Origin of the sequence: Mesorhizobium sp. M0909 (genome assembly GCF_040319515.1) — a bacterium.
Classification (GTDB): domain Bacteria; phylum Pseudomonadota; class Alphaproteobacteria; order Rhizobiales; family Rhizobiaceae; genus Mesorhizobium.
On the sequence record NZ_JAMYOA010000034.1, the window covers coordinates 1 to 45,143 of the forward strand.

Consider the following 45,143-nt stretch of genomic DNA (forward strand, 5'->3'; position numbering starts at 1 on the left):
CACCTCCCTCGAGGTGGATGTTGAATCAGCACAAAACGCAGCCGTCACATCACAATCGATTCATCGATCACAGGACGTGCTCTAGCCAATGCGGAACGTATCCATCCCGTCAAACCTCGGGCCTTCTCAAGGGGCATTGGCGAGCAAGCGAATTAGTAAAACCCGCCGCCATGAGGGAGCGGCCTCTTTAGGCAGTCTCCTTGCATTCTTGCGTCTTCCTGCGACTGTCGGCAGGTTCAGGCGACATGGATGCAACATGGCACATGGCTGAATCGCTAGCTTGTTAGGGAGAAGGCATATGGGTCTGGTTTTTACCGGCGAAGAGGGAATCACTGAGCGGTTCGAGTTGTTGCTTGAAGCCTTTGATGGAACAGAGCGCGTCCTCGTCGTAACATCAACCGAAGCGATCGAAGACTTCGGCTTGGATGCCGTCCGCGAAATGGCATCTAAAAAATACGATGCAGGGCAGTTGGACGAGGCCGGCCGCGTTAGAGTTCTGACTAGCGACCTGCAAGGTAAATAGCCCGCCATCTTGAGACAGCGGGCTCTCTCGGCAGTTGCCTTGGAGTCCTGCGTCTTCCTGCGACTATCGGCAGGTTCAGACGACATCGGCGCCACATTGGGAGCTCAGGCGATGGCACCAGTTAGGGCGCGCTGTCTCGGGCAGCAAGCACCTGCGAAGATTATCTTTTTTTAATTTACCTTTTGCTGCGTCGAGCTCCTAGTCTCTCCCCCAGGGCCGAGAACCGCCGGCGATGCCTCCCACATCGCGACACGACGGAACCGGACGGCCCGGACGGAAGGCGGAAGGACCCCACGCCGCCGCTTTCCCTAACAAAAGGAGATGCCGCCGTGCGCTCTCTCAGGATTGCAACCCTCACCTCAATTCTCATCGCCCTTCCGTTGGCCAGCGCCTATGCCGCCGGACATGCCAAGGGAGCCCTCGACGAGTCGACGCCGACCGTCTTCTATGGTCCGCGCCTGGCCGGCTTCCTCGACCAGGTACAGGGCATCGATAAGGGTATCACCGATGCTAGGCAAGAGAAGACGATCACGCCGGCGGAGGCGCAAAGGCTGCACATGCAGGCCGCCCACATCAGCCAGGCAGCCGAAAGGACAGCCGGTGCGGATCATGGTCGGATCCCGGCTCCGAAATACCAGCAGTTGCTTCGCCAGGCCGATAATCTCGACCAGAAGCTCCGGCTCGACAGCGGCAGTGGCTTCTTAATCGGCGACGGCTCCGATGGTGGCCATTATCCAAACGGCTGAAATCATTACAGCGCCGCGCGTCCAGAAGGACGCGATGGCGCTTCGGAAATGAGAAAGCCCGCTACCGTGAGGCATGCGGCGGTCGGCTACGTGGCGGGCCGGCGGAGAGTTCAGTAACGGTACTCGGATGAACAGCTCCTAGACGGACTTCGGCGGCTACGCGCCGCTCACGGGCAATCTCACGTTGTCGCTGATTAATGCGGACTCCGATCTGCCCACATACCGCGTGTTCAAAAAGCGGTTTGGCTCGATGGCCGCCGCCTATACGCTGGCTGGCTTTCCAAGCATGGATTCAGAGCTAAAGCTGAGCTCGGCCGCGCGTAGGCGGGCCAGCGGCCCGGAGGGATTGCGACGCGACGTCTCGAAGCCTCCGAGCGAAGGACACGTTTGACCACCAAAACACCGAGGCTTGCCATTGATCCTTGCAAGCTCGCGCCAGTCCGTATCCTCAGCAACCGCGTTGAGCAGAGGGGCGAGGCAAGCAGACGCTCTTCGTTCTAGCCTGTCAGCACGCAAGACGCGGGGCGCCCTCGTCGGCGATTTCGGGATCGAGCAAAGGTGGGCGCGCATTCCCAAATTCTAGCGCTTCGTGACACAGGGAGTTGTGGCTTCGCTAGTGTGGCGCCCCCCTCTCTCGCCGCATTGGCCGAAAAGATGAAGCAGCGGACGGGATCGGAGCCGTCGAGTGTACATCGTGACGGCCAAGATCAACAAAGACAACCTGAGACATCGGGAGCGAGGGCAACAAGGTATTAAGCGAGGGCGAACGATCATGCTCCCGTAGTCGCGGCTGCTTCGGATGGGCGAGCCCGCGTGTCCGGAGGGAGAGGACGACGCGGGTTCTTCCTTAGCTACTATTGAAAATGGTGCAAGACGGTGCGCCTCCGTTGCGATGCCACAGTGACTGAAGGTGGCTGACAGCTACTCGCGACTGTCGAAAGCCACGCAGAGGCACATGGCAGTTGCTGGCCTTTGGCGACCACGCCTATCTGGCGCTGACCCTGCGCCGCCGTCCTACGACCAGGTCCGGTTGCCTGAGCTCTCCAACCTCGCCACAAAGATGCGGGTGCCAACGGTGGTGACGAACGACGTTCTGTTCCACGAACCTGGCCGACGCGTCCTGCAGGACGTGGTGACGGCCATTCGCCACAACGTGACGATCAACGAGCTGGGGTTCCGGCGCGAGCTCCATGCCGACCGCTATCTCAATCACCCGAAGAAATGACGCGGCTGTTTGCGCGCCACCCGGACCGAGGCAGCGCGCGGAGCGGCATAAGTCATCCGTCCTCGCGCTTTCCACTCCACCAAGCGCTGACGAGGCGTTGACATCGCAAGCCGCAACAAGTGAACTTGCGGCCGATGCAGATCAATCAGGTTCTCTCCTTCGCCATCATCGCACTCACGATGGCGGCGTTCGTGTGGGGCCGTTTCCGTTATGATCTCGTCGCTTGCGGCGCGCTGATCGCCACGCTCGCCACCGGAGTCGTACCATATGACGCGGCGTTTTCCGGCTTCAGCGACGATATCGTTATCATCGTCGGCAGCGCGCTGCTGGTCAGCGCCGGCGTGGCGCGCTCCGGCATCATGGAACTCGCCATCCAGCGCTACGCGCCAAACGTGATCGGCATCCGGGCGCAACTCGTCCTTCTGGTCGCCGTCGTCACCGTGCTGTCGGCCTTCGTCAAGAACATCGGCGCGCTGGCGATCATGATCCCGATCGCCTTCCAATTCGCCCGCAAATCCAACACCTCGCCCTCGGTGTTCCTGATGCCGATGGCATTCGGTTCGCTGCTCGGCGGGCTGATGACGCAGATCGGCACTTCGCCCAACATTGTCGTCTCGCGCATTCGCGAGGAAATCACGGGCACCGCCTTCACCATGTTCGACTTCACGCCGGTCGGTGCGGCACTGGCAGCAGCCGGCATCGTCTTCCTGGCGCTATTCTACTGGCTGGTGCCGGTGCGAACCCGCGAGTCTAGTTCCATCCACGAGGCGCTCGACAGCCACAGCTATGTCACCGAGGCGCGGGTCGTTGCCGACTCGGTGGTCAACGGCAAGAGCGTGGCCGACCTTCTGAAATATGCCGGCGGAGAAGTGGTGGTCACGTCGATCCTGCGCGCTCGCACTCAGCGTATCATGCCGCTGCCGGACGCGGTGCTGCGCGAGGGCGACATCATGCTGGTCGAAGGCCTGCCGGAGGCGCTCGACCGGGTCGTCGCCCAGGCGAAGCTCAGCGTCACCGGGAGCCGCGAGGCGGCCGGCGGCGGTGGCAACGAATCGTCCACCGCCATTGAAGCCGTCGTGGGCGAACATTCCTCGCTTATCGGCTGGTCCGCGCAACAGCTGGCGCTCTACGACCGTTTCAATGTCAATCTGCTGGCCGTCAGCCGCAAAGGCGAGCGCATCAGCGAGCGTCTCGGTGCAGTGACGCTGCGGATGGGCGACGTGGTCGTGCTGCAAGGCAATCCGCAGCGATTGCCTGAGATCTTGCGCGAACTCGGCGCCCTGCCGCTCGCCGAGCGCCCGATCCTGCTCGGCAGCGCGCGCCGCGGCGTCGTCCCAGTCCTCATACTGGCGGCGGCGATGGGTGCCACCGCTGGTGGCATGCTGCCGGTGCCGATTGCCTTCTTCACAGCTGCCGTCGCCATGGTGCTTTTCCGTGTCGTTCCCCTGCGTGAGGTCTATGCGGCGATTGATGGGCCGATCCTAGTCATGCTTGCAGCTCTTATTCCGGTCAGCGATTCGCTTCGCCGAACTGGCGCCACCAACGCCATCGCCGGATGGCTCGCCGATATCGCCACAACCCTACCGCCACTCGGCGCGCTGGCGCTGATCCTGATCGTCTCCATGGCGGTGACACCATTCCTCAACAACGCCGCCACCGTGCTGGTCGTCGCGCCGATTGCCGCCGGTTTCGCCGAAATGCTGGGCTACCGCCCCGAAGCTTTCCTGATGGCGGTGGCGATCGGCGCAGGCTGCGATTTTCTCACTCCAATCGGCCACCAATGCAATACGCTTGTTATGAGCCCCGGCGGCTACCGTTTCAGCGACTACCCACGGCTTGGCTTGCCGCTGTCGATGTTGGTCATCCTAGTCGCCGTTCCGATGCTGATGCTGGTCTGGCCGTTGCAGTAGTTTTTTGCCATCGCGGCCACCAGGCGCTCGAGCGGACTGGAGCACTCTGAACAGCGCCAGCGTAATGTCTGATTTGGAAGCGTGCGCGACATTTGGGATGGTGCTGAAGAAGAAGCGGTTAGCGTGGAACCCGGCCATCCAGCGTGCCTATCGGAACGGCCCGGTTGCGCCCGTTGGCAGATTAGCAGACCGGCGCAGGCCCAGCACCAATCGGGGCCGCCGCCACGGCAAGCAACAGAACTGTTCGCGGTCGGTTACGGGCAACCGTGGACGTCTCTCTACGCGGTCCCGTCCGTCTCACTTCGTCATCGACCTCGCGCACCGGAAGATAGGCATTTGTTCCAGCCATTCCCGCATCTCGGCGGCAATCGAGTTCAGCGCATCTTCTGTCGTCGGCTCAAGCGGCACGCCAGTGACATTCCGAAGCAACAGGCAGCGCGGCGCAGAATGATCTGCAGATCGGCTCGAGGTATGTCTCCGACACAACAGGCGGCGCTTTCAAGTTCCTGGGCGACAGATAGACGAGGTATAACTCGGATGCTTTTCAATGGCGGGCTCCATTGCTCCTGCCGCAGAGGGATTCACGAGATGCGTTAAGATTGAGCCGGCAAGCCCTCGCGGTCGGTGCTGCCGTCCGCTGCTACTGTGGCCAGCAGATCGATGCCGGCATGGCGCATAAAGGCCTCGGCGACGCTCAACCGTTCCGGCCCGGCAAACGGGTCGGCCTCGCGGCCGCGGAAGCTAAGACGCTTTGCGCCCGCCGGGCGAACCTCGCCGGCGACCTACCGACAGTTCGCGCCTCGCTGCGGACGCTCATCTCTCACTGAAAACCGGCATTCTAACCATAACTGACTAAATTAGAAGTTTCTTACATACGTTTGGAACTTTGTAGCTTTCGTTCCATTTTCAACCGCATGCGAGAGTCTGTGGTCCACGACCCTGGAATGACGGTGAACAGGTCACCGCCTCGCTACTCGCTGGTCCTGCCCATATACAATGAAGAGCAGGTGCTGCCTCGGCTGGTCGAGCGGATCAGTTGGCTGATCGGCCGGCTGGACGGAGAAACGGAGGCCATCTTCGTCGATGACGGAAGCGTCGATGGAAGCGTCGAATACCTGCAAAAGATGGTCGCCGCCGAACCACGCTTTCGGCTGATCGAATTTTCCCGCAATTTCGGCCACCAGATGGCGATTACCGCCGGTATGGATGCCGCTGCGGGCGATGCCGTCATCGTCATGGATGCCGACCTGCAGGACCCGCCGGAGGTCGTTCTCGATCTGGTGGCAAAGTGGAAGGAAGGCTTCGAGATCGTCTATGCCCGCCGAGTCAAGCGCGAGGGCGACTCCTGGTTCAAGCGCTTTACGGCAAGTCTTTTCTATCGCCTGCTGGAGAAAATGACGTCGGTCGATATTCCGCGCGACGTCGGCGACTTTCGCCTGGTCGGCCGCAAGGCGCTGGAAACCTTCAAGCATATGCCCGAACATGACCGCTTCGTTAGGGGCATGTTCGGCTGGATGGGCTTCAAGCAGACGGCAGTGCCCTTTGAGCGCCACGCGCGAACCCTGGGCCAGACCAAGTACCCATTCTGGAAGATGATGCAGCTTGCGGTTCACGGCATCGTCAGTTTCTCCGAGAAGCCGTTGCGCCTAGCGCTCTGGGGCGGATTGGCCATTTCCGTGCTTGCGGTGGTCTTTGGTGCCTACGCGATGTTTGCCTGGTTTTTTGAAGCCGGCATCATTGCCGGGTGGACATCCACGGTGGTGATCGTGTCGCTCCTGTGCGGGATCAATCTTTTCATGACCGGCGTGGTCGGGCTCTATGTTGGCAGCATCCACGCCGAGGTGAAACGCCGCCCGCTGTACGTGATCGATCGGCTCACCGGCTTCGACGAGGCGATGCGTGCCGTCTCTGGTAAGCGCCGCCGATCGTTTCACAAGCCCAGGAGTGGAGTTCCCGCCAATGGGCGAACTCTTCGACAGCTATAATTCCAACTATGGCGAGGCGGTCGAAGGGTCCATCCGGTTTTCCGGACTCAGGCACGACTTCTTCCTTGTCGCCAAGGCGGACCTGCTGCGGCGTCTGGTGGTCGAGCGAAAGCTTCGGCAGGGTGGGTCGGCTGTAACGGCGCTGGATGTCGGCTGCGGCGTCGGTTCGCTCCACCCCTATCTCGACGGCGCTTTCGACAGCCTCGATGGTTGCGACGTCTCGCAAGACTCGATTTTGCGCGCCAGCCAACACAATCCGCGTGTGGCTTACAGGACATGCAGCACGCAGGGGCTGCCTTATGAGGACGGCACGTTCGACCTGGCTTTCGCCAGTTGTGTCGTCCATCACGTTCCGCCCTCCTCCTGGCTCGATTTCTTCCTGGAAATGCGGCGCGTCGTGCGGCCAGGCGGTGTCGCCTGCATCATCGAGCACAATCCCTATAATCCGATGACGCGTCTTGCGGTGTTCCGGTGTCCGTTCGACCACGATGCGGTCCTGCTCAACGCGGCCAGAGCAAGGTCCCTCTTTCAGGAAACAGGCTTCAGGGACATCCGCTCCGAGCATTTCCTGCTGCTGCCCTCGGCAAGGCCCTTGGCCAAAAAGGTCGAGCGCCTGCTTTCTGCCCTGCCGCTTGGAGCCCAGTACGTGTGCAGCGCTTATGTCTGAGCGCCGTTCGACCGGCGACGCCGGGCTGAGGCTGCTGGCGCGCTTCGGGTCGGTCGGCATCGCTGCAACGATCCTGTATGCAGTGATGGCCACCGCTTTGGTCGAATGGCAACGGTTCGGCCTCTCGCCGGTCGGTGCCTCGCTCGCGGCTTACACCGCAGCCGCCCTGTTTTCTTATCTTGCTCATAAGTTCGTGACTTTCGCGTCGAGCGGATCGCATCGATCGGAGGCTCCGCGTTTTCTCTTGCTGACGGCAACCGGCTTCGCCGTGGCTTACGCGGCGCCGGCACTTTTGACGGCGAAACTCGGCCTGCCGCCGATCATTGCCATTCTGGTTACATGCTTGCTTGCTCCGGGGGTCAATCTCTTCATGCTCGACCGCTGGGTTTTTGCGCAGCGAAGACCCGGCCAGCAACGTGATCGCCCGCCCTAATCCGCCTCAATGGGATCGAGCCGGAGCGACAACAATTTGATGGAGCGCTTATAGATGTTGCTGGCGGCCGGACTTGGCGGAATGCCGTCGAGGTAGTCGAAGGCGATGTCGAGTGTCCTCGCCCCGGGGAGGGCCGCCGGTGGGATGACGAACGTGACCGTGCGTGGCTCTTTGCCGGACAGCATCACCGCATGCACCCGAACGCCGTTCACCGAGATCACAACCCTTTGCGTGATCTGTGGCGGACGAATGACAGCGGCCATTTGCAGCGTGGCCGTCAGGCCGTCGCGAAGCGGCGGTAGCTTCAGGCGAAGCCGCGAGGTCTCGCCCAGGGAATGGGTGCCGTCGGCTACCGGCCCCGACCAGCCACAGACCATCATGCCGGCGGCCTGTTTGGCCCCATCGGACCGGAAGGACACTGTCTGGCCAAGGGCGTAGCTGCCGACGGCGTCGCGGTTGAGGCAGGTTGTCGTCTGGTCGATGTAATAGGCGCGATAGTCGGCGTAGACGTTCGGATTGACGGCAAGCGCAAGGATGATGATTTCGGAGCCGGCCAGAACCGCCGCCAGCGCGTAGCCGCCAAGCGAGGCCGCGCGCCGATATGGGTCCGGAATGCTAGACCAGGGCAAGATAGCCCCCGATCCATGCGACGGTCATGAAATAGCAGGCGCCCAGGAAGAGACCCAGAGCCGCAAGAAAAGTCAGCTTCGACGCCGACAACAGCGTGGTCAGCAACATTGTCAGAGGCGCAAGCCCAACGACGTATCTGACCATCGAGGCCAGGTTCGTGATCAGCGGCGAGATGATGCAGCAGGCGCAGAACAGCGCGGCGCCATATTGCCTGCGAACCGCCAGAACCGCCGATAATGCGAGTCCTATGAGTGCGGCGAGCGCGCTCCATTGCGGGGCTGTGGGCAGCCATCCGTCTGTCGGAACGGCCGAGAGTCCATCCCATATAAAGGCGAGCGGATTGCCCGCCACCCGTCCAAACGCGCGCTGGACGTGCAGGAAGGCAAAGCCGTCCCCGACCGTCAGATAGAGGAACAGGATGTAGGCGAACAAGCCGGCAGGCGAGATGAGAATTGCAACGAGCAGATCCGGTCGGCCAAGCAACCAACGCGGGAACGACAGCGCCGATCCGCCCTTTGCGCGGTAATCCCTGAACATCTGAATGACGGTCGCAAATACAACAAGCACTCCGACGAGCCTGGTTGCCGACAGCAGAGCCGATGACAGCCCCGCGGCCAGATAGCTGGAGCGTTTGAGTGCGAGAAAAACGCACGACGTCAGCAGCACGAAAAGAGGTTCGGTCAGGAAGGTCGTGAAGTGAAAGGAGAACGGGCCGCTGAGCAGAAAGGCGCAATACAGCACATAAGCGCGCATGTTCTTCTCAATCAGCGGCCACGCCACCAGACAGGCCGCGTAGCTGCACGCAATCGATGTGATCGATGCAACCACTATCGTCGGGAAAGGGAAAACAGACCGGATTGCCGCCACCACCATCGGATAGAACGGGAAGAAGCCCCAGCGTCCGACATTGCTCTGGTTTGGAATGGGAAAGCGCTCATAACCGTGTTCGGAAATGTCGACATACCACGCGCAATCCCACCGGCAGAGCGCCTGGGTATAGGCTGCGAAGCCTGGTTCCGCCGAGACCGAAGCAAATGCGGCATAGCGAATGGCCAGTCCACTGACGACGAACAGCAGCGGCACCGCCGCGACCGCAATAAAGCGGCCGCCGGCGTTCCGACGCGCGACAGCTTCGAGCGCCAAAATCTGCCTCCACCCGTTCAAGTGGCTGGCGCCACGCAAAGCTAGATGACGCGCGCCCGGGTGAATTCAAGGCATGCAACGCGGCTCGAATGGCGGTACCGCTACCCCGCGCTTCTGAGCCAGACCAGCATCTCGCCGGGGTCGCGGTTGTCCCAGGCGAAATACGGCACGGCGGTGAGCTTCGCTTCCTCCACCGCCGGCGGTTTGGTGCGGTAGAGCCCCTCTTCCCAGTTTTCGAAAGCCTCCTTTTTGGCGATCGCCGAAAGTGTCACGACGCCGCCCAGAAGGTTCGGCTGCTGATGCGCCTCGATGTCGGCGGTTCGCGGCAGGGCGATGCGGTGCAGCTGGCTGGAATTGTCGGTCTCCTCGACGCAATAGATCAGCAGCCCGCGCGCCAGTGCGACGCGGCCGATATCCTGCCGCACCTGGGGGTTGGCGTATAGACGGTCGACCGCCATTTCGAGGTCGAGCTCGACGCGGTCGCCTTTGCGCCATTCGCGGCGGATCGCGGCGTAACCGTCGCTGCTGATGGCAGCCAGATCGACATCGGGGCCGTTGACCTTGAGCGCCGGCGATAGTGAGCATGCTCCGGCGAGCGCTCTCCAAGGAGACTTAGCCGTCTATCGACCGATCGAAAGAACCTTTACGTCTCAAGAGAGCATCTGCAGAACTGGCTCGCGAAATACCAAGACCAGCAGTCAAGTCCGCTTTCAGTCAGTGGCAAAGGCTGGCCTCAACGGCCGCTAAGAAGGCGCAGAAGCAGACGGTCGGCTTTCAAACCGGAGCGACAAGAGCAGACCTTTGTTCGGCGCAAGTGCCGTCCTGACGTGACGCAACGCGGTCTTTCGGCTGCGGGCGCCGCTGGCTGGAGCTGCGTTAGTCGATCGGAGGCCAATGGTATTTTCAATGGAACGCTAATATACATGGAAACCCAAACGAGCAGCGCCTGCCAGATATTGAGGAATGCCATGCCAAGGCTCATCTTCACGGCAATGTGTATCGCCGCCGCAACAGCCGCTAACGCCCATGATTGGTACGAAGACAAGATTGACCCGCAGACCAAATTCAAGTGCTGCGGTGGTTCTGATTGCCGCGCCGTACCTCGGTCTTCGGTGCGGTCCAGGGTAGACGGTGGCTACACTTATTTGCCGCATAATTTCACCATCCCACGAGACCGGGTACAGGAATCCCCGGACGGTCAATACCACATATGCGAAAATAAATATGTTGTAACCAATCAGCTGTATTGGCGTTGCTTCTTCGCACCTCGTGTAGATGTATCTATACTTCTAAAGCATTAACCGCGCTTCCGCATTTCACATCCGCAAGGCGCTAGTCCATTAATTCTGTTGTACTTTCTTCAAATTGTCGAAGCTCAAGCCGTGCGCGACTGCCCCAGGGATTTCATTGAATACGCCGCGGCCACCGAGAGCCTGCGCACCCTGGGCGTTACTCCATAGGGCGCACTGCCGCGGGTGACTTCTGGGCGCGCTCCGCGGCTGGCGATTTCGGCCCCGATGGGCAGCCAAGCGATAGGGGATAACTGGCGCGGGATCATCAGCACGGTTGATGCGGGAGCGGCATTCGCCGGATGTGGTAGCTGCGGCTGCAGTCTCGAATTTGACGCATCAGCACTTGCAAATCGTCGGCCGAGGTCTTTTGCTCGCGCGATAGTTGCCCTTGACCGTTGAATGGTTGGCGAACAGATGAACAAGCTCGATCGACGGCGGCCAGAGTCAGAAACGGACGCCACCGTAAATGCCGCGAGACTTGGAACTCGGCTGCGCCTCGCCCGCCAGACACGCGGCATGACGCTGAAGACGCTGGCTGGGGCTGCGAATTGCTCGGAAAGCCTGCTGTCCAAGATCGAGAACGGCAAGGCTTCGCCGTCACTGCCCATGCTTCACCGCCTGGTCGAAGTTCTCGACACCAACATCGGCTGGATGTTCGAGCAAGTCGATGACGACGAGGCGATCGTATTTCGGGCGGGCGCAAGGCCTTTGATCGCGCTCGACGCGCTACGGCGTGGCGAAGGCATTTCGCTCGAACGCATCATTCCATATTCGCCTGGCCACCTCCTACAATGCAACATCCATCACATCGAGGCAGAGGGCTCGAGCGAAGGTCCGATCCAGCATGCCGGCGAGGAAGTCGGTTATGTGCTCGCCGGCCGGATCGAACTGATCGTCGACGGCAAGAGCCATGCTCTCGCCGCGGGCGATGCCTTCGTGTTCAGGTCGGAGTTGCCGCATCATTACCGCAACATCGGCGAGGAACGCGCTAGCATTTTCTGGGTCAACACGCCGGCGACTTTCTGAGCAACGCTCTGCGGTCATTTGGATTGACAAATATTCAAGTCTCTTGAATGTTTGCCTTGTGCCTGTAGCACCAACGGGACCAGCCGAGGTCTGGTCCGCAAGCAAGGGGAACCGAAATGCGTCTGTTCAAACTTCTCGCCGGCTGTGCCGCCGCCATTGCTATGGGGTCGGCAGCGATGGGATCGGCGCTTGCCGATACGTTCGCTCTCGTCAACATCAACCAGCAGGCCCTGTTCTTCAACCAGATCAACGAGGGCGCGCAAAAGGCAGCCGACGCCGCCGGCGTCAAGCTGGTCATTTTCAACGCCAACAATGTGCCGAGCGCGCAGAACGACGCGATCGAGAACTACATCACGCAGAAAGTCGACGGCATCATTCTGGTCGCTATCGACGTCAACGGCGTCAAGCCTGCGATCACCGCCGCCAAGTCGGCCGGCATTCCCGTCATAGCTATCGACGCGCAGATCCCCGACGGCGACAATATTTCGTTCATCGGCGTCGACAACACCAAGGCCGGCGAGGACATCGGCAAATTCTACGCCGACTATGTGAAGACCGAGATGGGCGGCAAGGCCAAGATCGGTATCGTCGGCGCACTCAATTCATTCATCCAGAACCAGCGGCTCGACGGCTTCAAGAAGGCGGTCACCGAAAGCGGCCAGGCCGTCACCTTCCTCGACACGGTCGACGGCCAGAACGTTCAGGAGACCGCGTTGAGCGCTTCGGAAAACCTGATGACCGCCAACCCGGACATGAACTCGCTCTATGCGACCGGAGAGCCGGCCTTGCTCGGCGCCGTTTCGGCCGTAACCAGCCAGGGCCGCACCAGCGACGTCAAGGTATTCGGCTGGGATCTGACCAAGCAGGCCGTTCAGGGCATCGACGACGGCTGGGTGGTCGCGGTCGTGCAGCAGGATCCGGCCGGCGAAGGCAAGGCCGCGGTCGAAGCGCTGGGCAAGCTCAAGAAGGGCGAGAAAATCGATCCGATCATCAATATCCCGGTGACGATCGTGACCAAGAAGAATGTCGACCAATACCGCGCGATGTTCAAGTAAACTGCGTCGGCGACCGAGCCGCGGCGCCGCCTGAGGCTGCGCCGCGGACACATTGCAATCGCGTGGAATCCCAGATGAGCAGTGGCCAGACCTATCGGGTGCGGATGAGCGGCATCTCAAAGCGCTACAACGCCATCCAGACGCTCGATGACGTGTCGCTGACGCTGAAGCCGGGCGAGGTGCTAGGGCTGGTCGGCGACAATGGTGCCGGCAAGTCGACATTGAGCAAGGTGCTGTCGGGGGCTGTGGTTCCCGACGCCGGCACCATCGAAATCGACGGCAAGCCGGTGATCTTCAGCTCGCCGGCGGACGCACGTGCGGCGCGCGTCGAGATGGTCTACCAGGACCTGTCGCTCTGCGACACTGTCGATGTCGCCGGCAATCTGTTTCTCGGCCGCGAGCCGCGCCGCCGCATCGCAGGCATTTCCTTTCTCGACAAGAAGCGCATGCATGACGAGACGCGCCAGATGCTCGATCGGCTCGGCATAGTCATCGCCGACACCCGGCTCAAGGTCGAAAACCTCTCCGGCGGGCAGCGCCAGTCGATCGCGATCGGCCGCGCCGCCTCGTTCGAGCCGGCCGTGCTGATCATGGACGAGCCGACGGCAGCGCTTGCCGTGGCCGAAGTCGAGGCGGTGCTCGAACTGATCCGCGCGGTCAGTGCGCGCGGTGTCAGCGTCATCCTGATCACCCACCGGCTGCAGGATCTGTTCCTCGTCTGCGATCGCATCCAGGTCATGTATGAAGGGCGCAATGTCGCCGAGCGGCTGATCGGCGAGACCAATATCGAAGACGTGGTCAATCTGATCGTCGGCCGCAAGTTCAGTGCGCGTTCCGCCACCAATGGCTATCGCGGTGGAGCGCCGGCATGAGCGACGCGATCCACGCCGCCCAGCCCTCACGAGTGCGCAAGGGCACCTGGCGCGATGTGCTGCACGCCAATGGCAGTGTCGTCTCGATCGCGCTGTTCTTTCTGGTCGTCTGCATCATCTTCTCGGTTGCGACCGACGCGTTTCTGACATCGCCCAATCTGTTGAACATCCTGCGGCAGTCGGCGCCGCTGCTGATCGTCGCCGCGGCAATGACTTTCGTCATCACGACCGGCGGCATCGATCTTTCGGTCGGCTCCGTGCTGGCACTAGTGGCGACGCTGTCGGCGACGCTTTTGCAGTTCGGCCTGCCGTGGCCAGTCGTTATCGTCGCCATGTTGGCGCTCGGTGCCCTGCTTGGCGCGGCGCAGGGCTATTTCGTCGCCTATGAGGGCATCCCGTCCTTCATCGTCACGCTTGCCGGGCTTTCGGTGATCCGTGGCGTGGCGCTGCTGATCACCGGCGGCTATTCCATCCCGATCGAGCCAGGAAGCGCTTTCACCGTGCTGGGCCGCGCCTGGTTCCTTGGCGTGCCGGTGCCGGCGCTGATCGCGCTGGCGATCCTGGCCATCGCCTATCTCGCCTTCAACGAGACGCCATTCGGCCGCTATGTCACCGGTATCGGCGCCAACGCCGAGGCCGTGCGGCGTGCCGGCGTCAACACGCGGCAGACGACGCTCTTCGTCTACGTGATTTCCGCCACCGCGGCAGCCCTTGCCGGGATCATCATTGCTGCCCGGCTTGGATCGGGATCTTCGAATGCCGGACAGGGTTTCGAGCTGGAAGTCATTGCCGCCGTCGTGCTCGGCGGCACCAGCCTGTTCGGCGGCCGCGGAACGATCATCGGCACGGTGCTCGGCGCGCTGACCGTGGCCGTCATCGGCAACGGCCTGATCCTGGCGCATCTGTCGCCTTTCCTGACGCCGATCGTCACCGGAACGATCATCCTGATCGCCATCTGGCTGAACTTCCGCCTGTTCCGCGGCGCCGTGCGGAGCCGTTGAGCCGATGAGCGGTCTGTTCGATGACGCAGTGCCCGCCCAGCGGCTGCCAGTCGGGGTCGCAACCGGCCATGTGATGACCGTGCTCGGCCCGGTTCCGGTCGAGGAGATGGGCATCACGCTGATGCACGAGCACATCTTGCTCGATGGCGCGCGCAGCTGGAAATGCCCCTGCCACCCCGACGACATGGCGATCGCCGAGCAGCCGGTGAACATCGAGATCATCGGCGAGTTGCGCATGAACCCTTACGTCAACCGCGACAACGTCTCGCTCGACGACGCCGACCTGGCGCTGTCGGAGCTGCAGCGCTATCGCGCGCTGGGCGGCCACACCGTCGTCGATGCCACCAATATCGGCATCGGCCGCGACCCCGACAAGCTCGCCCGCATCAGCCGCATGTCCGGCCTGAAGATCGTCATGGGCACCGGCTTCTATCTTGAGCACACCCATCCCGAATGGCTGAAGGCGATGGATGTGGACGCCGTTACCGAGTTCATCGTCAACGACGTCGGCGGCGGCGGGACGCAACCGCCGATCATGGCCGGGTTGATCGGCGAGGTCGGCGTCAGCAAGGATTTCACCGCCGAAGAACGCAAGTCGCTGCGGGCTTCGGCGCGCGCCTCGCGCATCACCGGCGTGCCGCTGTCGATCCATCTGCCTGGCTGGGAGCGGCTGGCGCACGACGTGCTTGATATCGTCGAGGCCGAGGGCGCCGATCTCCGCCACACCGTACTCTGCCACATGAACCCGAGCCACGACGATCCCGATTACCAGAAAAGCCTCGCCCGGCGCGGCGCGTTACTCGAATACGACATGATCGGCATGGACTATTATTATGCCGACCAGGACGCGCAATCGCCCTCCGACGAGGAGAACGCACGCGCCATCGCGAATCTTGTCGAGGCCGGCTTCGGCGACCGCCTGCTGCTGTCGCAGGATGTCTTCCTAAAGATCATGCTGACCCGCTTCGGCGGCTTCGGCTACGGCTATATCCTGAAGCATTTCATACCGCGCCTGAAACGGCATGGCGTCGAGCAGGCGGCCATCGACCGCATGCTGATCGCCAATCCGAAGAGCGTGTTCGCGCGGCTCCAAGCGGCCTAGACTTACGACGGAGTTCAAATGTCCAAGAAGAAGATCCTGCTTGCCGGCGAATCCTGGGTGTCGACCGCGACCCACATCAAGGGTTTCGACCAGTTCCCGACTGTCACCTATCACACCGGCGCCGACGAATTGCTGGGCGCGCTCAAGGCGACCGACTTCGACGTCACCTTCATGCCGGCACATGAGGCGCAGCGCGGGTTTCCTCAGACGATGGAGGCGCTGTTAGCCTATGACGCGGTCGTGCTCTCCGACATTGGCGCCAACACGCTGCTGCTGCATCCCGACACCTGGGTCCACTCTAAGCCGACGCCGAACCGCCTGCGCCTGCTCCGCGATTACGTCAGCGGCGGCGGCGGTCTGTTGATGTTCGGCGGTTACTACAGCTTCCAGGGCATCAATGGCGGCGCGCGCTACCGCAAGACGCCGATTGAGGACGTGCTGCCGGTGAACTGCCTGGCATTCGACGACCGAGTCGAGGTTCCCGAAGGCTTTGCGCCGGTGCCGCAAGCCGGGTCGAGCCATCCCATCCTCAGGGGTCTCGGTTCGGACTGGCCGATCCTGCTCGGCTTCAACGAGGTGACACTGAAGGACAATTCGGAAGTTCTGGCCAGCGTCTCGTCGGATTATGGTTCGCTGCCGCTGCTTGTCACCGGCCATTACGGCAAGGGCCGCACCGTGGCCTGGACATCCGATGTCGGGCCGCATTGGCTGCCGCCGCAATTCATCGCCTGGCCAGGCTACAAGACCCTATTCGAACAGATGCTGGGCTGGGCGACCGGTGAGAGCTGAGCCATGCATGTCCACGTCGTCGGCAATGCCTGCGTCGATACCGTGTTTCGCGTCGGCCGCTTCCCTGCGGCTGGCGAGACTTTGAATGCCGTGAGCTATGCCGACGGGCTCGGCGGCAAGGGCGCCAATCAGGCGGTCGCAGCAGCGCGGACTGGTGCAGGGGTGACGTTCTGGACGGCGCTCGGCAAGGACCGCGAAGGCACATGGATCAGAGACCGCCTTGACAGCGAACTGTCAGACCTCGAGGTCAGCGAATTCGAGCTGCCGAGCGACCGCTCGACCATCGTCGTCGATCGAGGCGGCGAGAACTTCATCGTCAGCGGCGTTGCCTGCAGCGAAGCGTTCGATCCGGTGGCGCAAACAGCACTTGTCCGCTGGATCGCTCCCGACGATATCCTCGTCTGCCAGGGAAATTTGCGGACTGCCGTGACCAATGCCTGCCTCAGAGCAGCAAGGGAAAACGGCGCACGCACTGTTCTCAACGCCAGCCCGATCGATGCGGCATCCGTTCCCGATCTTGGCCTGGCGGAGTTTTTGGTTGTCAACCAATCCGAGGCGAAAACCCTGACCGGCCGGGATGACATGATAGCAGCCGCCGGCGCGCTGGTAGCCAAAGGTGCAGGCACCGTCGTCATCACGCTCGGCGCCGCAGGCTGTCTCGTGCTTGGCCCGGGCCATGAAGAGCCGCTTCGTTTGCCGGCGCCGCAGGTCGAGGCGCTCGACACCAGCGGCGCCGGCGATGTGTTCTGCGGCTGTCTCGCCGGCGGGCTTGCGCGGGGCATGTTGGTCACCTCGGCGCTGGATCTTGCGCTTGCGGCCGCCGCAATCGCCGTGACACGGCCGGGCACGCTGGCATCCTGTCCTTCCGCCTCCGAGGTGGCGGTGCTCATCGATCAAACGGAGCTCTCATGACCCAGATAGGCCAATCCGGCGGCGACGCACTCTTGCACCTTTTCGGCCGCACCAAGGTAGTGATCGGCGTCGTTCACCTGGCGCCCCTGCCCGGCGCGCCGCGCTACGACGGCGAGGCCGTGGAAGTGATTTACCAGCGCGGGCTCGATGACGCCAAAGCCTATCTCGACGGCGGCTGCGACGGCGTCATCGTCGAGAACCATGGCGACATCCCTTTCGCCAAGCCTGACGATATCGGGCCGGAGACGGCGGCCTATATGGCGGTCATTTCCGATCGCATCCGCCGCGAGCTCGGCAGACCGGTCGGCATCAACGTGCTGGCCAATGCCGCGATCCCGGCTTTGGCGATCGCCAGCGCTGCCGGCGCCGGTTTCGTCCGCGTCAATCAATGGGCGAACGCATATGTCGCCAATGAGGGTTTTGTCGAAGGCGAGTCGGGCCGCGCGGCGCGCTACCGCGCCAGGCTGCGCGCCAACGGCATCCGCATTTTCGCCGATGCCCATGTCAAACACGGCGCACATGCCATCGTCGCCGACCGTCCGGTGGAGGAACTAGTCAAGGACCTGGTCTTCTTCGATGCCGATGCCATCATCGCTACCGGCCAGCGCACCGGCCACGCCGCGGATTTGGGCTACATCAGCATGATCAAGCAGGCCGCCGGCCTGCCGACGCTGGTCGGAAGCGGTGTCACGGCGGACAATGCCAAGGATATCCTCGCCATCGTCGACGGGGTCATCATCGCCAGCGCGCTGAAGCACGACGGCGTCTGGTGGAACCAGGTCGACTCTGCTCGAGTAAAGGCGTTCATGGGTGGTCTGAAGCGATAGCTGACTTCAACCGCCTAGCCCACCGGTCGGGCCACCTCCGTCAGAGACGACGGACAGGCCCAGGATACTGCGCGACCAGATCGTCGATGGTCAGCAATGTGATGCCTTTGACAATCGATTGAGCAATCAGATCCGATCGAAGGGGTCTTTGTGGATGGGTGGAAGCCCATCCACCGCAATGGCATGCTCGCTGGTGATTGGCAGCTAATGATAGCCATTGTCTATCAGGCCCCGACGTAAAAGACGCGCATCGACCCTAAAGTCAGGGCGGCCCAGACCGCGCTTGTTGGCAATCTCCCAGAGGCTTGCGGCGCTGAAAGTCAGGTGGTTGTCGACATTCTCGATTTCGGCGAGGGCGGCGGACGGGAGCTTCTCGGGCTCGCCCGCCGCCCAAAGCAGAAGATGGGTATCGAGCAGAAGTTTCATGCATCGCCGCCAAACAGCTTCTCGATTTCCTCAGCGGCCATACGATCAAAATCGTCCGGAACTGAAAACTGCCCGGCCATAAACCCCACGCGACGCATTTCGCCGGCGGCAGGTGCGTCTATGGCAACGACCTTGACCATCGGCTTGCCGGATTTGGCGATAATGAAGGATTCGCCTTTGGCCGCCCTCTCGATAAGACGAGACAGATGCGTCTTGGCCTCGTGGATATTGACGGTGGGCATTGCGGGCCTCTGACTTAGTCCATGCAACTTAGTCTACACGAGCCCGATTTTCGAGCGTGTTTCAATCAGTGAAGGTGAAGGATGCCGGATGCGGCTGATCCTTTCGGATCGGCCGCATGGCACGACTTCAACAAAGGCGCGTAATCGATTGTCTGAACTGCATGTTTGTTGGGACTACGTCTCACCTGATGTTGGCCGAACCTGTTGGTCCGCCATGCGAGGTCGGAGTTCACAGGACCGATTTTTGCCGAACAAATGCTCTACGATGTGCAGGGGCCGGAAGCGAAACGTTCCGCTTTTAGGGCGCTGCACCACAGCGGCGACGAGCCCGACGCTGTACCGAAGGCGATCGACGCGACGGGCGCCAAGGGCCTTACCGGACTCTATGTTCCCTTCACGATTCTCGGTTTAGTCGGTCGGCGGAATTGAGCGGCGCTCTCGAGGGCCAAGGCCAACCGCTTCTCGTCTTCGATGGCGCGATCGACTGCCTCAATCGAGGTGCTGCAGGCGATGACCTCCCTGCTCGAGCGCTGGCAATGCCTGGTGCGCCCCGCCACCTCGACCGGTGACGCGCTCGACATGCTTGGCGATACCGACTGGTTGCCAGACATTGTTATAGCCGACCAGCATCTCGACGGCGGCGACCTCGGCACCACCACAATCGCCGAGGTCCGTGATTATCTCGGCCGCGCCGTGCCGGCACTGATCGTCACCGCCGACGGTTCGGAGACCGTCGCCAACGCCGCCCGCGCCGCTGGCATCGAGCTGATGCGCAAGCCGCTGAAGCCAGCGCAGCTAAGGGCGCTGCTGGCGCATTTGCTGGCTTGAACTGGTCGTATCTTCCCAGCACACGGGTCACCGTATTCCAGCCATAAGGGTTGCAACAATCGAAGGCGAACGCAGTTTCGTCGAAGCCATCCTTGTCGCGACCGCCACCGGACGGCCGCGGATCGCGTCGTGACCTAGTACTACAGTTGCGGATGTCCATGCCGTTTGTAATGACAGATGGTGGCCGCGGCCTGATGTCGTCGTCGCCATAGCGCCAGGCGATGATGAAGGGCTTTTGTGTCGGTGGGAAGATGAGGATCCGGGCGAGGAGATAGCGGATCTCGGGGACGCTCGGGACGAGCGCAGCCATCCGGATCAGGCGGCGATTGGCTCCTTTGGACTCGTATCGTTCGGTTTGCTCCATGCGCTGCGGCGAAGATCAGCCGATAGCTTCGAGAGGAATGCCAGGGCGGCCATGCACAGGCTCATGTGCCGATGCCATCCGTGCCAGGACCGAGCCCCGCAATGATCAAGTCCGAGATCATCCTTAGCGCACTCAAAGCACTCCTCGATCGCCCAGCGCAGGCCGGCCACTGCCGCCAATTCGGCCAAGGAGGAACCGGGCGGGGCGGAGACCAGGTAGTAGGCTTTTTCTCCGGATGTCGATCGCTTGCGGCGGACGAGAAGCCAATGCTCGAAGCCGCCTTTTGACGTCCAAGGGCGGCGGATGCGTGCCCAGTCGAAGAGCCGAGGCCCTTTGGCGCCTTCACCTGCCGCATGACAGACCCAGTCGTCGGGCTCGAACTCGCTGGCCAGTTCCTCGGGCGAGGTTTCCTCAAACAGACGATCCCCTCCCCGGCGCATGAAGTGAGCGCCTCGAACCGCCAAGACATAGGGCTGCTCGCGAGCTTCCAGCATCCGGCGAAGGCCGCTGTCCGCCCCGTAGACAGCGTCGCCCAGAACGTAAGCGCACAGGCCGCCGGCATCGAGCGCCGCCTCGACCATGGCGCGCGCCATCTTTGGCTTGGTCGCAAACTCGACCGTTTCCGGGATCGACGCCCTGGCACATCGCGCCCGATCCTTTGTCCAGCTCTCCGGCAGATAAAGGCGACGATCGACCAGCGCTTGGCCGTAGCGGCTCGCGTAAGCCAAGAACACGCCGATCTGGCTGTTCTCGATCCGCCCCGCCGTTCCCGAGTACTGACGCGCGACACCGGCGGAACGATCGCCCTTCTTCACAAATCCCGTCTCGTCGACGATCAGGACGCCATCCTCATCGCCCAACGCCTCCACCACATAATCGCGAACCTCGTCTCGGAGCCGATCAGCGTCCCAGTGGCTGCGCCCCAACAGCGACTGCATCCGATAGGGCCGCTCCGCTCCGGACTGCTCAGCCATCAGCCAGCCTGTCTTGCACTCAATGGCGGAAAGAAGGCCGTCAAGGAAATCTGCGCCCGTCTCCCCGCAACTCACGACGAGGAAGCACCCGCCCCAACCCGCGCCTTCAGCGCTGTGAGCTCCTGCTCCCAAGCCAACAACGGCCCTGACCACGAAGCGACAGACATGGTTCCCTCCATAACCTGTCGAAGTGAATCAGAAAACCAATGATCCGCAACTGTAGTACTAGGCTGGTAATCCGTCACGGGGTGATCACATAACTACAAATCTGAAACGCTATCGTGCAGATAGCTGCGATCGAAATCGGCACGCCAAACGGCACGACGCCTTTGCGATCCAGATGCTGAATGTAAAGGCGGAAGGCGCCCGCGGGTAGCATGAAGGGGTTCTTCACGATCAGTGCCGTCGCGAGCGCGAAGACCAGCAGCAGCACTGAAAACACGACGAGCCCATTGCCGCCGATGAGGAAAGAGACGGCCGTCATCAGCTTGACATCACCGGCGCCGATCTTTCGCATGGCCCAGAACGGGAACAGCGCAACTAACAGCAGAAGGCCGGCAAGCGCGCTCAGACCCATGTCCCACCACGACCCGGTCAGGATCGACAGAAACTCCTGCGAGCCCAGCCCAAGGCACAAAACCAGCAGCACGTCACGATTGGATATTTTCTGGGTGGTGAAGTCGAGCCAGGCGATCCTTGCAAGCAAAGAAATGGCCAGTCCCTTCAGCAGCAGCGCTGCGGCAAGCAACATGCTACCGCCTTACCGCTCGAGATTCTTTACGCTGGACGACAGCAGCCGCAGATTGTTGGCGATCGTCGGATCGTTGGGCACCAGTTCGTATGCCTTGAGGAAATTGCTGCGCGCGTCCTGCAGCTTGCCGCGCAGCAGATAGGAATAGCCGACATTGTTGTAATACTCGGGCGTCCCGCCGACCAGCCGGAAGGCCTGGCTATAGGCTCGGTCGGCGAGGTCGAAGCGGCGGATGCGATCGCTACAGGCGGCCAGACCCATCCAGGCACCACCATCATTGGGCGCCAGTTGCGTCGCCTTGTAGAAAAGGGCGCCGGCATTGCCGTAATTTTCCGCGCGGAACTGGTTTTTGGCTTCGGCAACAGCCTGGTCCGAGGCATAATATTCGACATTGCTGATAGTCTTCAGTCCGTCGAAGGTGTCTCCAAAGGCAGTCAGTTCGACTTTCGCAGGCTCATTGGTGCGAACGACACCCGTGCTGTCCGCCCCATTCGTCTGACAGCCGGAAAGCACAATGACCAGCAGACTGGCTGCGGCGGCAAGGCGAATTGGCCCTGTCATTTCGTCCCCCAAACGAGTTCTCCGACTCAGTATTTCGACCAAAGCATATACCTGCCTAGAAGAAAACACCTTTCATCCGGACGATAATCGGCAGCAGCACAATCATCAAGACAACCGGAAAAACGCAAATCCCCAGCGGGATCATCATCTTGACCGGCAAAGCGTTGCCGCGCTCTTCAGCGCGAAGAATTCTCTTGCTACGCATCTCGTCGCTATAAACGCGCAAAGCGTCCGTGAGGCTGGTGCCAAGTTCTTCCGACTGCCGGAACAGTATCGACAGCGCCCGCGCCTCCTCAAGGCCAAGGCGATCGGAGAGATCTCGAAGACCCTCGCGCAGCGGTTTGCCGGCGCGCAGTTGCAGATTCATGATCGCAAGCTGGATGCCGAGCCATTTGTGGGTGCCGGCAAGTTCCTGACTGACACGCTCGACTGCCGCTTCCAGGCTCATGCCCGCGTCGGCGCAGGTGATCATCATGTCCATGAAATCGGGAAAGCCGCGACGATAGGTTTCCTTCTGCGCATTTTCGAAGCGATCCAGGGCGATGCTGGGAACGACGAGGCAAGCGAGGCCAAACAATGCAGCAGCTGCGAATGTCAAAAAACCTGGTATTTGCGGCGGCACCACTGCAACCAACCCGGTGTATGATCCGAGAAAGCCGATAGCGACAGCGCCGAAACGCGACAAGGTATACGTAAGAGGCGCGCTCGCTTGATAGAATCCTGCGCGAAAGAGCTTTGCTTCTAGAGCATCCGGCTCACTGCGTTCCTTTTCCATCGATCGGAAATAAGCATCGACCGGACGTTGCGCCGCAATCTTGGCAAGCTGTTCCTGCCCAAGAAGGGACCGGCGGTCGGCAATCCCCTCGGAACGCAAGCTTTGCGCCACCAGTTTCCGGGTCTGAAGCGCAGGCATAAAGGTGAACGCACCGAACAAAAATAGCGCTGCCGTGGCCAGGAAAACAGCGACGGAGACCAATAGGCCCAGACCCTGAATGTTCGTAAACAGGCCCATGTCCCGCTCCGGTCAGAAATCGAAGTTCACCATGCGATACATGATGATATCACCCATCAGCGCCCACAGACCGAAGATCAGGAATGCGGGCATGACGAGCGGGTTGTTCCATATGTCGCCGTAATAGCTGGGTGCAATGATCATGAGCAGACCGAACATGACGAGCGGAAAGAGCGAAATGATCCATGCGGACATTCGTCCCTCGGCCGAGAGCGCCCTGATTTTCATCCGTAATTTCCCCCTCTCGCGCAGCACCGATGAGAGGTTCGACAGGATCTCAGTGAGGTTTCCGCCTGTCTTGGCCTGGATGGAGAGCGATACCGAAAGCAGATGGAGACCTTCAAAACCCACACGTTGCGATAACTTCCGTACTGCCTGTTCAAGGCTGAGACCAAAGGTGATTTCGTCGGAAACAATACCGAATTCGGTGCCGAGCGGGTCAGGCATTTCACGCGCGACAAGGGCGATGGCAACTGTCGTGGGGTGACCGGCACGCAAGGAACGCACGATCATGTCGAGCGCATCGGGAAGCTGGGCAGCGAATTTCAAGATACGTTTATTGCGTGCGCGTCGAAGGACGAGAAGCGGCAGCGCAAATCCTACCAACAGAAAAGCGATCAGCGCCACGACGATGGAAAAGCCAAGAAGCAATGGCAGCACCAGCGCGAGCACCAGCCCGGCAAGGAGGTACATAGCGGCGAAAGCCAGCGGATTACCGGTGACGCCGGATTGTGTGTAGAGCCGGTTCAACATGACCATGCCAAAGATGTAATCGCCCGAATCGGTCAGCCCACGTTCGCGCAGCAAGCCTTGCAGGGTCTTTTCGGCAGGTGCCTCCTCCGCCAGGCGCGCCAGACGTCGGTTGATCGTACCGGCTCGAAAGCGCCGGGAGGCGTAAGACATATAAAGGGATTCGGCGGCAAGGATCATCGACGCTGCTGCAAGCACATAGATGAAGTAGAGCAAAGTCTGACCGGTCGGCATCAAAGCGGAACCTGCGGGTTGAAGGCATCTTTGGCGAAGTGGTGGCCAAGCGTCGCCGCTTCCTGGGCAAAGCGCGGGCGAACACCGGTGGCGCGAAAGTCGCCGACGATCTGGCCTTCCGCTGTCGAATCCCGGCGAACGAAATGGTAGATTTCCTGGAGCTGGACGACGTTGCCTTCCATACCGGTGAGTTCCGAGATGGAAACGACCCGCCTGCCGCCATCGGAAAGGCGTTGCGTCTGCACGATGATGTCGATGGCCGACGCAATCTGGGCTCGGATGGATTCGTGGGTCATCGGCATACCCGCCATGCCGACCATCTGTTCCAGCCGCGATATCGCATCGCGCGGCGTGTTGGCATGGATGCTGGTCATCGAACCCTCATGGCCGGTGTTCATCGCCTGCAGCATGTCGAAGGCTTCCTCGCCACGAACCTCGCCAACAATGATGCGGTCCGGCCGCATGCGAAGCGCATTCTTCAGCAGCTCGCGCTGACGGACCTCACCCTTGCCCTCGATATTGGGCGGGCGCGTCTCGAGACGGCCAACATGCGGTTGCTGCAATTGCAGTTCCGCCGCGTCCTCGATGGTGATTAGCCGCTCCTTGGCCGGGATGTAGCTCGACAGAGCATTGAGCAGGGTCGTCTTGCCGCTGCCGGTGCCGCCCGAAACCAGGATCGATTTGCGTGCCTGCACGGCGATCCGCAGCAGGTCGATCATCGGCTGGCGGATCGAATTGAATGCCATCAGGCGTTCGAGCGAATAGGGGTTCTTGGAGAATTTCCGGATCGATACCAGCGGGCCGTCGACCGAGATCGGCCGCACCGCAATGTTGACGCGCGAGCCATCTGCCAGGCGCGCGTCCACCATCGGCGCCGATTCATCGACGCGCCGACCGATGGCCGAAACAATCTTGTTGATGACACGCAGCAGATGTGTTTCGTCACGGAAGCGGATCGAGGTTTCCTCAAGCACGCCGCGCCGCTCGATGAAAACGCGGTTGTGGGTGTTGATCAATATGTCAGCGATCGAGTCATCCTTGAGCAGCGGTTCGATCGGCCCGAGCCCGAGCATCTCGTCGGCGGTGTCGCTGGTCAGTTGATCGAGTTCGCGCGCGTTCAGGGGCACGTTTCGACTGCGGACGAATTCGCGCACGATCGGTCGGATCTCATTCAGGATCTCGCCCTTGGACGCTGTTTCGAGGACGGCGAGATTGAAACGGTCGATCAGGTGACGATGGAGATCGACCTTGAGTGTGAGGAAATCGCCGCCATGCGGCGCGAGATCGGAGGCTGGGGAGGCCGGGGCAATAGGCAACACGGCCACCGGCTCGACCCGCGGCTCGCTTGGCCCCTTCATGAAACGGCCCAACATGGTGCTTCTTCCCCGTTAGATCCCCATCGTGAAACTAAGCGTTAACTACGGATGGCACAAGCGCCAGCCGCGCATCATGCAATTAATACTTCAGACGTAGTTAAGGTCAGGATTCAGAAACACGACCTTTATTTTGGTCAGGGGCGCTGTCCTAAATGAAACACGAGCTACTCGCTTTTCAATGGATAGTGCGTTTTTGTCACAAGGCGTCATGGAACCCACTTAAGGTCTTAGATATAAGGGAATATGCACTATCGCTAATGCTGCCTCACTTCCGCCATAGCCACGGCCAGATTGTGAACGAATGGTTCAGAGGGGTTGAAAATTCAGCCGAATCAATGTCTTGATTGGCGTTCGAGCGGAAATATTCTTGCCCGGCAATGTATCGGCAATGTATATGAGAGTTAAGGAACCATTAATCCCATTTGACTCTGGTTTTCGTCGGGACTTTGATCGAGATGACGGGGGATGCTCAGGTATGGATTTCATCCTTGGCTCGTCTCGTCGGGTTTGAGCCTCCAAAGGAGATTGGCATGAAGAAGCTCATGACGATGGCCCGGCAGTTCCGCGACGACGAAAACGGCGCTGCCATGGTCGAATATTCCATTCTGGTCGGCATCATCGCCGGCGCCGCGATTCTCATCATCGTCGGCATAGGACTGTGGGTGAACGGCCGGTTTACTGGCCTCTGTACCACTCTCAATGCCAGCGGCATCGGCACCTGCGGTGCGGGCGTAGGAAGCTAATCAAAATGCTCATTTTCAGGTCCGGATTTCGATCCGGGCCTGAATCCAATCGCGGCGGGCGAATTCCCGCCCTTGGGGTTTGGGGCTTGGGCTATGCGCGCCAATACACTTGTCATGATCATCCTCGCGGGCGTGTTCGGTGTGCTTGCGGTGGTTCTCATCAATATCTGGCTGGCCAGCCAGCGTAACGCCATGGCAGAAGCGAACGGTGTCCAGCGCGATACGGTCGTGGTGGCGGCGGTGGGGCTGAAGTTCGGCGACACTTTGACCGCCGACAAGCTGCGAGAAATCGCATGGCCGGCGGGCGCGGTTCCGTCCGGCGCTTTCAAGACGACAAAGGAATTAATGGCCGGCGAAGGCTCGAAGCAGGCGCTGCAGGCGATCGGCGCCAATGAGCCGGTTCTCGCAACCAAGATCACCGGCCCGGGCCAGCGCGCAACGCTTTCGGCAGTGCTCGGCGAAGGCATGAAGGCTGTTTCCATCAGGGTCAACGACGTGCTTGGCGTTGCCGGATTTGTCTTTCCCGGCGATCGGGTCGACGTGCTTTTGACGCGCACGGTGCGCAGCGAAGAAGGTCCTGACAAGAGTTTTGTCGACGTACTCCTGCAGAGCATGAAGGTGCTCGCTGTCGACCAGGTCGCCGATGAGACCAAAGACAGCCCGACAGTGGTGAAAGCGGTGACGCTTGAAGTCAGCACCAAGGACGCGCAGAAGCTAACCTTAGCTGCCGGCGCCGGCCAGTTGTCGCTGGCGCTTCGCCAGGCAGCCGCCAGCGAGGGCGAGACGACGGAACGCGTCACGCTTTCGGACCTGACCGGCGACACGCCGGCCGACGTTGCGGCCAGGCAGGCCGAGCTCGCCAAGCAGGCCGCGGCCGCGGCTGCTGCCGCAGCCGAACGCAAGCGTGCTGACGACAGGATCGCCGGGCTGACCCATGCCGTGGAGAAGGTGGGAAGCCGCCTTGACGAACTGGGCAAGGTAAAGCCGGCCCCGGCCGTGGCTTCAGCACCCGAAGTGCAAGAAGTCGTTAAGGAAGTGATAAAATATGTGCAGCCGGAGCCACCTGCGCGGGCTACGATCGGTGTGTTTCGAGGCGTGAAGCTCGAGACATATGATGTGCCGCGACAAAAGTAACACTGCTATTAGGCGTTGAATCAGGCGGCAAGGGGGGTAGCGTAGATGCGTATGTTCTGGGGACCACTGGCGGCAGCCGCACTGGCCTGTTCTGCGGCGCTATTGCCTTTTAGCCCCGCGGCTCATGCGGCCGATCGCAGGATCGACGTGTCGAACCCCAGCGTCCACCGTATCTTCCTTCCGATGTCACAGTCGGTGACGATCCAGGTGAATGCCGCTCTTGGCGATATCGTCGTCGCCGACGAGAAGATCGCCGATGCCCAGCCGATGACCGACAAGACGCTCTATGTCATCGCCAAGGGCGCCGGCACCACAACGGTCAATCTCTTTTCCGAGGACAAACGCTCGCTCGGGGTGATCCAGATCGAAGTCGGCGTCGACGTCAACGACATGGCGCAGGCGATCCGGCAAGTGGCGCCCAGATCACGGATCGAAATCGGCTCGGTCAACGGTAAGGTCAGGCTTGCCGGTCACGTCAAGGATGGCGCGACACTGGCGTCGGTCCTCGAGGTGGCGCAGCAATATGGACCCGACGCCATCATCAACTCCGTCATCGTCGACGATAGCCAGCAGGTCAATCTGGAAGTGCGCGTGTTGGAGGCCAAGCGCAATGCGGGTCGCGACCTTGGCGTGTCGATCAGGAGCACCAACAACAGCGGAACGACCCGCACCGGAACCGGTATTGCCGCCGCCGATGAGGACGGAGTGGTCCTTGGACCAGGCAATCTGCTGACCGGCCTCCTGTCGAACACAAATCCGTTCGCAGCGTTGATCACCCGCGTCATCGACAGCAACATCAAGGTCGACCTGATCATCGAGGCGCTTGAAGCCAAGGGCGTGGTGCGCATGCTGGCCGAACCCAATCTAACCACACTTTCCGGCGAGCCGGCCAGCTTCAACGCCGGCGGTGAAGTACCCATCCGCACCGTCGACAGTGATGGCGAGATCAGCATCGTGTACAAGCAGTTCGGCGTCAATCTGCTGTTCACGCCGATCGTGCTCGCCGACGACAAAATCCATATCAAGCTTGCGCCGGAAGTGAGCGACCTAACCGGTTTCACCCCCGCTGGCGACCCGATATTCACCAACCGCAAGCTCGCGACCGTCGTCGAATTGCGCGACGGCCAGAGCTTCGCCGTCGGCGGGCTTTTGTCGAGCAAGAACAGCAAGATCCAGAGACAGGTGCCGTGGCTCGCCCAGGTGCCGATCGTGGGCGCGATTTTCCGGAATTCGAGCAACCAGAAAGAAGAGACCGAGCTTGTCGTCATCGTCACACCGCATATCGTGCGCCCGACAAAGCCCGGCGAGCAACTGGCGACGCCGTTCGACAAGACGCGGCCCGCCAACGACCCCGAGTTTTTCGTGCTTGGCCAGTTGGAAGTAACCAAGGACATGGTTCGCAAATATGAACTGGGCGAAGGCGTCGTGGGGCCCTATGGCCACATGCTCGACCTGAAATCAAAGGACAAGATGCTCTATGTCAAGAAATAGAACCTTGATCCTCTTTTTGTGTGCCGGCGCGCTGACGGGCTGCGCCGACTATCTGAACCGGTACGACACGATGACCTTGGCCGCCGGCGACACGCAGAAATACAATTCGCTTCTGCAGACCGTCGATCCGCTCAATCCGGCCTCGAAAAATACAACCATCGAAGGCGACGGCGCGCGCGCTGCCGCTGTTGCCCAGGGCTACAAATTTCCACCACCGCCGCCGCCGCCGCCGGCCATCACGGTCAATGTCGGCAATACCGGGAAATGAACAGAAGGATGCGGTTTCAGCGCGCCAGGCAAAACGAGGAAACCTAGCGCCATGGAACAGAGAGTAAGGTCATGTTGCGGACCATTCGTGCGTTCTGGGGCGATGAACGGGGAATAGCGATGATACTCGTCGCCATCCTGCTGCCGGTGATCGTCGGCTTTGCTCTGCTGGTGATCGACATGTCCCGGGCCAACAGCCTGCACAACGACCTACAAAAGGGCGCCGATGCCTTCGCGCTGGCCACCTCAGCGGAGCTTGACGGCAAGTCGGACGCCATCATTCGAGGCGATCGCGCTCTTTCTACGCTTGTCTTCAATTCCTACCATTTCGCACAGCCACTTGCCGGCGATCCGCCTGGCGCGAAAGCGCTAGCAGCAGCCGGCGTGACAAGGCGGTATCTCCGTTCAATCCCGGCTGACGACAGCCTGCCGATAGCCGCAGGCGATGTGATCACTGACGAGGTTGGCGATGCTACCGACGCGAAGTTTGTTGAGGTGACCGTCACGCCGGTTGGTTTCGCGACGATATTCCCCGCCACTTTTGTTGGTAGCACAACAAACGGCTTCAGTGTCGGTGCGGTTTCGATCGCAGGGTTCAAGAGTGCCGTTTGCCACTTCACACCGGTATTTATGTGCAACCCGTACGAACTCGCACCGGGCGGCGTAACCCTTCAGCAGGCCGCAGCCGATCCGAACTTGCGCCGCCGACTGATCGAACTCCGCAAAGTCGGGAATGGTGCCGCCGCGGGACCGGGTAATTTCGGTTTCCTAGAGCCTCCCCAAAGCGTCGGCAACGGTGCGCAGGCGCTTGCCCAAACCATTGCGACTTCAAACCCGATAGGTTGCTATGGAAACAACAACGTCACCTCCAAAACCGGGCAGAACGCAGGCCCAGTACAGGACGCCTTCAACGTCCGGTTTGGTATAAAGACCACCGGCGGTCACTTCAACACTCCCGAATACGGTCCTGCCGCCAACGTGCGAAAGGGTGCGATAAAGACCCAAGGGAGTGCGAACCAGTGTCCCAGCTTTAACCAGTTGACCTTCAACCTGCCTGGGACAATGGGACTACCGCGAGACGCCGGTGTTACGCCGAACACAAACAACCGGGTGGGTGATGGCAACTGGAATCTAAACACTTACTGGAGTACCAACTTCGGGACGACGGCGAAACCGGCCGCATGGGCCACGACCAAGCCGACACGGTATGAGGTTTATCGCTACGAAATATCGGCCGGTCTGGCAGGGGCTGCGTCGAGCGGTGGGGAGAAGGGAACACCGCCCTCCCAATGCCAGTCCCCCATAACAACTGTCGATCGCCGCCTGATTTATGGTGCAATTCTTAACTGCAAAGCATTGACAGATGCCGGGAATGATTTGTCAGGCCATAGCGAGAATCTTCCCGTTGAATCGTTCGCCAGCTTCTTCCTGACCGAGCCCGTCTTATCGGCATCGGACGATGCCTCCGTCATGGTCGAGTTGGTCGATATCGCCGCAGGCGGACAGGGAACACTTGACAATTTCGTGCGTGACGAACCGCAGCTTTACAGGTGATGTGGTGTTGACGGCGTTGATGTCGATTTTCCGCAAGTTTGGTCGCGAGGAGCGAGGCACGGTTCTCGTCGAAATGACGCTGATCACTCCATTGATGATCAGCCTTTCGGCGGGCGTCTTCGAGTTTGGCAATCTTCTCCATCAGAAGCTGCTGATCGAAGCCGGCCTCAATGACGGAGCTCGCTACGCCGCGCGCTGTAATGCGCCATTTTATAATCCGATAGTCAATCCGGACGTGGACTGTGCGGCCTATGCGCAGAACATCGCCGCCACAGGATCGTACAACTGCAATGGAAATTGCAATGTTGCAAGCCGGGTCATGGGTTGGCTGCCGGGGACTGTCACGGTCGATCTCAATCACCTCGTCATACCGGTGACTACCGACCCTAATACTGGCTTGGCGAACTACCATAGCACGACAGCCAATGTCCGGGTGGTCCGGCTGGAAACCTCTTTCACTTATACCGGGGCGTCCTTGCTCAACTACCTTGGCCTGGGGTCTATCACCTTTTCCGCCGCCCACGAAGAACGCTATGTCGGGTGGTGAGATGCGCGCGTTGGGCAGATTCAGGAAAGAGCAGGCTGGCGCCGTGATTGTGGAGTTTGCCATCTGCATGACCCTGCTCCTGACCTTGACTCTCGGCTTCGTGGACTTCGGATATGCCTGGTACCAATGGAACGCCGCGACCAAGGCCGTCGAAATCGGGGCGCGCATGGCTTCGATTTCGGCGCCGATTGCGCCATCGATTGCGGCAGCAGGAACCGCGACAACGCCAGGCGATCCGATTCCTGCAGGCAACTACGACTACACATGCAACGGCGCCACGAGCGCATGCAGTTGCATCGGCACTGGTTGCGTGGCCGGAACTTTTACTGCCGCGAACTTCAATCGCATTTTTCGCGGCGACGCGACGGGCGTCGGCACCTGCCCGCCGCTTACTGCGGGGCAACGGCCGGGCATGTGTCATTTCTTTCCAATGCTTCAGCCCGCCAATGTGGTCGTCAGATATACAGCCACCGGGCTTGGCTACCTAACCCGGCCGGGCGGACCGGTGCCGACAATAACTGTCAGCTTGCAGAACGTGACTTTCCAATTCTTCTTCCTCGGCGGGCTGCTCGGATTCGGAAACGTCACCATGCCCTCCATGCTGAGCACGGTCACGGGCGAAGACCTGAAGAGCACCTATCCATGAACGCCATCAACACCAAGGTTTCTCCGACCAAACGAAAGCAGGTTGCACTGTTCTCGTCGGATCCGCAGTTCAAGCGCGAGGTGGCAACGCGGCTCGACGCGCTGGCCATCTACGATGTCCGGGTTTCGGAGACGGGTGACTTCCTCAAGGGCCCGCCCCCCGAGACGCGCCCAGGCATCGTCATTCTGGACCTTGGCAATGGCGAGCTGCTCGATAATGCGGGAATAGTCGCGGCGCGCGCCTTGTGGGCAACCGTGCCGCTGATCGCGGTCTCCGGCGAATTGACCTCCGAGCAGACGCGCATCCTGGTCCGCATGAACGCCTCGGACTGGCTGCACAAGCCGCTCGACGCCAAGGAGCTGCTGAACGCGGTCACCTTCCATGACACCGGCAACCAGGGCACCAAGAGCCGGATCATCACCTTCATCAGCGCCAGCGGCGGCGCCGGTGCAACGACGCTTGCCCTGTCGGCGGCGGAATTCCTGGCGTCGAAATCCACCGAACGGGCGGCTTCGACTTGCCTCGTCGATCTCGATTTCCAGAGCGCCAATTGCGGCGCTTATCTCAACCTGTTCAACCAGTTCGACCTGGCCGGGATCATCGGCCAGCCGGAAAGGCTCGATGTCGAACTGATGGATGTCATCAAGCTTTCGCGTCCGTCCGGCCTGACGCTCTATGCTTTCGAGAGACCGCAATTGCCGTTCGAGCCGCAGGGCGCCGATTTCGTGTTTCGGCTACTGGACCTCGTCGCCTATAGGTTCGACGACATCGTCATCGACCTGCCGAACAGCGAAACCCCCTGGCAGAATTCCGTGCTTTCGACGAGCGACGAGATCTTCATAGTCTTCGAACTCAACGTCGCCTCGCTGCGGCAGGGCAAGCGGCTCTACAAGAAAATCCGCGAGCTGCGCGGCAATGCGGTGAGCATCACCCTGGTCGCCAACAAGCACAAGCGCAAATGGTTCGGGAACCACTTCTCGCGCAGCGAACTCGAGAAGATATTCAAGGCGCCGCACATCAAGTCGGTCATCCTGGACAATGCGCTTCTGACCGATGCTTTGAACCGCGCGATCCTGCCTTCCGAAGTGGACGGGCGGGCGCGCTTCAACAGGGATCTGAAGCGGATGTTCAAAGAGCGGCTCGATGATGCTGCCCGCTAGATATCGCATCGTTGCGACCGGCGTTTGCGCATTGGGCCTGGTGCTTGCGCTGTCGGCCTCGGATTTCGCCCATGCGCGATCCGGAGTCTTGGGGCGCCCGCCGCTGCCGGCGATGGGCCCCAGCCTACGCAAGAGAGTTGCCCTCGAAACCACGGAACGGCCCGGAACGATCATCATCCGCAAGGATGAGAAGGCACTTTATCTGGTGACCGGACATGGCCAGGCGCTGCGGTACCAGATCAGCGTCGGGCGGGACGGATTTGGCTGGACGGGCATCGTCAAGGTGGGAGCCAAAACGGAGTGGCCACAGTGGCGCCCGCCCACGGAAATGCGTGCCCGCCAGCCGGATCTGCCCGAAATGGTGCCCGCCGGTCCTTACAATCCGCTCGGCGCAAGGGCTCTCTACCTGTCGCGCGACGGGCGCGATACGCTCTACCGCATACACGGCACCAACGCTCCTTCGGGCGTCGGCTTCGACGGAACATCGGGTTGTTTTCGGCTTACCAACACCGATGTCATCGATCTCTTCAAACGCGTCTCGGTCGGCGCAAAGGTGGTGGTTCAATGACAATGATCAGCGACCCGGATATACTGGCGATCTCCATTGGGCCGGCAGCCCACACGCGAGAGCAAGCTGTCATAGGCAAGGCCAGCAATGCAAGGACGATGGGCGTTGTCGCCGCCGCGGTCTTGCTGATCACGGCGGTGAACATAACAGCCGCCATCTATCTCTACCGCGGCATCAACGACCTGCGCTTTGTCGAAGGGCGGCTGGAACAGCTCGGAACTTTCGAGCAGCGGATCGCAGGCCGGCTCGATACGGTCAACAACGGTTTTCAAAGCCGGTTTGAAAGGCTGGACAGTCAACTGCAGAGTAGCTTCAGGCAGATCAATGGCAGTATTGCCCGACTTGAACAGAGCCTGCCCCTGGCCAATGACGACGTGTCGAGCGTAGCGGAGCCTTCCGTGATCGCGACCAACACCATGGCGGAAGCGCCGAGCGACGTCGACGGTGAAGAAGCGACCGAGCCCAGGATCGTCGAAGTGCCAGGCCTCCCCCAGAAGAGGATCGGGGCAGCGCTGCCCCCTGCCCCCAGCTCTTCCTACCAGCGCATAGAGCAACCCGACGGCAAGGTCTACTACCGCAAAATCGACTGAGCTGGCGTCAAGGGAGGTATTTCTGCGCTTGTGCGAGGGCGGCCCGCCTAGAGATCCAGTTGCAGAGCCAAGATGCGGGTTGCCAGGGCTTCGGAACGCCGTCGGGTTTCGTGAAGGAACGCCAAATGACAGTACGCGCATGCTGCCGCACCCAGAAGCATGACCAAACTGTTCTCCCAGGTGAAATCGAGCACCAGCGAAAATTGAGCGCCGCGAAGAGCGGTGAATGCCGCAATCGTGCTGGCGGTCTCCGAGTGACCGCTGACGGCCATCATCAGCCCTGCGAAAAGCAGGGCGAGGTGATTAGCAAGAAAGTAGAAAGCGGCTGACCTTCTCGCCTGGCAAGCCATCCAGCAAAGGGCCGCTGCGGCAGCAAGGACAAGGCCATCGAGGGGCATTGAGCCACCAAGATAAAGGTCGACCTGCTGCCAGAACATCGTCGCAAGCGGACGCAGTTCCAGCCAGATCCGCCACATTGTGGAACTGGCCGGATAGACCCCCAGCAAAAAGGTCGCGCCTCTCTCCGCCGCCAGGACCAGGAGCATGAGAGCCGGAAAGGCAAAAAGCAGAATCGGCTTGCGGTTCATGTCCCCCTCGACAGTGGACCAACAGGATAACCTGCAAAAGATCGCCAGAGACTTAATCAAAGGCGCGCTCCTGCCGAGCGAGCTTTAGCTAGCCGCCCTTTTATGTGCCATTTTGTTACATTTTCGAAACTTGTGGCCCCCAATCAGAGCTTTAGCCGGCCTTAAAACAATATCCACTCACAAATTTTCAAGAATTATTGAATAGTCTGTCAAAGCTCGGGGAGACATTCATCCGCCTCGATCAGGAAGCCCTGATAAGAGTGACCGCCTGCGACTTCTTATTTTCGGCGGCATCGAGGAAAGGTACCTAACATCACGGCACACAGCCTAGTCGACCAGAACCGGAACCCTATTACCCAGTGCGTGTAGCGACGGACAGATCGACGCTCGAACGAGACGGCAAGGCTTACTCGATCAGTCCGGGTTTAATCTGCTCGGTCGACATCAAGACCAGTCGAAAGACAATCCTGAATTACCTGCTCAAACCTACCAACAAGGCGGGTTAGGAGGCGATGAGTGAGCGATAGCGCCTCTCCTTCCGGCAATCGTAATCGGCTGCTTTTAACGATCACTCGAGAGGATTTCGGGCTGGAGTTCCGCGTCGTTGCGCGCGGCGGCATACGCCGCGGCATTCGTCTGGAAAAGGCTTTCTGGACGTCTCTGAAGCAGATGGCTGAAACTAGGAAATGCACAATCGGCATGCTGATCGAGGAGATCGCCGAGAGTTCGACCAAGACTGGTAACCTGACCTCGGCGATACGGGTGGCTTGCATAAACCGGCTCGCGGGTGAAAACCTGACCCTACGCAAGCTTGCTTCGATCAGAACGATCAACGCTATATTGCTTGCCTGCCCCTCGCCCGCTTTTGCCTTGGCATCATCGAAGAAGATCCTGACTTTCAATGCGCCGTTCCAGCAACTGGTCATGCGTCAGTTGCCGATCGGACCAAACAATGATTCACGACAAGATCTCAAACTGGCGCTGGATCTCAATGTGGCCGACATTTTCGCCCGGCTCGACGCCAATAGCGAAGTTCCAATCGCCAGCGGCTTTGTCATTAGGGCCGGCGAACGTCGGTACCGAGGTCAATTAAATTTAGTGCGGGCGCCCGTACCCGAACCGGAGTTGCTGATGGCGTTCGTCAACGGCGGCTAAAACTACTAACTCCGCGTTGGTTCCTGACCAGGAAACCTCGCGGTCTCTTGCCGAAAGCTTAGGGTTGCAGACCTTCGCCAGGTGCGACGGTCGCGAGGCTGCCTTTGATACTTCACCGTATATTGTTGCCAGGGGTTATGTGCCCGGTCACGAGGCAAATCAAAGTGCCACAGCGCCGTTGCGCATCCAGGAGGACAGCAAGCATTGGCATCTGTGGACGCCCCTTCGGACGCAAGCGATTTTTTTGGCGGTAGGCACGATGTCGGATGCTGCCATCTGTCCGGCCTCCTGATGCGGCCATCGGCTGCGGGCCCGTATGGGAGTTCGCGGACTGGATCCACATCAGCTTTGCGCGCTTGGGTAGCGCTCTGCCATTCCCTGGTTCTTCCAGCCCCGTCTTGCCGACTGTTGTGCCATACCTCCTTCGACCGACCTCGCGTCCCCGACAGCCTCTGACGTCGATCCCGGCTTACGCCGCGACCGCCGCCGGAGCTCGGTAACTTCCGCCCTTCGCCAAAAGGGCCCAGACAATGCGCGCCATCTTGTTGGCGAGCGCCACCGTCACCAGCATGCGCGGCTTGCGCGACAGCATTTGTTCCAGCCACGATCCCTTGGGAGCTCCGCGACGGGACGCCTGTTTGACGACGGCGCTGGCGCCGATAATCAGCAGGCGGCGCAGCGTTTCGCTCGCCCATCTTCGATGTCGCGCCGAGCTTCTGTTTGCCTCCGGTCGATCGCTGCAACGGTGTCAGACCCAGCCAGGCGGCGAAGTCGCGACCCTTGGCAAAGCTCTCGGCAGCGGGAGCAAGCGCGGTCAACGCCGTCGCGGTGATCGGCCCGATGCCGGGGATGGTCATCAGCCGGCGCGCCGTCTCGTCCTCGCGGGCACGGCGAGCGATCTCCCGGTCAAGATACGCGATCCGCTCGTCCAGCTCGGCCAGGAGATCCAGCATGACACGGAACATCGCGACCGCCGCCGCCGGTAAGGACGCGGCCATCTCCTCCTCGAGCATATCGCCGAGCATCGAGACGTAGGACAATCCCTTCGGCGCCACCCAACCGTACTCGGTGAGGTGTCCCCGGATGGCGTTGACGAGCTGGGTTCGCTGGCGAACCAAGAGATCGCGGGTCCGGAACACGAGGGCGGACGCCTGTTGCTCCTCGCTCTTCACGGCCACGAAGCGCATGGTTGGGCGCTGCGCTGCCTCGCAGATCGCTTCGGCATTCACCGCATCGTTCTTCTGCCGCTTCACGAACGGCTTGACGTAGGCGGGTGGGATCAGCCGCACGTCATGGCCCAGCGCCATCAGTTCACGGCCCAATGATGCGCACCGCCGCAGGCTTCCATAGCCACGGTGCAAGGCGGTTGCGCAGCGAAGAAGTCGAGCACCTTCGCCCGGCTCAGCCGCTTCGAGAAAACGCCTCGACCGCGTGAATCCGAACCATGCGCATGGAATACATTCTTCGCGATATCCAGACCGATCGTGGTAACCTCAGGCACGGACGCCCCCCTTCGAATGGTTGCAACACTCCATTCTGGCACAGCGATGCCGTCGGGAGGCTTCCACATGGGGTAATCGCGGGAGCGAGTCGCCCTGAAACCAATCATATCCTTGGAAGGTGGCTGTTCCCCGATAAGATGGAAATACGGGCTCACGACCTGACGCCGGGCCCAAGCATCTGATGGAGAACAGCCATGGAAGAATATATCGGTCTCGACGTGTCGATGAAAGAGACAGCGGTGTCGATCCGACGTGAAGGCAAGCGCGTCTGGCGCGGGAAGTGCGCCTCTGATCCAAAGATCATTGCCGAGCTTATCCGCAAGCGGGCGCCAGCCGCCAAACGCGTGGTGTTCGAGACTGGACCCCTTTCCGTCTGGTTCTATCACGCGCTACGCGCGGAAAGGGTGCCAGCGATCTGCATCGATGCTCGCCATGCCAAAGCTGCGCTCGATATGGCGGCGAATAAGACCGACGCGAACGACGCCGACGGTTTGGCGCATCTTGCAGAGGTGGGATTCTTCCGTGAGGTGCGGGTGAAAGGATTTGACAACATGCTGACCCGCACGCTTGTGGCGGCACAACCCGGCTGGTCCGGATCACCACCGAACTTTCCAACCAGATTCGTGGAATCATGAAAACGTTCGGGCTGCTCGTTCCTGCAGGTAAGGGAACCACGTTCGAGAAGAACGTTCGGCACCTTCTTATCGATCACGAGGAACTTGCTCTCATCGTGCTGCCGATGTTGGAGGCCTGGCGCGGCATTCGCATCCGTGCCGCCGAGCTTGGGCGCCAGCTCGTCGCAGATGCACGTCAGAGCCAGGCATGCCGCATGCTCATGTCGATCCCTGGCATCGGCGCCATCACCGCAACCTCATTCGCCACTGCCATTGAAGATCCGGGCAACTTCAAGACGTCCCGATCTGTTGGCGCCTGGATAGGCCTAACGACGCGCCGCTACCAATCCGGAGAAGTCGATTATGACGGCCATATATCCCGACGCGGCGACCGCCATTTGCGAGGGCTTCTCTACGAAGCGGCGTCGGTTATTCTGACGCGTAGCTCAACCGAGAGCGCCCTGCGGACATGGGGTCTCCAGCTCCGGGAGAGGACCGGCTTCAAACGAGCCGCCGTGGCTGTGGCGCGCAAACTGGCGGTGATAATGCATACGATGCTTAAAACCGGCGAGCTCTTTAATCCGAATGCAGGAGCCACAAAGTAAATCCGGATAGCGTTCAGAATCTGAACGCCTGAGGCGTCCCTGCCGGGACGTGAGCCGAGCCATTCCGCTGATGGGGTTGCACCGCTGACTCAGCAAAGTGCGTCGTCCACATTGAAGGCTCGTCCCGCGAAGCTCCATCATGCGGCGACCGATGTTGACCGCGAAGACAACCGTGTACCCGGCCAACGCATCTCCAAGCGCGAAGATACTTGACGTCCCCACCGCGATTAGACAACCCCATCAGCTTTAGACTAGCGGCAAGAGATCGCTGCGCGACAAGGCGGGGACTCTCAAGAAAACATCCAAAACGGATGGGCTGCGCGCTTAAGCTGGTTCGCAGCGCTATGAAACAGACTTGCCCGGCCGGTGTGTTGCCAAGCGACCGCTTTATCGCTCCCTATAGCCCCGAGCCGATCCACGGGCGAAAAGCCTTCGAAAGGTTTGAACCGATGTCTCCTTGAGTCAGTGCCGCGACGAGCAGTGAGCAGTCGAGTTCCTCCGGGAACGAGTCCTTCAAGTCACTCTGAGCTTCCATGCGAAGCGATCTCAATCTTGCTGTCTTTTCGGCGCGTTCGGCACGCTCAGTCTCAGCAATGGCCTTGGCAGACCTGTCGCTACGTCCCAGCCAACACATTTATATGATCCCGCGAAATTCCAATGCGCCGGTCATGCCTTGACTCTTTGAGATTGTCGCCGTTCGTTTTGATGACGTTGTTCGATCGGTGACCGATATGAAGCGCATCGCGCCAAAACGGGGGCCGGATAGGCCTGGGAAATATTGGGCCTTGTCCGGTTAGCCGCCTGCGCACTTACGCCCCGTATCTGGACTTTTTCCCGCAATGGACGCAAGCTGTCCCCGGGGAGAGGGTTGTGGGCAAGGTCCATCGTCATCGAGGCGCCGACCAGGCTGACCGGTGGCGAAAGCGCGCCGGCAGAAGAATGTCGTCACGGCAGCTGCCGCGACGGCTGGGTTTCATCTTTCTAGGCGTTGGTACGCTTGCTGCCGCAGTCGCTCAATTCGTCATCCAGAGCACCGCTGGCCTCCGGAGCACCATAACTTATTGGACAGAACCGCTCCCTCACGCCATGCAAGGCCGCGCGTCGGTTATTGATGGCGACACCGTCGAAATCGCCGGCAAACGGATCCGTTTCAGCGGCATCGACGCACCTGAGAGCCGGCAGTACTGCGAAGACGCCAAGGGCTTTGAATATTCCTGCGGGCGCCGCGCTGCCCAAGCCTTGGACGAATTCCTGGCAGCATCGCGGCCATTGCATTGCAGCTTTGTGGACCGCGACCACTACGGTCGGCTCGTCGGGAATTGCGAGCGCGCCGATGGTCACAGCGTTCAACGCTGGCTTGTCGAGGAGGGTCTGGCACTCGACTGGCCGCGCTATTCGAATGGCGCGTACGCCGCCGAGCAAGCCACTGCCAAGGCGGCTCGCCGTGACCTTTGGCAGGGTAGATTCGATCAGCCTTGGGATTGGCGTGCAGCGAACGCCGACAAGGTCGACACAATCAGCGAGCGACCGATCGGCCTTGGTCTTTTCCGTGGCTGCAGCATCAAGGGCAACATTGCGATCAACAGTGGGGAGCGAATCTACCATGTCCCCGGTCAGGAGCATTACTCAGAGACGAAGATAAGCCCGCAATACGGCGAGCGCTGGTTCTGCTCCGAGCAAGAGGCTCAAACTGCAGGCTGGCGAAAGGCAAGGCGGTAACTCACTGGCCCTCGAAGCGGAATTCACGTGCCATTCAGAAGATGCGCACGGCCGATTGTTCGACTTGCGGCCGCAACCCGGGGTGCAGGCGATCCCGCGTAGTCACGTCGACCGGGATATGCAGTTCATCCTCCAGAAGGCGCTTGATGCCCACCAGATCGAAGGCATTGAAGCGGCTCTTCGGATCATAGTGGATGAACATCAAGATCGCTTCCTTGGCCGGCTTCATCTCGAACCGTTGCCCCAAACAGGTAAAGCAGGCTAGCTGCTTCATGGGCCACTACATTTCAATCAGGACGTGGGCGACACCAACGACAATGCTCATCAGAACACCAAACCATGCCCACCCCTTCAATGCGGCGCGCACGTCCTCAGGCTCAGCGCCTTTCTGGTTGTTGTAGTCGTCCATAATCAGATCCAGGTTTGTCGATGGGTACTTCGTACAAATCAATAGAGGGTGGGTAACCCCAATCCTGCTCGCAAAGCATTCGCGCGGGATTCGTGCTCTTATCTTTCTTCGAGAACGGCAACGGCCATTTACATCGCATCTTATAATTTGACGCAGACAGAGACAGGACAAACCACACTCGCACACGCGCAATCTAGACAAGCTCGATAATTTCTCGCACAAGGTCCGTCTGGTCTGTTGATTATGCCGGAACATCTATCCAGCCTGCGACGTCCTCGCCCCTGCCTTAGATCGCATCGAGTTATAGCAGACGTGCCTTGGCGAAAAGCGGCTTGCCAACGCGGCAAGCCGGAGGCCTTCTCTGCAATATTCAAAAAGTCATGACGATCATTGTAGCAGGAGTCCGCCGGCCGGTGTGGTCGCAAAGGTTCCTTCCCTACTCGAACATGATCCGAGCGGCGCCTCTTTTGGCGAGCAACATTCTCCGAGCTTCCTGGATCCGCTCAGCCTGTTGTTTGGTATATGGACCCATCGGCCGGGTCTTTTCATCGCCGACGAACACGGCAATACCAGCGGCCGCTGTCCGAGAAGATTTGAACCAGGGTCGGTGCATCGTTAGCCGCCTGTTTGGCGACCTCCTCGACGAATTTCACGATCTTTGAATAACGCTGGACGGGCGCAAACGTGTCCAAGCCACTGGTTATACCTGGTTCCTGCTGCACTGAGGACATAGTCGAACTCCTTTCAGTCACAACCAACATTCCGCTTCGCCGTTCTGAACCTGAATGCGGGTTTTTTCGGAAGCCGAAGCTAGCACTACTTTGGCAGATTTTTAGCGGAGAGGGTTCTGCGGCAGTGGGGACAACGGATTGGGGGCGGCTGCGCGAGCGCGGTGAGGATGGCTTGCCTGACGGCGGGTAGGCTCGGTTGGGGCGGCGGGCCGAGGATTCTTTTTTCCCCCTCCCGCTTGTTTGAGGCGGCGAGATTGCAGGAAGGCGTAGGCGATCATCGTCATCAGCGCGTGCCGGTGCAGGCCCGTCCATGAGCGCCCCTCGAAGTGGTCGAGGCCAAGTTCCTCCTTGAGCTGCTGATGCGCCTGTTCGCAGACCCAGCGCGCCTTGATGGCGCCTGCGATCTGCTTGAGCGGGGTGTCGGCGGGCAAGTTGGAGAGGTAGTATTTGCGCTCGCCGGTCGAGCGGTGCTCGCCGATCACCCAGACCTCCTCGCCAGGCAGATGCTGAGCGCCCATGTCGCGGATGCGCTGGGGTGGGCCATCTGCAACCCGGACACGGACAGCGGCGAAGCGGGCCGAGAGGCGGCCTTTGGTGCCACGCCGCCAACTGACCGTCCGCCATTGGGCCTTTTCCAGCATCGCCTGCGCGGCCATCGACTTCACATCGGGGATATGCCGGCGGCGCGGGCGGCCGTGTCCGGCAACCGGGAAGATCATCGCCACGTCGGCGGCATAGACCTTCTGCTTGAACGGGATACCGACGGCCCAGGTAAGGCCGCGCTCGGTGAGCGCCTGCCGGAAGGGGGCGCTAAACCATATCCGGCATCGGCGAGCACGCAGCCAAAGCGTAAGCCGGCTGCGCGAGCCCGGTCGATCTCGGCCAGCGCGATTTCGGGCTTGGTCCTGTAGGCACGATGGTCCTCGGGCACACCGGCACGGTCGAGCCGGGCGGGATCGGAAGTCCAGCTCTCGGGCAGAAACAGCCGCAGCCCCACCATGACCGGCACTTCGCCAGAGGCCAGCGTCAGCGACACCAGCGTCTGGCAGTTGGCGTTCTTGCCAAGCGCCGAGGCATATTGCGGCGCGACGCCGACCGAGTGGCGCCCCTTCTTGGGGAGTGCGGTGTCGTCCACGATCAGCCACGCATCGTTCCCGCCAACTTGTCTGTCGGCCTCCGCGAGCAGCACCTTCTCCAGCGGCGCAGCATCCCACACGCCGCTCGCGATGAAGTGTGGTGCAGCTGGTCATAGTTGACGCCTGCGTCGCGCGCCGCCATCGGTTGGACGCTCTTGCGATCCCCAAGGCCAATCAGGCCAGCAATATAGGCCGGACACATCCGCGCACGCGTCTTGTGCCTCAACGCCGAGACGAACGGCTCAAGCCACCGCTCCAGATCGAGTTGCCAATCCCTGTTCATGGCCGGCCCCTCCAACAGCCGACCTCTCATGAATCACGCAAAACCGCTCTTGGGAATCCTCAAAACGCTCCCAGAACTAAAAAACTGCCAAAGTAGTGCTAGGGTCAGGACTCATTGATCCAGAAGATGAAGGCTGCAGCGAAGGCGATCGCCGACGGGAAGGTGTGAGCACATCGGTCGTATCTGGTGTGGATGCGTCGCCAGTCTTTGAGGCGTGCGAACATGTTCTCGATCCTGTGGCGTTGTCGGTATAGGACAGGATCGTAGCTGTGCTGAACACGATGCTTGGCATGGGGTGGGAATGCATGGCGTGATACCGCGCTCGACGAGCGCCTGGCGGAAGGCCGCTGAACTGTAGGCCCGATCGGCGAGCAGGGCGTTGGCGGCGGGCAAATCCTCGATCACTGCCGCAGCAGTCTTGTGATCATTGGCCTGCCCTTCGCTCAGATGCAGCAGCCGCGGACGTCCCTTGCCGTCACAGACCACTTGCAGCTTGGTGGTCAGTCCGCCTCGGCTGCGTCCGATACATCGGGATAGAGCCCCTTTTTAAGGAGGCTGGCGGCAGTGCGATGCGCTTTGAGATGGGTGGCATCGATCATCAGATTGTCCGTTTCGCCGCCCTGCGCGGCCAGTTCCGCCCATGATTTCCGCGGCGCCACGCGGCAGATGTGGCCGTTCTGAAATGCAATGCCTTGCCCCGGTGCCCCAATCGGCCGAATGTGCCGGCGACGGATCCGTTGAAACAGAGACAGGTCGTGACCGACTTCCGGCTTCGCGTGACAGCCAGTGACCGCCGGCTTTCGCACTGTTGCCGGCCGCCACACGACGCTTCCCCGACGCCCGCCTTGTTCGCGGCCGCACCGATGGTATCGGCTGGTCTGGGGTCGCGCTGGTTACGGGCCGGTTTCCTGGACAAAACGCAGCAAGCTGATGGTGCTGCCGTTCAAGCCCCGCTAGCGCTCGATATCGTACTGATAAGGAGCACCACGTTGCCGCAGCTTTGGGCGCGACTTTGCCCGCGATATCCAAGCTAGTCGACGATCTGGGCCGCGCCAAGCCAGAACCAACTGATCGCAGTCGCTGATCTTGAAGCCATACGACCCGGTTGGACCAATTTCAGCGTATTCCCGTTGAACCCAACGCCCCCCGAGGCTGACAGCACGTCGGCAATGACTTACGAAGCGTGTCCGTCGACGCGCTCGCCTGCGTTCGTTCCAACGCCTGGGACCGGGCGATTTCGCCCGGCCCCAAAAGATAGTATCTGATCAGTCGTTAGGCCGGCAACGCGCCGGATCTCTTGGCCGTCCAGCTGGCGATATAGTCCATCAGCCCGGGATTGAGGCAATCATAAGGTTCGAGCCCGATCGACTTCAGCTGTGACCTTATGCCGTCCATGCGGCTCGGATCGACACCGGATTCAATGATCGACGAGACAAAGGCGGTGAAGCCCGGAGGCGACCAGCCATCCTCCTGGAAGCGTTCCGGATGGATGAAGGACAGCCCCTTGAAAGCGTGGTCGCGCTCGACCGGGCCGTGCATATGGACGCCGCAGCCGGTGCAGGCATGGCGCAGGATCAGCGCGCCCGGATCGACCACCTTCAGCTTGTCGCCGTTTTCGGTCACCGTCACGTCGTTTGTACCGGCAACCGCCACGATCGAGAACAGCGCGCCTTCCGGCTTCCAGCATTTGGTGCAGCCGCAGGCATGGTTGTGGGCGATCTGGCCCTTGACCTTCACCTTGACCGGGTTGCTGGTGCAGGCGCAGACCAGCGTGCCGCCGGCAAAGTCAGGCTTTTCCCGTGGCAGTCCATTGTCGATTTTAGGATGCAGTTTTTCCGGCATTTTTGTCTCCTCCCGTGTTGAACATGTGCATTTTCGGCCGTTGGCTGGTTAGCCGGCGGCTTTCTCCTCCTCAGTAAACCACCACGCTCCTGATCGACTTGCCTTCATGCATCAGGTCAAAGCCCTTGTTGATGTCCTCGAGCTTCAGCGTGTGGGTGATCATCGGATCGATCTCGATCTTGCCGGCCATGTACCAGTCGACGA

41 protein-coding genes and 10 pseudogenes are annotated in these 45,143 nt (G+C 60.7%); 29 read left to right on the forward strand and 22 right to left on the reverse strand.

Translation table 11 applies throughout. The features are described from left to right. The first annotated feature begins 298 nt into the window (after positions 1–298). The 4 genes and pseudogenes from NKH83_RS30010 (at position 299) to NKH83_RS30025 (ending at position 4,404) form a co-directional block, all read left to right on the forward strand. Positions 299–523, forward strand: a complete 225-nt coding sequence (locus tag NKH83_RS30010) for a hypothetical protein (RefSeq protein WP_352808649.1) — start codon at positions 299–301, stop codon at positions 521–523. 329 nt (positions 524–852) lie between these two features. Continuing rightward, positions 853–1,269 carry a hypothetical protein gene (locus NKH83_RS30015; RefSeq protein ID WP_352808650.1) on the forward strand — a complete coding sequence of 139 codons (417 nt, stop codon included), beginning with the start codon at positions 853–855 and terminating at the stop codon, positions 1,267–1,269. A gap of 971 nt (positions 1,270–2,240) precedes the next feature. Beyond that, a pseudogene (locus tag NKH83_RS30020) lies at positions 2,241–2,520 on the forward strand (PHP domain-containing protein); the annotation flags it as partial. Positions 2,521–2,628: 108 nt separating this feature from the next. Next, on the forward strand, positions 2,629–4,404 hold the full coding sequence (locus NKH83_RS30025) for an SLC13 family permease (protein WP_352808651.1): 1,776 nt from the start codon (positions 2,629–2,631) through the stop codon (positions 4,402–4,404). Positions 4,405–5,000: 596 nt separating this feature from the next. Here NKH83_RS30025 and NKH83_RS30030 read toward each other — a convergent pair. Then, a pseudogene (locus NKH83_RS30030) lies at positions 5,001–5,153 on the reverse strand (EF-P lysine aminoacylase EpmA); the annotation flags it as partial. A 195-nt stretch (positions 5,154–5,348) separates the two neighbouring features. Between NKH83_RS30030 and NKH83_RS30035 the strand changes: the two are divergent. The 3 genes from NKH83_RS30035 to NKH83_RS30045 are packed head-to-tail and all read left to right on the forward strand — an operon-like array spanning position 5,349 to position 7,489. After that, positions 5,349–6,389, forward strand: coding sequence for a glycosyltransferase family 2 protein (locus NKH83_RS30035; protein ID WP_352808710.1), 1,041 nt, complete (start codon positions 5,349–5,351; stop codon positions 6,387–6,389). Then, entirely contained in the window at positions 6,364–7,056 is a 693-nt protein-coding gene (locus tag NKH83_RS30040; protein ID WP_352808653.1) for a class I SAM-dependent methyltransferase, read from the forward strand. Before NKH83_RS30035 ends, NKH83_RS30040 begins: the two co-directional genes overlap by 26 nt. After that, a complete protein-coding gene (locus tag NKH83_RS30045; RefSeq protein WP_352808654.1) occupies positions 7,049–7,489 on the forward strand; it encodes a GtrA family protein in 441 nt (146 codons plus the stop codon). Before NKH83_RS30040 ends, NKH83_RS30045 begins: the two co-directional genes overlap by 8 nt. Here the strand turns inward: NKH83_RS30045 and NKH83_RS30050 are convergent. The 4 genes and pseudogenes from NKH83_RS30050 to NKH83_RS30065 all read right to left on the reverse strand — a co-directional run. Further along, a complete protein-coding gene (locus NKH83_RS30050; RefSeq protein WP_352808655.1) occupies positions 7,486–8,118 on the reverse strand; it encodes a hypothetical protein in 633 nt (210 codons plus the stop codon). The two genes, NKH83_RS30045 and NKH83_RS30050, sit on opposite strands and share 4 nt — an antisense overlap. After that, a complete protein-coding gene (locus NKH83_RS30055; RefSeq protein ID WP_352808657.1) occupies positions 8,105–9,262 on the reverse strand; it encodes a putative hexosyltransferase in 1,158 nt (385 codons plus the stop codon). The genes NKH83_RS30050 and NKH83_RS30055 overlap by 14 nt, the downstream gene beginning before the upstream one ends. A 101-nt stretch (positions 9,263–9,363) precedes the next feature. Further along, positions 9,364–9,720 carry a hypothetical protein gene (locus tag NKH83_RS30060; RefSeq protein ID WP_352808658.1) on the reverse strand — a complete coding sequence of 119 codons (357 nt, stop codon included), beginning with the start codon at positions 9,718–9,720 and terminating at the stop codon, positions 9,364–9,366. Between the two features lie 9 nt (positions 9,721–9,729). After that, positions 9,730–9,825: pseudogene (locus tag NKH83_RS30065) on the reverse strand (hypothetical protein); the annotation flags it as partial. A gap of 1,143 nt (positions 9,826–10,968) precedes the next feature. Between NKH83_RS30065 and NKH83_RS30070 the strand changes: the two are divergent. From NKH83_RS30070 to NKH83_RS30105, 8 genes are all read left to right on the forward strand, one after another. Beyond that, the gene (locus NKH83_RS30070) at positions 10,969–11,580 is read left to right on the forward strand and encodes a cupin domain-containing protein (protein WP_352808659.1); all 612 of its coding nucleotides are present in this window, start codon (positions 10,969–10,971) and stop codon (positions 11,578–11,580) included. Positions 11,581–11,696: 116 nt separating this feature from the next. Continuing rightward, positions 11,697–12,635 carry an ABC transporter substrate-binding protein gene (locus tag NKH83_RS30075; protein ID WP_352808660.1) on the forward strand — a complete coding sequence of 313 codons (939 nt, stop codon included), beginning with the start codon at positions 11,697–11,699 and terminating at the stop codon, positions 12,633–12,635. Between the two features lie 74 nt (positions 12,636–12,709). Beyond that, positions 12,710–13,507: an ATP-binding cassette domain-containing protein gene (locus NKH83_RS30080; RefSeq protein WP_023721835.1), complete on the forward strand. Its 798-nt coding sequence runs from the start codon at positions 12,710–12,712 to the stop codon at positions 13,505–13,507. Then, positions 13,504–14,508 carry an ABC transporter permease gene (locus NKH83_RS30085; protein WP_352808662.1) on the forward strand — a complete coding sequence of 335 codons (1,005 nt, stop codon included), beginning with the start codon at positions 13,504–13,506 and terminating at the stop codon, positions 14,506–14,508. Before NKH83_RS30080 ends, NKH83_RS30085 begins: the two co-directional genes overlap by 4 nt. A gap of 4 nt (positions 14,509–14,512) precedes the next feature. Next, positions 14,513–15,610: a phosphotriesterase family protein gene (locus tag NKH83_RS30090; RefSeq protein WP_352808664.1), complete on the forward strand. Its 1,098-nt coding sequence runs from the start codon at positions 14,513–14,515 to the stop codon at positions 15,608–15,610. Positions 15,611–15,628: 18 nt separating this feature from the next. Then, a complete protein-coding gene (locus NKH83_RS30095) occupies positions 15,629–16,399 on the forward strand; it encodes a glutamine amidotransferase (protein WP_352808665.1) in 771 nt (256 codons plus the stop codon). 3 nt (positions 16,400–16,402) lie between these two features. Further along, the gene (locus tag NKH83_RS30100) at positions 16,403–17,311 is read left to right on the forward strand and encodes a ribokinase (RefSeq protein WP_352808667.1); all 909 of its coding nucleotides are present in this window, start codon (positions 16,403–16,405) and stop codon (positions 17,309–17,311) included. Beyond that, positions 17,308–18,138, forward strand: coding sequence for a BtpA/SgcQ family protein (locus tag NKH83_RS30105; protein ID WP_352808670.1), 831 nt, complete (start codon positions 17,308–17,310; stop codon positions 18,136–18,138). Before NKH83_RS30100 ends, NKH83_RS30105 begins: the two co-directional genes overlap by 4 nt. A gap of 40 nt (positions 18,139–18,178) precedes the next feature. Here NKH83_RS30105 and NKH83_RS30110 read toward each other — a convergent pair. Together NKH83_RS30110 and NKH83_RS30115 are read right to left on the reverse strand one after the other, a co-directional pair. Next, a pseudogene (locus tag NKH83_RS30110) lies at positions 18,179–18,564 on the reverse strand (type II toxin-antitoxin system VapC family toxin). Further along, complete coding sequence (locus NKH83_RS30115) at positions 18,561–18,806, reverse strand: type II toxin-antitoxin system Phd/YefM family antitoxin (protein WP_352808671.1); 246 nt, start codon at positions 18,804–18,806, stop codon at positions 18,561–18,563. The pseudogene NKH83_RS30110 and the gene NKH83_RS30115 overlap by 4 nt, the downstream one beginning before the upstream one ends. Positions 18,807–19,316: 510 nt before the next feature. On the opposite strand from NKH83_RS30115, the gene NKH83_RS30120 reads away from it, so the two are divergent. Beyond that, entirely contained in the window at positions 19,317–19,634 is a 318-nt protein-coding gene (locus NKH83_RS30120) for a response regulator (RefSeq protein ID WP_352808672.1), read from the forward strand. A gap of 315 nt (positions 19,635–19,949) precedes the next feature. Here the strand turns inward: NKH83_RS30120 and NKH83_RS30125 are convergent. The 6 genes and pseudogenes from NKH83_RS30125 to NKH83_RS30150 form a co-directional block, all read right to left on the reverse strand. Then, positions 19,950–21,139: pseudogene (locus NKH83_RS30125) on the reverse strand (IS701 family transposase). Positions 21,140–21,213: 74 nt separating this feature from the next. Beyond that, entirely contained in the window at positions 21,214–21,723 is a 510-nt protein-coding gene (locus NKH83_RS30130) for a prepilin peptidase (protein WP_352808675.1), read from the reverse strand. 9 nt (positions 21,724–21,732) lie between these two features. After that, positions 21,733–22,284, reverse strand: coding sequence for a tetratricopeptide repeat protein (locus NKH83_RS30135; RefSeq protein WP_352808677.1), 552 nt, complete (start codon positions 22,282–22,284; stop codon positions 21,733–21,735). A gap of 55 nt (positions 22,285–22,339) precedes the next feature. Continuing rightward, positions 22,340–23,296 (reverse strand): type II secretion system F family protein, encoded by a 957-nt coding sequence (locus NKH83_RS30140; protein WP_352808678.1) that lies wholly within the window; start codon positions 23,294–23,296, stop codon positions 22,340–22,342. A gap of 12 nt (positions 23,297–23,308) precedes the next feature. Then, entirely contained in the window at positions 23,309–24,280 is a 972-nt protein-coding gene (locus NKH83_RS30145) for a type II secretion system F family protein (RefSeq protein WP_352808679.1), read from the reverse strand. Further along, the gene (locus NKH83_RS30150) at positions 24,280–25,653 is read right to left on the reverse strand and encodes a TadA family conjugal transfer-associated ATPase (protein WP_352808681.1); all 1,374 of its coding nucleotides are present in this window, start codon (positions 25,651–25,653) and stop codon (positions 24,280–24,282) included. The genes NKH83_RS30145 and NKH83_RS30150 overlap by 1 nt, the downstream gene beginning before the upstream one ends. A 533-nt stretch (positions 25,654–26,186) precedes the next feature. Between NKH83_RS30150 and NKH83_RS30155 the strand changes: the two genes are divergently transcribed. The 10 genes from NKH83_RS30155 (at position 26,187) to NKH83_RS30200 (ending at position 34,356) form a co-directional block, all read left to right on the forward strand. Beyond that, on the forward strand, positions 26,187–26,399 hold the full coding sequence (locus tag NKH83_RS30155; RefSeq protein WP_095826439.1) for a Flp family type IVb pilin: 213 nt from the start codon (positions 26,187–26,189) through the stop codon (positions 26,397–26,399). A 93-nt stretch (positions 26,400–26,492) separates the two neighbouring features. Continuing rightward, positions 26,493–27,533: a Flp pilus assembly protein CpaB gene (gene cpaB / locus NKH83_RS30160; protein ID WP_352808683.1), complete on the forward strand. Its 1,041-nt coding sequence runs from the start codon at positions 26,493–26,495 to the stop codon at positions 27,531–27,533. A gap of 45 nt (positions 27,534–27,578) precedes the next feature. Next, a complete protein-coding gene (locus tag NKH83_RS30165; RefSeq protein ID WP_352808685.1) occupies positions 27,579–29,024 on the forward strand; it encodes a type II and III secretion system protein family protein in 1,446 nt (481 codons plus the stop codon). A 4-nt stretch (positions 29,025–29,028) separates the two neighbouring features. Further along, positions 29,029–29,292, forward strand: a complete 264-nt coding sequence (locus NKH83_RS30170) for a hypothetical protein (protein ID WP_352808687.1) — start codon at positions 29,029–29,031, stop codon at positions 29,290–29,292. A 71-nt stretch (positions 29,293–29,363) separates the two neighbouring features. Next, positions 29,364–30,845, forward strand: coding sequence for a pilus assembly protein TadG-related protein (locus tag NKH83_RS30175; protein ID WP_352808690.1), 1,482 nt, complete (start codon positions 29,364–29,366; stop codon positions 30,843–30,845). Then, a complete protein-coding gene (locus tag NKH83_RS30180; RefSeq protein ID WP_352808692.1) occupies positions 30,820–31,392 on the forward strand; it encodes a TadE/TadG family type IV pilus assembly protein in 573 nt (190 codons plus the stop codon). The genes NKH83_RS30175 and NKH83_RS30180 overlap by 26 nt, the downstream gene beginning before the upstream one ends. After that, positions 31,379–32,038: a TadE/TadG family type IV pilus assembly protein gene (locus NKH83_RS30185; RefSeq protein WP_352808694.1), complete on the forward strand. Its 660-nt coding sequence runs from the start codon at positions 31,379–31,381 to the stop codon at positions 32,036–32,038. Before NKH83_RS30180 ends, NKH83_RS30185 begins: the two co-directional genes overlap by 14 nt. Beyond that, complete coding sequence (locus tag NKH83_RS30190; RefSeq protein WP_352808696.1) at positions 32,035–33,198, forward strand: CpaE/TadZ family protein; 1,164 nt, start codon at positions 32,035–32,037, stop codon at positions 33,196–33,198. The genes NKH83_RS30185 and NKH83_RS30190 overlap by 4 nt, the downstream gene beginning before the upstream one ends. After that, positions 33,182–33,766: a L,D-transpeptidase gene (locus NKH83_RS30195; protein WP_352808698.1), complete on the forward strand. Its 585-nt coding sequence runs from the start codon at positions 33,182–33,184 to the stop codon at positions 33,764–33,766. Before NKH83_RS30190 ends, NKH83_RS30195 begins: the two co-directional genes overlap by 17 nt. After that, positions 33,763–34,356, forward strand: a complete 594-nt coding sequence (locus tag NKH83_RS30200) for a hypothetical protein (RefSeq protein ID WP_352808700.1) — start codon at positions 33,763–33,765, stop codon at positions 34,354–34,356. Before NKH83_RS30195 ends, NKH83_RS30200 begins: the two co-directional genes overlap by 4 nt. A 47-nt stretch (positions 34,357–34,403) precedes the next feature. Here the strand turns inward: NKH83_RS30200 and NKH83_RS30205 are convergent, their stop codons facing one another. Next, positions 34,404–34,943 (reverse strand): hypothetical protein, encoded by a 540-nt coding sequence (locus tag NKH83_RS30205; RefSeq protein WP_352808702.1) that lies wholly within the window; start codon positions 34,941–34,943, stop codon positions 34,404–34,406. Positions 34,944–35,459: 516 nt separating this feature from the next. On the opposite strand from NKH83_RS30205, the gene NKH83_RS30210 reads away from it, so the two are divergent. Next, a complete protein-coding gene (locus NKH83_RS30210) occupies positions 35,460–36,098 on the forward strand; it encodes a ribbon-helix-helix domain-containing protein (protein ID WP_352808703.1) in 639 nt (212 codons plus the stop codon). Positions 36,099–36,567: 469 nt separating this feature from the next. Here NKH83_RS30210 and NKH83_RS30215 read toward each other — a convergent pair. Beyond that, positions 36,568–37,599, reverse strand: a pseudogene (locus NKH83_RS30215) (IS110 family RNA-guided transposase). A 195-nt stretch (positions 37,600–37,794) separates the two neighbouring features. Here NKH83_RS30215 and NKH83_RS30220 point away from each other — a divergent pair. After that, positions 37,795–38,819 (forward strand): annotated as a pseudogene (locus tag NKH83_RS30220) (IS110 family RNA-guided transposase). A gap of 870 nt (positions 38,820–39,689) precedes the next feature. Beyond that, positions 39,690–40,538, forward strand: coding sequence for a thermonuclease family protein (locus NKH83_RS30225; protein ID WP_352808705.1), 849 nt, complete (start codon positions 39,690–39,692; stop codon positions 40,536–40,538). 34 nt (positions 40,539–40,572) lie between these two features. Here NKH83_RS30225 and NKH83_RS30230 read toward each other — a convergent pair whose 3' ends face one another. The 7 genes and pseudogenes from NKH83_RS30230 to NKH83_RS30260 all read right to left on the reverse strand — a co-directional run. Continuing rightward, the gene (locus NKH83_RS30230) at positions 40,573–40,812 is read right to left on the reverse strand and encodes a hypothetical protein (protein WP_502895650.1); all 240 of its coding nucleotides are present in this window, start codon (positions 40,810–40,812) and stop codon (positions 40,573–40,575) included. 6 nt (positions 40,813–40,818) lie between these two features. Continuing rightward, a complete protein-coding gene (locus NKH83_RS30235; RefSeq protein WP_352808707.1) occupies positions 40,819–40,947 on the reverse strand; it encodes a hypothetical protein in 129 nt (42 codons plus the stop codon). A gap of 832 nt (positions 40,948–41,779) precedes the next feature. Continuing rightward, positions 41,780–43,134: pseudogene (locus NKH83_RS30240) on the reverse strand (IS701 family transposase). A 196-nt stretch (positions 43,135–43,330) separates the two neighbouring features. Next, positions 43,331–43,583 (reverse strand): annotated as a pseudogene (locus NKH83_RS30245) (transposase); the annotation flags it as partial. Between the two features lie 14 nt (positions 43,584–43,597). After that, complete coding sequence (locus NKH83_RS30250; protein ID WP_352808708.1) at positions 43,598–43,903, reverse strand: hypothetical protein; 306 nt, start codon at positions 43,901–43,903, stop codon at positions 43,598–43,600. Positions 43,904–44,369: 466 nt separating this feature from the next. Then, positions 44,370–44,939: an S-(hydroxymethyl)glutathione synthase gene (gene gfa / locus NKH83_RS30255; RefSeq protein WP_352808709.1), complete on the reverse strand. Its 570-nt coding sequence runs from the start codon at positions 44,937–44,939 to the stop codon at positions 44,370–44,372. Positions 44,940–45,009: 70 nt separating this feature from the next. Beyond that, positions 45,010–45,143 (reverse strand): annotated as a pseudogene (locus NKH83_RS30260) (S-(hydroxymethyl)glutathione dehydrogenase); the annotation flags it as partial.

Excerpts from the sequence above, each read along its gene's own strand:
- NKH83_RS30010 (WP_352808649.1), top strand. The coding sequence starts at position 299 with ATGGGTCTGGTTTTTACCGGCGAAGAGGGAATCACTGAGCGGTTCGAG.
- NKH83_RS30025 (WP_352808651.1), top strand. The coding sequence starts at position 2,629 with ATGCAGATCAATCAGGTTCTCTCCTTCGCCATCATCGCACTCACGATG.
- NKH83_RS30035 (WP_352808710.1), top strand. The coding sequence starts at position 5,349 with ATGACGGTGAACAGGTCACCGCCTCGCTACTCGCTGGTCCTGCCCATA.
- NKH83_RS30040 (WP_352808653.1), top strand. The coding sequence starts at position 6,364 with ATGGGCGAACTCTTCGACAGCTATAATTCCAACTATGGCGAGGCGGTC.
- NKH83_RS30045 (WP_352808654.1), top strand. The coding sequence starts at position 7,049 with ATGTCTGAGCGCCGTTCGACCGGCGACGCCGGGCTGAGGCTGCTGGCG.
- NKH83_RS30060 (WP_352808658.1), bottom strand. The coding sequence starts at position 9,720 with ATGGCGGTCGACCGTCTATACGCCAACCCCCAGGTGCGGCAGGATATC.
- NKH83_RS30070 (WP_352808659.1), top strand. The coding sequence starts at position 10,969 with ATGAACAAGCTCGATCGACGGCGGCCAGAGTCAGAAACGGACGCCACC.
- NKH83_RS30075 (WP_352808660.1), top strand. The coding sequence starts at position 11,697 with ATGCGTCTGTTCAAACTTCTCGCCGGCTGTGCCGCCGCCATTGCTATG.
- NKH83_RS30080 (WP_023721835.1), top strand. The coding sequence starts at position 12,710 with ATGAGCAGTGGCCAGACCTATCGGGTGCGGATGAGCGGCATCTCAAAG.
- NKH83_RS30085 (WP_352808662.1), top strand. The coding sequence starts at position 13,504 with ATGAGCGACGCGATCCACGCCGCCCAGCCCTCACGAGTGCGCAAGGGC.
- NKH83_RS30090 (WP_352808664.1), top strand. The coding sequence starts at position 14,513 with ATGAGCGGTCTGTTCGATGACGCAGTGCCCGCCCAGCGGCTGCCAGTC.
- NKH83_RS30095 (WP_352808665.1), top strand. The coding sequence starts at position 15,629 with ATGTCCAAGAAGAAGATCCTGCTTGCCGGCGAATCCTGGGTGTCGACC.
- NKH83_RS30100 (WP_352808667.1), top strand. The coding sequence starts at position 16,403 with ATGCATGTCCACGTCGTCGGCAATGCCTGCGTCGATACCGTGTTTCGC.
- NKH83_RS30105 (WP_352808670.1), top strand. The coding sequence starts at position 17,308 with ATGACCCAGATAGGCCAATCCGGCGGCGACGCACTCTTGCACCTTTTC.
- NKH83_RS30115 (WP_352808671.1), bottom strand. The coding sequence starts at position 18,806 with ATGCCCACCGTCAATATCCACGAGGCCAAGACGCATCTGTCTCGTCTT.
- NKH83_RS30120 (WP_352808672.1), top strand. The coding sequence starts at position 19,317 with ATGACCTCCCTGCTCGAGCGCTGGCAATGCCTGGTGCGCCCCGCCACC.
- NKH83_RS30130 (WP_352808675.1), bottom strand. The coding sequence starts at position 21,723 with ATGTTGCTTGCCGCAGCGCTGCTGCTGAAGGGACTGGCCATTTCTTTG.
- NKH83_RS30135 (WP_352808677.1), bottom strand. The coding sequence starts at position 22,284 with ATGACAGGGCCAATTCGCCTTGCCGCCGCAGCCAGTCTGCTGGTCATT.
- NKH83_RS30140 (WP_352808678.1), bottom strand. The coding sequence starts at position 23,296 with ATGGGCCTGTTTACGAACATTCAGGGTCTGGGCCTATTGGTCTCCGTC.
- NKH83_RS30145 (WP_352808679.1), bottom strand. The coding sequence starts at position 24,280 with ATGCCGACCGGTCAGACTTTGCTCTACTTCATCTATGTGCTTGCAGCA.
- NKH83_RS30150 (WP_352808681.1), bottom strand. The coding sequence starts at position 25,653 with ATGTTGGGCCGTTTCATGAAGGGGCCAAGCGAGCCGCGGGTCGAGCCG.
- NKH83_RS30155 (WP_095826439.1), top strand. The coding sequence starts at position 26,187 with ATGAAGAAGCTCATGACGATGGCCCGGCAGTTCCGCGACGACGAAAAC.
- cpaB (WP_352808683.1), top strand. The coding sequence starts at position 26,493 with ATGCGCGCCAATACACTTGTCATGATCATCCTCGCGGGCGTGTTCGGT.
- NKH83_RS30165 (WP_352808685.1), top strand. The coding sequence starts at position 27,579 with ATGCGTATGTTCTGGGGACCACTGGCGGCAGCCGCACTGGCCTGTTCT.
- NKH83_RS30175 (WP_352808690.1), top strand. The coding sequence starts at position 29,364 with ATGTTGCGGACCATTCGTGCGTTCTGGGGCGATGAACGGGGAATAGCG.
- NKH83_RS30185 (WP_352808694.1), top strand. The coding sequence starts at position 31,379 with ATGTCGGGTGGTGAGATGCGCGCGTTGGGCAGATTCAGGAAAGAGCAG.
- NKH83_RS30190 (WP_352808696.1), top strand. The coding sequence starts at position 32,035 with ATGAACGCCATCAACACCAAGGTTTCTCCGACCAAACGAAAGCAGGTT.
- NKH83_RS30195 (WP_352808698.1), top strand. The coding sequence starts at position 33,182 with ATGATGCTGCCCGCTAGATATCGCATCGTTGCGACCGGCGTTTGCGCA.
- NKH83_RS30200 (WP_352808700.1), top strand. The coding sequence starts at position 33,763 with ATGACAATGATCAGCGACCCGGATATACTGGCGATCTCCATTGGGCCG.
- NKH83_RS30205 (WP_352808702.1), bottom strand. The coding sequence starts at position 34,943 with ATGAACCGCAAGCCGATTCTGCTTTTTGCCTTTCCGGCTCTCATGCTC.
- NKH83_RS30230 (WP_502895650.1), bottom strand. The coding sequence starts at position 40,812 with ATGAAGCAGCTAGCCTGCTTTACCTGTTTGGGGCAACGGTTCGAGATG.
- NKH83_RS30235 (WP_352808707.1), bottom strand. The coding sequence starts at position 40,947 with ATGGACGACTACAACAACCAGAAAGGCGCTGAGCCTGAGGACGTGCGC.
- gfa (WP_352808709.1), bottom strand. The coding sequence starts at position 44,939 with ATGCCGGAAAAACTGCATCCTAAAATCGACAATGGACTGCCACGGGAA.